The organism is Thalassococcus sp. (assembly GCF_982780845.1).
Map to the genome: position 1 here is coordinate 391,478 of NZ_CEYADA010000001.1, position 45,640 is coordinate 437,117.

General features: G+C 58.9%; 49 protein-coding genes (1 of these 49 only partly in view). 22 read left to right on the forward strand and 27 right to left on the reverse strand.

Features of this window, described 5'->3' with window-relative positions; translation table 11 throughout:
- Both AC4FIA_RS01990 and araD read right to left on the reverse strand, forming a co-directional pair.
- On the reverse strand, nucleotides 1–837 hold the 5' portion of the coding sequence (locus tag AC4FIA_RS01990) for a dihydrodipicolinate synthase family protein (RefSeq protein ID WP_490364499.1). The gene continues 63 nt to the left of window position 1, outside the view; only the first 837 of its 900 coding nucleotides appear in the window; it begins with the start codon at nucleotides 835–837; its stop codon lies off the left edge, out of view.
- Nucleotides 838–848: 11 nt separating this feature from the next.
- Nucleotides 849–2,591, reverse strand: coding sequence for an L-arabinonate dehydratase (gene araD / locus AC4FIA_RS01995; RefSeq protein ID WP_490364500.1), 1,743 nt, complete (start codon nucleotides 2,589–2,591; stop codon nucleotides 849–851).
- Between the two features lie 233 nt (nucleotides 2,592–2,824).
- Here araD and AC4FIA_RS02000 point away from each other — a divergent pair, with 233 nt between their 5' ends.
- The 6 genes from AC4FIA_RS02000 (at nucleotide 2,825) to AC4FIA_RS02025 (ending at nucleotide 8,304) form a co-directional block, all read left to right on the forward strand.
- Nucleotides 2,825–3,874: a hypothetical protein gene (locus AC4FIA_RS02000; RefSeq protein WP_490364501.1), complete on the forward strand. Its 1,050-nt coding sequence runs from the start codon at nucleotides 2,825–2,827 to the stop codon at nucleotides 3,872–3,874.
- 52 nt (nucleotides 3,875–3,926) lie between these two features.
- Nucleotides 3,927–4,370 carry a tripartite tricarboxylate transporter TctB family protein gene (locus AC4FIA_RS02005; protein WP_490364502.1) on the forward strand — a complete coding sequence of 148 codons (444 nt, stop codon included), beginning with the start codon at nucleotides 3,927–3,929 and terminating at the stop codon, nucleotides 4,368–4,370.
- Nucleotides 4,371–4,382: 12 nt separating this feature from the next.
- Nucleotides 4,383–5,876 carry a tripartite tricarboxylate transporter permease gene (locus AC4FIA_RS02010; protein ID WP_490364503.1) on the forward strand — a complete coding sequence of 498 codons (1,494 nt, stop codon included), beginning with the start codon at nucleotides 4,383–4,385 and terminating at the stop codon, nucleotides 5,874–5,876.
- Nucleotides 5,877–5,915: 39 nt separating this feature from the next.
- Complete coding sequence (locus AC4FIA_RS02015) at nucleotides 5,916–6,950, forward strand: LacI family DNA-binding transcriptional regulator (protein WP_490364504.1); 1,035 nt, start codon at nucleotides 5,916–5,918, stop codon at nucleotides 6,948–6,950.
- 106 nt (nucleotides 6,951–7,056) lie between these two features.
- A complete protein-coding gene (era, locus tag AC4FIA_RS02020) occupies nucleotides 7,057–7,962 on the forward strand; it encodes a GTPase Era (RefSeq protein ID WP_103909316.1) in 906 nt (301 codons plus the stop codon).
- A 9-nt stretch (nucleotides 7,963–7,971) separates the two neighbouring features.
- Nucleotides 7,972–8,304 carry a DUF1491 family protein gene (locus tag AC4FIA_RS02025; RefSeq protein ID WP_490364505.1) on the forward strand — a complete coding sequence of 111 codons (333 nt, stop codon included), beginning with the start codon at nucleotides 7,972–7,974 and terminating at the stop codon, nucleotides 8,302–8,304.
- On the opposite strand, the gene AC4FIA_RS02030 is transcribed toward AC4FIA_RS02025, so the two are convergent.
- A complete protein-coding gene (locus tag AC4FIA_RS02030; RefSeq protein WP_490364506.1) occupies nucleotides 8,246–8,890 on the reverse strand; it encodes a Pr6Pr family membrane protein in 645 nt (214 codons plus the stop codon). The two genes, AC4FIA_RS02025 and AC4FIA_RS02030, sit on opposite strands and share 59 nt — an antisense overlap.
- 124 nt (nucleotides 8,891–9,014) lie before the next feature.
- Between AC4FIA_RS02030 and recO the strand changes: the two genes are divergently transcribed.
- From recO to AC4FIA_RS02050, 4 genes are read left to right on the forward strand one after another with little or no spacing between them, the layout of a single operon-like run.
- Entirely contained in the window at nucleotides 9,015–9,773 is a 759-nt protein-coding gene (gene recO, locus AC4FIA_RS02035) for a DNA repair protein RecO (protein ID WP_103909319.1), read from the forward strand.
- A gap of 50 nt (nucleotides 9,774–9,823) precedes the next feature.
- Nucleotides 9,824–10,489, forward strand: a complete 666-nt coding sequence (gene pgsA / locus AC4FIA_RS02040) for a CDP-diacylglycerol--glycerol-3-phosphate 3-phosphatidyltransferase (RefSeq protein WP_103909320.1) — start codon at nucleotides 9,824–9,826, stop codon at nucleotides 10,487–10,489.
- The gene (gene moaD, locus AC4FIA_RS02045) at nucleotides 10,489–10,734 is read left to right on the forward strand and encodes a molybdopterin converting factor subunit 1 (protein ID WP_287473844.1); all 246 of its coding nucleotides are present in this window, start codon (nucleotides 10,489–10,491) and stop codon (nucleotides 10,732–10,734) included. The genes pgsA and moaD overlap by 1 nt, the downstream gene beginning before the upstream one ends.
- 3 nt (nucleotides 10,735–10,737) lie before the next feature.
- Nucleotides 10,738–11,181, forward strand: coding sequence for a molybdenum cofactor biosynthesis protein MoaE (locus tag AC4FIA_RS02050; RefSeq protein WP_490364507.1), 444 nt, complete (start codon nucleotides 10,738–10,740; stop codon nucleotides 11,179–11,181).
- 137 nt (nucleotides 11,182–11,318) lie between these two features.
- On the opposite strand, the gene AC4FIA_RS02055 is transcribed toward AC4FIA_RS02050, so the two are convergent.
- From AC4FIA_RS02055 to AC4FIA_RS02075, 5 genes are all read right to left on the reverse strand, one after another.
- Complete coding sequence (locus tag AC4FIA_RS02055; RefSeq protein WP_490364508.1) at nucleotides 11,319–12,635, reverse strand: NAD(P)/FAD-dependent oxidoreductase; 1,317 nt, start codon at nucleotides 12,633–12,635, stop codon at nucleotides 11,319–11,321.
- A complete protein-coding gene (locus tag AC4FIA_RS02060; protein WP_103909324.1) occupies nucleotides 12,632–13,453 on the reverse strand; it encodes an ABC transporter permease in 822 nt (273 codons plus the stop codon). The genes AC4FIA_RS02055 and AC4FIA_RS02060 overlap by 4 nt, the downstream gene beginning before the upstream one ends.
- Nucleotides 13,450–14,340, reverse strand: coding sequence for an ABC transporter permease subunit (locus AC4FIA_RS02065; RefSeq protein WP_103909325.1), 891 nt, complete (start codon nucleotides 14,338–14,340; stop codon nucleotides 13,450–13,452). Before AC4FIA_RS02065 ends, AC4FIA_RS02060 begins: the two co-directional genes overlap by 4 nt.
- A gap of 4 nt (nucleotides 14,341–14,344) precedes the next feature.
- Nucleotides 14,345–15,469, reverse strand: a complete 1,125-nt coding sequence (locus tag AC4FIA_RS02070; protein WP_490364509.1) for an ABC transporter ATP-binding protein — start codon at nucleotides 15,467–15,469, stop codon at nucleotides 14,345–14,347.
- A gap of 63 nt (nucleotides 15,470–15,532) precedes the next feature.
- Nucleotides 15,533–16,618 (reverse strand): polyamine ABC transporter substrate-binding protein, encoded by a 1,086-nt coding sequence (locus tag AC4FIA_RS02075; RefSeq protein ID WP_490364510.1) that lies wholly within the window; start codon nucleotides 16,616–16,618, stop codon nucleotides 15,533–15,535.
- A gap of 149 nt (nucleotides 16,619–16,767) precedes the next feature.
- Between AC4FIA_RS02075 and AC4FIA_RS02080 the strand changes: the two genes are divergently transcribed.
- Both AC4FIA_RS02080 and AC4FIA_RS02085 read left to right on the forward strand, forming a co-directional pair.
- A complete protein-coding gene (locus AC4FIA_RS02080) occupies nucleotides 16,768–17,457 on the forward strand; it encodes a GntR family transcriptional regulator (RefSeq protein WP_490364511.1) in 690 nt (229 codons plus the stop codon).
- A gap of 53 nt (nucleotides 17,458–17,510) precedes the next feature.
- Nucleotides 17,511–18,914 carry an aspartate aminotransferase family protein gene (locus tag AC4FIA_RS02085; RefSeq protein WP_490364512.1) on the forward strand — a complete coding sequence of 468 codons (1,404 nt, stop codon included), beginning with the start codon at nucleotides 17,511–17,513 and terminating at the stop codon, nucleotides 18,912–18,914.
- Between the two features lie 12 nt (nucleotides 18,915–18,926).
- On the opposite strand, the gene AC4FIA_RS02090 is transcribed toward AC4FIA_RS02085, so the two are convergent.
- From AC4FIA_RS02090 to ilvD, 5 genes are all read right to left on the reverse strand, one after another.
- On the reverse strand, nucleotides 18,927–19,844 hold the full coding sequence (locus tag AC4FIA_RS02090; RefSeq protein ID WP_490364513.1) for a DMT family transporter: 918 nt from the start codon (nucleotides 19,842–19,844) through the stop codon (nucleotides 18,927–18,929).
- Nucleotides 19,845–19,935: 91 nt separating this feature from the next.
- Nucleotides 19,936–20,313, reverse strand: coding sequence for a hypothetical protein (locus tag AC4FIA_RS02095; protein ID WP_490364514.1), 378 nt, complete (start codon nucleotides 20,311–20,313; stop codon nucleotides 19,936–19,938).
- A gap of 12 nt (nucleotides 20,314–20,325) precedes the next feature.
- A complete protein-coding gene (locus tag AC4FIA_RS02100; RefSeq protein WP_490364515.1) occupies nucleotides 20,326–21,096 on the reverse strand; it encodes a DUF6478 family protein in 771 nt (256 codons plus the stop codon).
- A 110-nt stretch (nucleotides 21,097–21,206) separates the two neighbouring features.
- Nucleotides 21,207–21,842, reverse strand: coding sequence for a dihydroxy-acid dehydratase (locus tag AC4FIA_RS02105; protein WP_490364516.1), 636 nt, complete (start codon nucleotides 21,840–21,842; stop codon nucleotides 21,207–21,209).
- A 22-nt stretch (nucleotides 21,843–21,864) separates the two neighbouring features.
- Nucleotides 21,865–23,598 (reverse strand): dihydroxy-acid dehydratase, encoded by a 1,734-nt coding sequence (gene ilvD / locus AC4FIA_RS02110; RefSeq protein WP_490364517.1) that lies wholly within the window; start codon nucleotides 23,596–23,598, stop codon nucleotides 21,865–21,867.
- Between the two features lie 165 nt (nucleotides 23,599–23,763).
- Here ilvD and AC4FIA_RS02115 point away from each other — a divergent pair, with 165 nt between their 5' ends.
- From AC4FIA_RS02115 to AC4FIA_RS02135, 5 genes are all read left to right on the forward strand, one after another.
- Nucleotides 23,764–24,654: a CPBP family intramembrane glutamic endopeptidase gene (locus tag AC4FIA_RS02115; RefSeq protein ID WP_490364518.1), complete on the forward strand. Its 891-nt coding sequence runs from the start codon at nucleotides 23,764–23,766 to the stop codon at nucleotides 24,652–24,654.
- 59 nt (nucleotides 24,655–24,713) lie between these two features.
- Nucleotides 24,714–25,640 (forward strand): acetyl-CoA carboxylase, carboxyltransferase subunit beta, encoded by a 927-nt coding sequence (gene accD, locus AC4FIA_RS02120; RefSeq protein WP_490364519.1) that lies wholly within the window; start codon nucleotides 24,714–24,716, stop codon nucleotides 25,638–25,640.
- The gene (locus AC4FIA_RS02125) at nucleotides 25,637–26,908 is read left to right on the forward strand and encodes a bifunctional folylpolyglutamate synthase/dihydrofolate synthase (RefSeq protein WP_490364520.1); all 1,272 of its coding nucleotides are present in this window, start codon (nucleotides 25,637–25,639) and stop codon (nucleotides 26,906–26,908) included. The genes accD and AC4FIA_RS02125 overlap by 4 nt, the downstream gene beginning before the upstream one ends.
- A 114-nt stretch (nucleotides 26,909–27,022) precedes the next feature.
- The gene (locus AC4FIA_RS02130; RefSeq protein WP_490364521.1) at nucleotides 27,023–27,598 is read left to right on the forward strand and encodes a rhodanese-like domain-containing protein; all 576 of its coding nucleotides are present in this window, start codon (nucleotides 27,023–27,025) and stop codon (nucleotides 27,596–27,598) included.
- Nucleotides 27,599–27,609: 11 nt separating this feature from the next.
- Nucleotides 27,610–28,197 (forward strand): LysM peptidoglycan-binding domain-containing protein, encoded by a 588-nt coding sequence (locus AC4FIA_RS02135; RefSeq protein ID WP_490364522.1) that lies wholly within the window; start codon nucleotides 27,610–27,612, stop codon nucleotides 28,195–28,197.
- A 369-nt stretch (nucleotides 28,198–28,566) separates the two neighbouring features.
- On the opposite strand, the gene zapE is transcribed toward AC4FIA_RS02135, so the two are convergent.
- Both zapE and AC4FIA_RS02145 read right to left on the reverse strand, forming a co-directional pair.
- A complete protein-coding gene (gene zapE, locus AC4FIA_RS02140; protein WP_490364523.1) occupies nucleotides 28,567–29,631 on the reverse strand; it encodes a cell division protein ZapE in 1,065 nt (354 codons plus the stop codon).
- The gene (locus AC4FIA_RS02145; RefSeq protein ID WP_490364524.1) at nucleotides 29,624–30,466 is read right to left on the reverse strand and encodes a DUF6206 family protein; all 843 of its coding nucleotides are present in this window, start codon (nucleotides 30,464–30,466) and stop codon (nucleotides 29,624–29,626) included. Before AC4FIA_RS02145 ends, zapE begins: the two co-directional genes overlap by 8 nt.
- Nucleotides 30,467–30,584: 118 nt before the next feature.
- Here AC4FIA_RS02145 and AC4FIA_RS02150 point away from each other — a divergent pair, with 118 nt between their 5' ends.
- Complete coding sequence (locus tag AC4FIA_RS02150; protein WP_490364525.1) at nucleotides 30,585–31,067, forward strand: HugZ family pyridoxamine 5'-phosphate oxidase; 483 nt, start codon at nucleotides 30,585–30,587, stop codon at nucleotides 31,065–31,067.
- Nucleotides 31,068–31,073: 6 nt separating this feature from the next.
- Here AC4FIA_RS02150 and AC4FIA_RS02155 read toward each other — a convergent pair whose 3' ends face one another.
- From AC4FIA_RS02155 to AC4FIA_RS02165, 3 genes are all read right to left on the reverse strand, one after another.
- Complete coding sequence (locus AC4FIA_RS02155) at nucleotides 31,074–33,356, reverse strand: right-handed parallel beta-helix repeat-containing protein (RefSeq protein ID WP_490364526.1); 2,283 nt, start codon at nucleotides 33,354–33,356, stop codon at nucleotides 31,074–31,076.
- Between the two features lie 119 nt (nucleotides 33,357–33,475).
- Nucleotides 33,476–33,847, reverse strand: coding sequence for a DUF4864 domain-containing protein (locus tag AC4FIA_RS02160; RefSeq protein WP_490364527.1), 372 nt, complete (start codon nucleotides 33,845–33,847; stop codon nucleotides 33,476–33,478).
- Nucleotides 33,848–34,032: 185 nt separating this feature from the next.
- Nucleotides 34,033–35,610, reverse strand: a complete 1,578-nt coding sequence (locus AC4FIA_RS02165; protein ID WP_490364528.1) for a lysine--tRNA ligase — start codon at nucleotides 35,608–35,610, stop codon at nucleotides 34,033–34,035.
- Nucleotides 35,611–35,732: 122 nt separating this feature from the next.
- On the opposite strand from AC4FIA_RS02165, the gene AC4FIA_RS02170 reads away from it, so the two are divergent.
- On the forward strand, nucleotides 35,733–36,158 hold the full coding sequence (locus AC4FIA_RS02170) for a tellurite resistance TerB family protein (RefSeq protein ID WP_490364529.1): 426 nt from the start codon (nucleotides 35,733–35,735) through the stop codon (nucleotides 36,156–36,158).
- Between the two features lie 85 nt (nucleotides 36,159–36,243).
- On the forward strand, nucleotides 36,244–37,482 hold the full coding sequence (locus AC4FIA_RS02175) for an MFS transporter (protein WP_490364530.1): 1,239 nt from the start codon (nucleotides 36,244–36,246) through the stop codon (nucleotides 37,480–37,482).
- A 6-nt stretch (nucleotides 37,483–37,488) separates the two neighbouring features.
- Here AC4FIA_RS02175 and AC4FIA_RS02180 read toward each other — a convergent pair whose 3' ends face one another.
- The 8 genes from AC4FIA_RS02180 to mbfA form a co-directional block, all read right to left on the reverse strand.
- Nucleotides 37,489–38,331: an alpha/beta fold hydrolase gene (locus tag AC4FIA_RS02180; RefSeq protein ID WP_490364531.1), complete on the reverse strand. Its 843-nt coding sequence runs from the start codon at nucleotides 38,329–38,331 to the stop codon at nucleotides 37,489–37,491.
- Nucleotides 38,332–38,414: 83 nt separating this feature from the next.
- Complete coding sequence (locus AC4FIA_RS02185; RefSeq protein ID WP_490364532.1) at nucleotides 38,415–39,329, reverse strand: ornithine cyclodeaminase family protein; 915 nt, start codon at nucleotides 39,327–39,329, stop codon at nucleotides 38,415–38,417.
- On the reverse strand, nucleotides 39,326–39,946 hold the full coding sequence (locus tag AC4FIA_RS02190) for an HAD family hydrolase (protein WP_490364533.1): 621 nt from the start codon (nucleotides 39,944–39,946) through the stop codon (nucleotides 39,326–39,328). Before AC4FIA_RS02190 ends, AC4FIA_RS02185 begins: the two co-directional genes overlap by 4 nt.
- 3 nt (nucleotides 39,947–39,949) lie before the next feature.
- The gene (locus AC4FIA_RS02195) at nucleotides 39,950–40,405 is read right to left on the reverse strand and encodes a YaiI/YqxD family protein (protein WP_490364534.1); all 456 of its coding nucleotides are present in this window, start codon (nucleotides 40,403–40,405) and stop codon (nucleotides 39,950–39,952) included.
- Nucleotides 40,406–40,412: 7 nt separating this feature from the next.
- The gene (gene fghA, locus AC4FIA_RS02200; RefSeq protein WP_490364535.1) at nucleotides 40,413–41,243 is read right to left on the reverse strand and encodes an S-formylglutathione hydrolase; all 831 of its coding nucleotides are present in this window, start codon (nucleotides 41,241–41,243) and stop codon (nucleotides 40,413–40,415) included.
- 72 nt (nucleotides 41,244–41,315) lie between these two features.
- Nucleotides 41,316–42,245 (reverse strand): AEC family transporter, encoded by a 930-nt coding sequence (locus AC4FIA_RS02205; protein WP_103909353.1) that lies wholly within the window; start codon nucleotides 42,243–42,245, stop codon nucleotides 41,316–41,318.
- 47 nt (nucleotides 42,246–42,292) lie between these two features.
- The gene (locus tag AC4FIA_RS02210; protein ID WP_490364536.1) at nucleotides 42,293–42,982 is read right to left on the reverse strand and encodes a nitroreductase family protein; all 690 of its coding nucleotides are present in this window, start codon (nucleotides 42,980–42,982) and stop codon (nucleotides 42,293–42,295) included.
- Nucleotides 42,983–43,040: 58 nt separating this feature from the next.
- Complete coding sequence (gene mbfA, locus AC4FIA_RS02215; protein ID WP_490364537.1) at nucleotides 43,041–44,015, reverse strand: iron exporter MbfA; 975 nt, start codon at nucleotides 44,013–44,015, stop codon at nucleotides 43,041–43,043.
- A 147-nt stretch (nucleotides 44,016–44,162) separates the two neighbouring features.
- Between mbfA and AC4FIA_RS02220 the strand changes: the two genes are divergently transcribed.
- Nucleotides 44,163–44,306 carry a hypothetical protein gene (locus AC4FIA_RS02220; protein ID WP_160006752.1) on the forward strand — a complete coding sequence of 48 codons (144 nt, stop codon included), beginning with the start codon at nucleotides 44,163–44,165 and terminating at the stop codon, nucleotides 44,304–44,306.
- A gap of 73 nt (nucleotides 44,307–44,379) precedes the next feature.
- The gene (locus AC4FIA_RS02225; protein WP_103909356.1) at nucleotides 44,380–45,000 is read left to right on the forward strand and encodes a TetR/AcrR family transcriptional regulator; all 621 of its coding nucleotides are present in this window, start codon (nucleotides 44,380–44,382) and stop codon (nucleotides 44,998–45,000) included.
- Here the strand turns inward: AC4FIA_RS02225 and AC4FIA_RS02230 are convergent, their stop codons facing one another.
- Nucleotides 45,001–45,516 carry a GNAT family N-acetyltransferase gene (locus tag AC4FIA_RS02230; protein WP_490364538.1) on the reverse strand — a complete coding sequence of 172 codons (516 nt, stop codon included), beginning with the start codon at nucleotides 45,514–45,516 and terminating at the stop codon, nucleotides 45,001–45,003. It abuts the gene before it with no gap.
- Between the last annotated feature and the right edge of the window lie 124 nt (nucleotides 45,517–45,640).

Genomic DNA, 45,640 nt, shown 5'->3' on the forward strand with positions numbered 1-45,640 from the left:
CCATGCCGATGGCGGGCGGGTCGGACCACAGTCCTGCCCCAGTGCCTGAAGCGCCGCCTTCACACCGGTCACGTTGGTGCCATTCATTTCTTCGGCGCGGATATCTTCGAACGCGCGCATTTCGCGGATCAGCTGGTTCGCGGTGTCATAGTCACCACCATCCAGTGCTGCGTGGATCGCAACCGACCGTTCCGGCCAGACGTTGATCAGGCCCGAAGTAAAACCACGTGCACCAACTGCATAAAGCGGCGGGGCCCAGACCTCGGCCAGACCACCGACCCAAACGATGGACGGATCACAGGCCGCTTTGGCCTCGGCCAGTTTCAGGGGGTTCGGGGTCGCCCATTTGACGCCCTTCACACCGGGGATGGCGCAAAGATCGGCAATCGCTTTCGTCCCGATGGCGTCGTTGCGCAGATACAGCATCATCGGCAGGCCGCCAGAGGCATCCGACACGGCCTTGATGTAGTCAACCGTGCCGCGCGGGGCCACGAAGGGATCCGGCGGCTGGTGGATCATCAGCGCAGACGCACCGGCATCAGCGGATGCTTTCGCCAGACGGCAGGCATCACGAATGCCACGGCCAACGCCCGCCAGAACAGGCGCGCGGTCGCCGACCATGCCGCAGACCTCTGTCGCCATGGAGACGGCTTCGTCTGTGGTCAGCGCATAGAATTCGCCCGTGTTGCCGTTCACCACAGGAATGTGCATGCCCGCGCCCAGCGCACGGTCGATGATCGGGTTCAGTTTCGACGGCGCGATTTCGCCCGCGTCATCATAAGGGGTGACCAAGATGCCGGAGATACCGGTCAGGGCCTTATCAAGATCATGAGCCATCTGCGGTCTCCTCAGAAAATATCGGGCTCGCCTGCGACCTTGCCAAAGCCGCGTTCGAGGTAGTCAAAGTCGCAGCCCTTGTCGGCTTGCAGAACGTGTTTCGAGAACATCCAGCCATAGCCGCGTTCGAAACGGGGTTCGGGCGGTGTCCACGCCGCGCGGCGCTTTTCCAGCTCTTCTTCGTCGACCAGCATGTCGAGCGTCCGGTTCGGCACGTCCAGTTTGACGATGTCACCTGTTTTCAACAGCGCGAGCGGACCGCCGACAAAGGATTCCGGCGCAACGTGCAGAACGCAGGCGCCATAGGACGTGCCGGACATCCGCGCGTCAGAAATACGCAGCATGTCACGGTGACCCTGTTTGATCAGCGCCTTGGGGATCGGCAGCATGCCCCATTCCGGCATACCCGGGCCGCCCCGCGGACCTGCGTTGCGCAGAACCATGATTGTATCCGGCGTGACATCGGCGTTTTCGTCGTCAACGAAGGCTTTCATTTCGGGATAGCTGTCAAAGACCACAGCGGGGCCTTCGTGCTGGTAGTACTTCGGATTACACGCAGCGGGTTTGATCACCGCGCCATCGGGGCAAAGGTTGCCGCGCAACAGGGCGAGCGAGCCTTCGTGGTAAACAGGGTTCGACAACGGGCGAATGACGTCGTCGTTATAGACCTCGGCCCCTTCAAGGTTTTCACCCATCGTCTTGCCGTTCACCGTCATACAGTCGGTGTGCAGGCGTTCTTCAAGCTGCTTCATCAGAGCGCGCAGACCGCCCGCATAGAAGAAATCCTCCATCAGGTAATCTTTGCCCGACGGACGCACGTTCGCGATCAGCGGCGTGGTGCGGCCCAGCGCATCCAGATCATCTAGCGTGAAATCAACGCCCGCGCGACGCGCCATGGCGATCAGGTGGACAACCGCGTTGGTGGAACAGCCTGTCGCCATTGCCGTGATTGCCGCGTTCTGGACAGCTTCGCGTGTCACGATCTTATCCGGTGTCAGTTCCTCGCGGACCATATCGACGATACGGCGACCGCAGTCTGCTGACATCCGCTGGTGGCCCGAATCGACGGCAGGAATCGATGACGCGCCGGGCAATGTCAGCCCCATCGCATCGGTGATCGCTGTCATGGTCGAAGCGGTGCCCATGGTCATACATGTGCCTGCAGAACGCGCGATGCCGCCCTGGATACCCAGCCATTCTTCGTCGGTGATATTACCCGCGCGGCGTTCGTCCCAATATTTCCACGCGTCCGAGCCGGATCCGAGGATCTTGCCCGCATAGTGGCCTCGCATCATCGGACCGGCAGGCAGGTAGATCATCGGGATGCCAGCGGTCAGCGCGCCCATCACCAGACCCGGTGTGGTCTTGTCACAACCGCCCATCAGGACAACACCGTCGAACGGGTGCGACCGGATCATTTCCTCGACTTCCATGGCCAGCATGTTGCGGTAGAGCATCGAGGTCGGCTTGGTGAACGATTCGTCGACAGACAGCGACGGCATCTCAACGCCCAGACCACCGGCCTGCGCCACGCCGCGCTTCACATCCTGCGCGCGTTCGCGAAAGTGGCTGTGGCACGAATTGATCTCGGACCATGTGTTCAGAATGCCGATAATCGGCTTTCCGCGGAACTCTTCTTCGGAAAAGCCCAACTGCATCATCCGCGAACGATGGCCGAACGACCGCAAATCATCCGGCGCGAACCAGCGGTCGCTCCGCAATCCCCCGGCAGGCTTTTTGTCCGACTCTGACATGTTCGATCTCCAAATGACGCAAATTTCTGACACTTTTGTATGCGCATACATAAATAAACGTCAACGCGAAACAGCAACGAGGTACGCAACAATTATTGAATTAAAACTTTGCTTGACAGGTATAGTCGAGTCGTGATCAACAAAAATGTATGCGCATTCATTTACGCATCCGGACGGGTCCCACACACCCGAAACCTGATCTTTCGCCGCATCGCGGCCCTTGGGAGGAAACCATGAAACTTACACGCAGAACCCTTCTTGCTGCCGTATCGGCAACAGCGCTTCTGGCGCAGCCGGTCACAGCATTCGCACAGGACCTGCCCCGCAATATCCGTATGGTGATCGGTTCGACATCGACCGGCGGTGACACATACCAGAACTCGGCCATCGTTGCCGAAGCGCTGTCCGAAAAGCTGGGCGTGAACATCAAAGTTGACGCCGTCGGTTCGTCCGAAGGCTTTAAGGCGCTGAGCCGTGACAAGCGCGGCACAACCATCATGATCTTCCACGATCAGGCGTATCTGGGGAACCTTTATGGCCGTCAGGGCTATGACGACCCGTTCGAAAACTACGCTGTTGGCCCGACCGTCGCGATCAACCCGGGCAATGCCTATCTGGTGCCGGCAAACAGCCCCTACCAGTCGATGGAAGACATTCTGAAAGCCGCTGAAGCAGGCACAAAGGTTCGCGTGGCGATCCAGCCGGGCGGCGTGTCCGAAATCGGCTTCTCGGCCATGAAAAACGCGGCCAAAGTGCGCGCACCGGGTTCCGAGGAAAACATCGTCGCGGTCAACACCGGTTCGCAGTCTGACAAGAACCAAGCGATGTGGGATGGACTGGCAGACGTGATCAACGGCTCGATCCAGGCGAACGAACAGTTCACACAGTTGTCGGCAGACGACCAGAAAGCCATGCGCTTTGTCTGGATCACAGCGCGCCCCGCAACCTTGGGCCAAGCGCCTGAGGCAGGCATGGGCGGCACCACACGTGACGACATGCTGGCATATGCCAGCCCGCAGACAAGCGTGACACTGGACGGCACCGAAGATTTCACCTTCGACAAGGAATTCTTCATGCTGTTCAACAAAGACATGGATCCGGCCATCGCGGAAAAGATCGACACAGCGCTGAGCGAGATTTTCGCAGAAGGCGCCATTCAGGAACGCCAGAAAGCGTCGTTCTTTATTCCGAACTATCTGTCCATCAAGGATGCAAACGAGCACCTTCTGAAAAAGCGTAACACCTACGGCAAGGTTATCGCGGACATCACCGGCGATTCCTGATCCTTGATCAGGTGAAAATCAGGTCCCGGCCGGGTTTCTGGCCGGGGCCGTTGTGCTTACTTTCAGGGAGGTAACCATGGGTCAGCTTACCCAGGTCACGATCGATTTCGAAACGTCCCATCTGCTTTTCCCCACCATCATTGCCTGCGTGCTTGGCTTGCTTGGTCTGGCCATCGTGATCCGTGATCGCGCCAAAATCGCGACGGCAGGCACATATTGGAGCGGGATTTGGCAGAGCATGGACCAGCCCCGCTTTCTTGGCACGATCGTGCTGACCTTGCTGTACTTTTCCCTGATGGTTCCGGTGGGCGACATCTGGCCCAACACAGGCCGCGGCTTCCTGTTCTGCTCGATCCCGTTTGTGTTCCTGACCGGCCTTCTTTTCATGCACGAGCGGACGATGAAATCGATCCTGCCACTGGCTGTCGTGTCTGTCGTCGGCCCTGTTTTCGTGTGGTGGCTGTTCACCTACCCGCTGTTCCTGACCCTTCCCTGAGGCGCAAAGTTCATGTTCGAGATCCTTACCCCCATGTTCCTGTCGCTGATCGTTGGCGGCACTCTGATCGGCATCATCTTTGGCGCAATCCCCGGCATGACGGCGACCATGGCTGTGGCCGTATGTTTGCCGCTGACCTACTCGCTGGGTCTGGAAAACGGTCTGGCGCTGCTTTTGGGCCTATATGTCGGCGGCATTTCTGGCGGCCTTGTGCCCGCGATCTTGCTGGGCATTCCCGGCACGCCATCGTCGATCACCACCACCTTTGACGGCTACCCCATGGCCAAAAGGGGAGAGGGCGAGAAGGCGCTGCGGATCGGCATCGTATCGTCCTTTGTCGGTGGCATCATCAGCCTTGCGATCCTGTGGTTGTTTGCACCCACGTTGGCGGATTTCGCGATCAAGTTTTCCTACGTGGAAAAGTTCCTGATCATCTTCTTTGCCCTGACCGTCATGGCGGCGCTGTCCTCGGACATGTTGCTTGGCATTTTCTCGGGCGTTTTGGGGATTTTCGTGGCCCTGATCGGCACCTACGACATCACCAAAGGCGGCAACGGCAACATGCGCCTTGTGCCACCGGGAACGGAATACTGGCTGGACAGCGGCTTTTCCTTGCTGCCCGTTCTGATCGGCCTGTTCGGACTGGCTGCCATCCTTGAGCAGGCAGAGATTGGTGTTCCGAAGGGCCATTCGCTGGACGACATCGACGTGGGTAAGAAATCGGGCTTTTCGTTCTCGATCTTCAAAGGCCAGTCCGTAAACCTGACACGCTCGTCGCTGATCGGCACCTTTGTTGGCATTCTACCCGGCGTTGGCGGCTCTGCCGCGTCGATCATTTCCTACACCAACGCCAAGACCTTTTCGAAGACCCCCGAAAACTTTGGCAAGGGCGAACCCGCGGGCATCATGGCGTCTGAATCCGGCAATAACGGCCTGACAGGTGGCGCGCTGGTGCCCCTGTTGTCCTTGGGCATTCCGGGCGACTCGACCACAGCTTTGCTGATCGGGGCGTTCACGCTTCAGGGCATTCAGGTGGGTCCGCTGTTTATCGGCAACAACCCCGGTACGTGGGATGCCATGATCATCGCCATGCTGATCGCCAACATCGCGATGCTGGTCATGATGTATGTGGCGATCCGCTACTTTGCGCTGGTCGTGACCATCCCCAAGCACATCCTGTTTCCCGTCATCCTGATGATGTGCGTGATTGGCGCCTATACGATCAACTACGGCATCATGTTCGATGTCTGGACGCTGCTGATCTTCGGCCTGTTCGGCTGGCTGGTCGTAAAGCTAAAACTGGAGGTCGCGCCTTTCATCATCGGCTTCATCCTTGGGCCCTCGGCCGAGGTCTATTTCGTCAAAAGTCTGGAAAGCTTTGGCGACGTCACGATCTTCTTCACCAAAAGCTGGATCGCGGTTGTTCTTTGGCTGTTGATCATCGGATCGGTGACTGGGTCGATCATGTTGTCGCGGCGTGCGAAACAGAATGCGGCGATCAGCTAAACCTTGTATTCGGGGGCGAAAATCAGAACTATATCGCTCATGGATCAGACAAAAGACACCCGGCCCGAGGCCAGTGAAAAGCGCCAGCGCGGCGTCACAATGGAGACCGTCGGCCGTATGGCCGGCGTGTCTCAGGTTACGGTGTCGCGGGCGCTGAGCGACCCGTCCAAGGTATCCGCCAAGACGATGCGCAAAATTCAGGATGCCATCGCGGCGACCGGCTTTGTGCCGAACGCCATCGCGGGGGCGCTTGCGTCAAACAAAAGCAAACTGATCACGGCGCTGGTGCCGTCGATTACCAACATCGTCTATTCCTCGATGATCCGGTCTTTCAGCCTGCGGATGCGGGAAGAGGGCTATCAAATCCTGCTCTCCGAAACCGGCTTTGACCCCGAAGACGAAGAGGCGGCGATTGCCGCCCACCTGTCGCGTCGCCCGGATGCACTGTTGCTGACAGGTATCCACCATTCGGCACAGGCACGCCGGATGCTTCTGGCCTCTGGCCTGCCGGTGGTCGAGGTTTGGGATTACACGGAATCACCCATTGATATGTGCGTGGGCTTCCGCCACGCCGAAACGGGCTATGCCGCCGCGGACTATGCGATCGAGCGCGGCTACACCAAGGCTGCCACCATCGCGGCGGGTGACGAACGCGCGCTGCGCCGCAAGGATGCGTTCAAATCCCGCTACGAACAGAAAACAGGCAACTCGGTTCTGGAAATGAACTTTGAATCCAACGCGACACTGGCACGGGGCCGCGAAGGGCTGGCGGCGCTATTGGACAAGGGCTTTGAAACCGGACTGATCTTTTGCAGCTCGGATATTCTGGCCCACGGCGTGATCATCGAGGCCACAGCGCGCGGCATGCGCATCCCCGAGGACCTTGCCGTGATCGGTTTCGGCGATCAGGAATTCGCCGCAGACGTCGAACCGTCAATCACCACCATCAAGGTCGACCGCGAAGCCTTTGGCAGCGCCGCTGCCGATGTCCTTCTGGCCCGTTTCCGCGGGGAAACCGTCGAACAGCCGGAAATCGATCTGGGATTTGAAATCATCCGCCGGAAATCCGCGTAACGGATTACAGGCCTCATGAGGGCCGCGTAGAGGCCTCAGAATACTAGCGCTGGCACAAACAAACCAATTAGGCTAAAGGCGACGCTTCACTAGGAAAGTAGCACCCATGAGCACACGCGCAGGATTTGTCGCCCTGATCGGAGAGCCGAACGCAGGCAAGTCTACACTGACCAACCGCATGGTCGGTGCCAAAGTGTCTATCGTCACCCATAAGGTTCAGACGACCCGCGCCCGCATCCGTGGTGTGGCACTGGAAGGTGATGCGCAGATCGTGTTCGTGGACACCCCCGGCCTGTTCAAACCGCGCCGCCGTCTGGATCGCGCGATGGTAGCTGCTGCTTGGGGCGGTGCTGCGGATGCCGATATCACTGTGCTGCTGATCGAGGCCCATCGCGGCATCACCCAAGGCGTCAAAGCGATCATCGAACGTCTGAACGAATTCGAAGGCAAACAACGCGTCGCGCTGGCCATCAACAAGATCGACCGCGTGAAGGCCGAAGAACTGCTCGCGCTGTCCAAAGCCATGAACGAGGCCTTCCCGTTTGAACAGACCTTCATGATCTCTGCTGAAAAAGGCCACGGTGTTGACGGTCTGAAAGAATGGCTGGGTCAGGAAATGCCGGAAGGCCCGTGGCTTTACCCCGAAGACCAGATTGCCGATTTGCCCATGCGCATGATCGCCGCGGAAATGACCCGCGAAAAGCTGACCCTGCGCCTGCATCAGGAACTGCCCTACCAACTAACGGTCGAAACCGAAAGCTGGGAAGAGCGCAAAGACGGATCGGCCCGCATCGACCAGATGATCTATGTCATGCGCGATGGTCACAAAGGCATCGTGCTGGGCAACAAGGGCGAAACGATTAAGGCGATTTCCAAAGCGGCCCGCGAAGAGCTGGAAGAATTCCTTGGCCGCCGCGTGCATCTGTTCCTTCAGGTCAAAGTCCGCGAGAAATGGCTGGAAGAAGCCGAGCGTTATTCGGAAATGGGTCTGGATTTCCGCGACGGCGACTAAGGTGGCGTCATGACACCCAGACTGACCGCCCGCTTTTGGGTCGATGCCTATCGCCAGCGCCTGTCGCTGCTGAATATTCCCTGTTTTGTGGTGGCCCACGGCGACGACACCGCCGGTGCGGTGTTGGTCAAACTCTCCACGCTGGACGGTCAGGCCCGCGCCTATACCCGCACCTTCGATCTGATGTCAGGTGACCGTGTATGGGCAGTTCTGTCGGAAGGCGACGAATACGCCGTGGATGAAGCCATCAACAAACAGCGCAGCTTTGACCCCGATCTTTGGGTTATCGAAGTTGAGGATCGTGAAGGGCGGCATCTGCTGGATGAGGACGGGCTTTCGTAAGTCCCTTCGCAACCGCGATCAGCGCGATGCCGCCAACAAAGAACGCAGCACACAGGCCAAGCGACCAGCCCGCAACGCCCAGCCAGCCGGACTTGACCGGATTTAGGAAAAAGTACGGGTACACGCCGTCAAGCGACCCACGCCCCAAGGCATAGACCACGTACAGCGCAGGCCACCCGAGCCACGACAGCCCGTCAACAAAGCGCAGGCCCGCCTTTGGTGCGAACACCAGCCACCAGAGCACGTAAGACACAGGCACAAAGGTGTGCAGGCCAAAGTCCGGCCACCAATCGATGCCGGACAGATCCCTCGCCAGCAGCAGGTGATAGACGATCCCCACAATCGCAATCCACAGTGCCACAGCCGCCGTCCAGAAAGGGGCCACACGACGCCCCGACGCCACCCAGAAACACAGGCCCGCCAGCATCAGGTTGGTCAGGATCGTAAAATACCGCAGCAAGCGCCAGAACTCAGCCAGAAAGGTCCGGTCGGGATGGGCCGACAGGCTGATCCACATGTCCAGACCGATCGAGCCTACAGCAAAAAGGCCAATCAATCCGGCGGTGATGCGGGCAATCGCTGACATGGGTCCTCTGAATCAGTGGTTCCTAAACACTCACATGGGTTGAATAGGCGAAATTTCATCCCCTTTGCGAATGACCTCGCGTCAGAGACTTGTCGCCATGCGAAACGGGGTAAATAGTGCCGCAATGGAATGGCGCGACACTGGGATATTGCTATCGGTCAAACGGCACGGCGAAACGTCGGCCATCCTGGATGTTTTTACCAAAGACCATGGCCGACACGCAGGCGTTCTGCGCGGGGCATCGTCACGCAAGATCGCAGCCGCGCTTCAACCGGGGTCCGATCTGGACGTCAGTTGGCGCGCACGTCTTGAAGATCATATCGGGTCCTACACCATCGAACCCGTGAAAACCCGCGCAGGTATGGCGATGGCCAACCGTCTGACACTGGCGGGGCTGAACAGCGTGATGGCGATCCTTGCCTTTGCGCTGCCCGAGCGGGAAAGCCAGCTACGGCTTTATAACGACACGGTCCTGTTGCTGGACCTGCTGGATCACGCAGATGTCTGGCCGCTGGCCTATCTGAAGTGGGAACTGGCCCTGCTTGAGGAATTGGGCTTTGGACTTGATCTAAGCGAATGCGCAGCGACGGGCCGGAATGACGAACTGATCTACGTCTCGCCCAAAAGCGGGCGGGCGGTGTCACGTCATGGGGCGGGCGAATGGGCGGACCGTATGCTTCCCCTGCCCCCTGTTCTGGCGGGCAAGGGCCACGCGCCTGATGACGAAATCCTGTTGGCCCTGAAAACCACGGGCCATTTTCTTGAAAACAAACTGGCGCCCGCGCTTGGGTCCAAGCCCCTGCCCTCGGCCCGTGCGGCGTTCATCGACCGTTACCACCGTCATTGCGGAACCCTGCCGCAAAGTGACGCCAAACCGGAATAGGCCTATAGACGGGCTTCCGCCTGTCTCCGAGACGCGCTAGGGATGTTTTTATGATGTGGACTGTACCCAATATCCTGACCATGCTCCGGCTTCTGGCCGCGCCCGGCATTGCTGTCATGTTCCTGTATTTCGCGCGTCCTTTTGCAGATTGGTACGCGCTGGCGCTCTTTGTCGGTGCCGCCATCACCGACTGGTTCGATGGCTATCTGGCGCGCAGCTGGAAACAGGAAACGAAACTGGGCGCGATGCTGGACCCGATCGCCGACAAGGCAATGGTGATCATCGCTCTGATGGTCATCGTTGGGTATTCGTCGATGTCGCCTTGGCTGGTTCTGCCGACAACCGTCATCATGTTCCGCGAAGTGTTCGTCTCGGGCCTGCGCGAATATCTGGGGGATACGGCGGGCACATTGAAGGTGACCGCCTTGGCCAAATGGAAAACCACAGTCCAGATGATCGCCATCGCCGTCCTGTTTGCCCAAGGGGTGTTCGAACACTATCTGGGTATGTCGGTGATGGGCATGGACGAACAGATCGTCGAGGGCATTCTGAACGGCAGCATCACGGATGAAATCGGTCTGTGGTGGAAGAAAATCGGCATGATCTGGACAGGCAACGCGGGCATCGCCCTGTTGTGGATCGCAGCCGCGCTGACACTGATCACAGGCTGGGATTACCTGAACAAAGCGCTGCCTCATCTGTCGGAGGAGACATGATGGATATTCTTTATTTCGCTTGGGTCCGTGAACGCATCGGCGTGCCGCGCGAAACGGTGACGACGGAGGCCAAGACGGTAAACGAGCTTGTGCAGGAACTGATCGCCAAGGAAGAACGCTATGCAGCAGCCTTCGCCGACATCTCGGCGCTGCGCGTGGCGCTGGATCAGGACCTGTCAGATTTTGACGCCCCGCTGGACGGTGTGCGTGAAGTGGCCTTCTTCCCGCCGATGACGGGCGGCTAAACCATGAAGATCGTCGTTCAGGAAGCCCCATTTGATTTCGCCGCCGAGGTTGAAGAGTTCGGCCAAGGCCGCGCCGATATGGGGGCGATTGTCACCTTTACGGGCGTGGTGCGCGACAATGATGCTGGCGATCTGGATGCGATGGAGATCGAACACTATCCCGGAATGACCCAAAAAGCGCTTGAGAAGATCGCAACCGACGCAAGCGCGCGCTGGGATCTGGGCGACGTGCTGATCATCCACCGCTATGGACGGCTTGAGCCGGGCGAAAAGATCATGATGGTCGCGACGTCGTCGCCCCACCGCAAAGACGCCTTTGAGGCCGCTGATTTCCTGATGGACTACCTGAAATCCCGCGCGCCGTTTTGGAAGAAAGAACATACCGGCGGCGATGCATCCTGGGTGGATGCGAAAGACTCCGATGAGGATGCGCTGAACCGTTGGTAAGCGGCGCGGCTTCGCCGCACAGGTCATCTCGTCCTTGGCCTTTGGCCTGCGTCCTCGGGTTTGGCGCTCTGATCACAGATATTTTCTGTCCCCAAATACCTTGGGGGAATTGGCCGAAGGCCAAGGGGGCAAAGCCCCTATAAATCCAGCAACTCAGCCGCCAGATACGCGGGTCGCATCAACAAACGGCGGTTTTTGCCCAATGGGAACCTGCGCGGTTCTTTCGCCATAAGGGCCGGAATATCTGTGCTATTGCCTGCGATCAAATCTGCGGCCAGCTTGCCGGAATGGCTACCCATCGCGACGCCGTTGCCATGATACCCGAAGGCCGCGAACATGCCCTTCATCCCCGAAACCGGCCCGACGTAGGGCGCAAGCTTGGATGTCAGGCACAGCAGGCCAGACCATTCGTGGGTGATCGGCACGTCGGACCATGCTGGAAACAGGCGATGGAAATTCTCTCGGATTTTGCGGGAAATCTTGGCCTGTTCACGCGGCGTTGCCGTCAGGCCGCCCCGCATGCCGAACAGGAACCGTCCATCGGGCAGCATGCGGAAATAGTGCAGCATTGTGCGGGTGTCGTAGCACATCTGCGATGACGTCCAGCCCTGCGCCTGCTTTTCTGCATCGCTTAGAACATGCGTCAGGATTATAGAGGATTGTACTGGCATTGTTCGGCCAGACAACCAGTCTGGCACGTCCTCTGACGAATAGCCGTTGGTGGCGATCAGCACTTTATCGGCCTGCACCTGCCCCTGTGCCGTTTTGCAGGTCCAATGCCCGTTTTCCTCGCGGATACTGTCGCAGGGACTGTTCTGGAACAGCCGTGCGCCTGCAGATTGTGCCGCAATCGCCAGCCCCGCGTGGTACTTTCGCGGGTTCAGGGCAAAGCCGATCGGCAGTGTCAGCGCCCCATAAAAATCACCGCCAATTCCCAGCCCTGCCAGATCGGATTTGCCGGCCAATTCTGGCGTCACGCCGTAAAGCGTTTTCTGTTCGATCGCGTGTTTCTGAAGGCCAGCAAAGGCCCGCGCATTGTGGGCCAGCAGCGTTTCGCCGTCGCTATGGACATCCGCGTCGATCCGGTGGTCGTCCAGAATACCACGAACGGTGTCTATCGCCGCGACCTCGGTTCTTGCCCAATCGCGTGCGCCCTCCGGCCCGTGTTGTCGGGCAATGGCGCTGTGGGACAGCTTTGATCCACCAAGGCAGCAGAACCCTCCATTGCGGCCCGAGGCACCGTAGCCAGGCGTTTCGGCCTCTAGCACAACCACGTCCATGCCCGCCTGCGCCAGATGCAAAGCCGCCGACAGGCCGGTGAACCCTGCACCGATGATCACGACATCCGCACGGGTGCTGTCCTGCAAAACGGGCCAGTCTATCGCAGGCACCGTTTCCGCCCAGAAACAGCCCTGTTGCGGGCCATAGGCGGCAGCTTCGTAGAGGCGATTCATCCCGTGGCCTGCGCGGCCGCCTGTTCGTCCCTTTGCTGCGCAACCGCCGACCGTTTCGACAGGATCGACGCGGTGATCACGCCGACGGTCACCACACTGATCATGATCGTCGACAGCGCGTTGATTTCGGGGCTGACGCCAAGACGCACCGCCGAGAAGATCTTGATCGGCAGGGTCGTGGCCGACGGACCGGTGGTGAAGCTGGCGATGACCAGATCGTCCAGCGACAGAGTAAAGGCCAGAAGCCAGCCGGAAATCACCGCAGGCGCGATGATCGGCAGGGTCACAAGGCGGAAAGCTTGGAAGGGTGTGCACCCTAGGTCCAACGCGGCCTCTTCCAGCGATTTGTCAAAGCTGACAAGGCGCGAGGATACAACGACCGACACATAGCACATCGCAAAGGTCGTATGGGCCAGAACAATGGTGAACACGCCGCGATCCAGACCGATGCCGATGAACAGCAGCAGCAAGGACAGGCCTGTAATCACCTCGGGCATCACCAGCGGCGCATAGATCATGCCCGAGAACAGACCGCGCCCCATAAAGCGCCCTGCGCGGACCAGAACGGTCGCGGCCATCGTGCCCAGAACCGTTGCCAGAACCGACGAAAAGAACGCCACGCGGATTGTGACCCAAGCGGCATCAAGGAAGTCTTCGTTCTGAAGAAGCTCTCCGTACCATTTGGTGGAAAAGCCCGCCCAGACTGTGACCAGTTTCGATGCGTTGAAGCTGTAGATGACCAGAATGACCATCGGCAGATAGAGGAACGCAAAGCCCAGTGTCAGGGACGTGGCGTTGAACCATGAAAAGCGTCTCATCCCTCGGCCTCCCGCTGAAGCTGCTGGTTGCGCTGGAACAGCACAATCGGGATCACAAGGATCAACAGCAGGATGATCGCCACGGCAGAGGCCACCGGCCAGTCGCGGTTCGAGAAGAACTCTTCCCACAGGACCTTACCGATCATCAGCGTATCAGAGCCGCCCAGAAGCGACGGGATCACGAATTCACCGATGGTCGGGATGAAGACCAGAAAGCAGCCCGCGATGATGCCGCTTTTAGACAGCGGAATGGTGATCAGCCAAAAGGCGGACATGCGCGAACAGCCAAGGTCCTCGGCTGCTTCGATCAGGGAATCGTCCATCTTTTCCAGCGCGGCATAGATCGGCAGGATCATGAACGGCAGATAGGTGTAAACGATGCCGATATAGACGGCGGTGTTTGTGGACAGGATTTTCAGTGGCTCGTCGACGATCCCCAGAAACGACAGGAACTGATAGAGCACGCCTTCGGACGCCAGAATGCCCATCCACGCGTAGACGCGGATCAGGAACGACGTCCAGAACGGTAGGATCACCAGCATCAGCAACGTCGGGCGCCATTCAGGGGCCGCACGTGCCATGCCGTAAGCAATCGGATAACCCACCAGCAGCGTCAGAACCGTCGAAATCAGCGCGATTTTCAGGGATGACAGGTAGGCTTTCCAATAAAGCGCGTCTTCGGTCAGGAAGACGTAGTTTTCGAAATCCAGCTTGGACAGCAGATCCTTGATCCCCTGCCAGCCAGCCGAGAAATCCAGCGTCGGCGCATAGGGCGGGATCGACAAGGCGTAGTCGGACAGCGAGATTTTCAGAACGATCAGGAACGGCACCAGAAACAGCGCCAGAAGCCAAAGGTAGGGAACCGCGATCAGGGTAAAGCGACGCATGCCCCTAGCCCTCCAACAACACGCCGGCGGTTTCGGTAAACGTCAGCCAGACGCGGTCTTCCCATGTGATGTCACGGTTCGCCAGACGACGTGTGTTGGCGCTTTGGGCCTTGATGATCTGGCCGTTGCCGACCTTGACGTGGAAGGTCGAGATGTTGCCGAGGTAGGCGATATCGATGACTTCACCTTCCAACAGGTTTCGGCGATCTTCGGGTTTTTCCTTGGAAATTGTCACTTTTTCAGGGCGGATCGCAAAGCTGATCCGCTCGCCGGATGCGACGGGTTTTTGCGCAGTGCCCCAAATCGCAGGCTGGCCTTCTGCCCAGTCGATACGAACGCGGTCGCCATCGGGTGTGGCGTTGCCTTCGATGATGTTCACGTCACCGATGAAGTCGGCAACATAGACGGAATTCGGGGCCTCGTAGATATCGGCGGGCGTTGCGACCTGCACAAGGCGGCCTTCGTCCATGACGGCAACGCGCGACGCGACGGTCATCGCCTCTTCCTGATCGTGGGTCACGATCACAAAGGTCGTGCCGGTCTTTTCCTGAATGTCCATCAGCTCGAACTGCGTTTCTTCGCGCAGCTTTTTGTCCAGCGCGCCCAGCGGTTCATCCAACAACAGCAGCTTGGGCGATTTTGCCAGAGAACGGGCCAAAGCCACGCGCTGACGCTGACCGCCGGAAATCTGGTGCGGTTTGCGTTTCGCGAATTTGCCCAGACGGGTCAGGCGCAGCATTTCCTCGACGCGGGCCGCGATGGCATCCTTGTCCTTGCTTTCGCGCTTCAAGCCAAAGGCGATGTTTTCCCAGACCGACAGGTGCGGGAACAGCGCATAGCTTTGGAACATCATGTTCACTGCGCGTTTGTTCGGCGCGGTCTGGCCAAGGTCCTGTCCCGAAAGCCGAATGCTGCCCGACGTCGGCGTCTCGAACCCCGCCAGCATCCGCATCATCGTTGTTTTCCCGCATCCCGACGGCCCCAGAAGGGCAAAGAACTCGCGTTCATAGATGTCCAGGCTAAGGTCGTCGATCGCGGTGAATGTTCCGAACTTTTTGGTGACGTTCTGAAACTGGATCAACGGCTTCTGGTTCGGGTCATCCCAAGGGACAAAGACCTTTTGGTTCATGATCAGTCCAATACTGCATAGAAAAACGGCGCGCCCCGTGGGACGCGCCGCGAACAGGCGAGGTTAGACGCCGGATTTGATCTCGGTCCACATACGGGTGACCGTGCGCTGCAGGCGCGGGTCGTAGGGCGAGAATGTATAGAGGTTTTCCAGCGTGGCTTCGTCCGGATAGATCGCGGTGTCGCCGATCACGTCCTCGATCAGGAATTCCTGAGACGCTTTGTTGCCGTTGGCGTAGTAGACATAGTTCGACGCCGCCGCCATGTTTTCCGCGTCCATGATGAAGTTCAGGAACTTGTGCGCGCCTTCGGGGTTCGGGGCATCCACCGGAATGGCCATCTGGTCGAACCACATCAGGGCACCTTCAGACGGTGCGTTGTACGCAACCTCGACGCCATTGTCGGCCTCTGCCGCGCGGTCACGCGCCTGCAGAATGTCGCCGGACCAGCCGAACGCCACACAGATTTCGCCGTTGGCCAGCGCGTTGATGTATTCCGAGCTGTGGAACTTGGCGATGTAGGGACGAACCGCCTGAAGAACCGGTTTGGCCTTTTCAATGACGTCCGCATCCTTGCTGTCGGGATCTTCGCCGATATAGGCCAGCGCCGCCGGGATCACCTCGGTCGGGGCATCAAGGAAATGCACGCCGCATTCGGCCAGCTTTTCCATGTTTGCGGGGTTGAAGATCAGATCAAGGCTGCCGATCGGGGCATCTTCGCCCAGAATTTCCTGAACCTTGCCAACGTTCACACCGATACCTGTGGTGCCCCACATGTAGTTGATCGAATATTCGTTGGCGGGGTCATACTGCGCTGTGCGCTCTTCGATGACCGACCACAGGTTGCCTTTGTTCGGCAGCTTGGAGGCATCCAGTTTCTGGAACGCACCCGCTGCGATCTGGCGCTGAAGGAAGCTGCCCGTGGGCACAACCACGTCGTAGCCGGATCCACCGGCCAGCATTTTGGTTTCAAGAACTTCGTTGGAATCGAAGACGTCGTAGACCAGCGTCAGGCCGGTTTCTGCCTCGAACTTCTCAAGAAGGCTTTCGTCGATGTAATCGGACCAGTTGTAGACCCGCACTTCTTCGGCACCGGCGACCCCGGCGACCAGCGCGGTTACGGCGGTCATTGTCATCAGCTTGGTTTTCATCTGTGGCTCCCAGTTGGATACGAGGTCTTTCGCCCCGGCTGCCTGTGAATTTGATCAAAAATATTCAAACAGAGCAACAAGAAGATGTTTTCATGACGTTCAGACCCATGCAAGATAGACAGAACAGGCGACATTATGCGGATGATTTGATGAATATTCAGGCAGAGCAAAATCAGGGCACAGCCAAGGCAGGTTTGCCAGTGCACGAGACGGTTTACCGGTCGTTGCGCGACATGATTTTGTTCGGAGAATTGGAACCCGGACAGCCGGTGACCATTCAGGGTCTGACCGAACATCTGGACGCCGGCATGACCCCCGTCCGCGAGGCGCTGCGCCGCCTGACCGCCGCTGGCGCGCTCGAGTTTATGGGCAACCGAAGAATCATCGTTCCGGTGCTGAACCGCTCCGCGATTGATCAATTAAAGACGGCTCGTTTGGCACTCGAGCCCGAGCTGGCCGGGCGGGCGACTGCGTTGATTAAAGACGAAGATATCGTTGCCATGAAGCAGGCTGACGACCGTCTGGACCGCGCCATCGCCCGTGGCGATGTGCATGGTTACCTGGTCGAAAACTACCTGTTTCACAGCCACCTGAACGCCGCCGCGCAGGCCCCGATTTTGCAGGGTATGGTCGAAGGTCTGTGGCTTCGGTTCGGCCCGTCGATGCGCGTTGTGTGCGGCGTGATGGGCACCAGCAGCCTGCCTGATCTTCACAAAGACCTGATCGATGCGCTGGAATCACGTGACGCTGCCGCCGCGTCAAAGTCGATGGCCGAGGACGTGAAACAGGGTATGGATCAGATGCTAGCCGGAATAAGCGATTCGATTGACACGGAATAATTTGATCATATTCTAGTGGGCAGTCGCCATTTTGATCGAAAGGCCCCCTGGAAATGGTCCAATCCCCGAATCTGTTGCCCACCGCCGAACTTCAGGCGCGTGACGCCGCGCACCACATGCACCCGTTCACGCACGGTGCCGAGCTTGGCAAAAAGGGTGCGCGCATTATCACGTCTGCAGATGGCTGCTGGCTGACAGACAGCGACGGCAACCGGATTCTGGATGCGATGGCGGGCCTTTGGTGTGTGAACATCGGCTATGGCCGTCAGGAACTTGTCGATGCCGCCGCGCGCCAGATGCAGGAACTGCCGTTCTACAACACCTTCTTCCAGACCACCCACGTGCCGGTCATCGAACTGGCCGAACGTCTGGCGCAACTGGCGCCCGATGATCTGAACCACGTTTTCTTTGCATCGTCCGGCTCTGAAGCGAACGACACCAACCTACGGATGGTGCGCACCTATTGGGAGATGAAAGGCCAGCCGTCGAAAAAGGCCATCATCTCGCGTTGGAACGCCTATCACGGGTCGTCTGTTGGTTCAGGTAGCCTTGGCGGCATGAAAGGTATGCACGCCCAAGGCGGCATGCCGATCCCCGACATTCATCACATCGACCAGCCCAACTGGTGGTCCGAAGGCGGCGACATGACGCCGGAAGAATTCGGTATCGAACGCGCCCAACAGCTTGAAGCGAAGATCAAGGAACTTGGCGCGGATAACGTGGCCGCGTTTATCGCCGAACCCGTTCAGGGTGCTGGCGGCGTGATTGTACCGCCCGACAGCTACTGGCCGGAAATCCAGCGTATTTGCGATAAATACGATATCCTGCTGATCGCGGATGAGGTCATCTGTGGCTTCGGCCGGACCGGCAACTGGTTCGGGTCGCAAACCATGAACATCAAGCCGCACATCATGACAATCGCCAAGGGCCTGAGCTCGGGCTACCTGCCCATCGGCGGGTCGATTGTCTGTGATGAGGTGGCCGAGGTCATCGGTTCGGGCGAATTCAACCACGGCTACACCTATTCGGGTCACCCTGTGGCCTGTGCGGTTGCCTTGGAGAACCTGCGCCTTCTGGAAGAAGAGCAGATCATCGACACGGTCCGCACCGAAACTGCGCCCTACCTGAAGGAAAAGTTCGAAAGCCTGACAGATCACCCGATGGTGGGCGAGGCCAAGATCGTTGGCATGATGGGTTCGATCGCGCTGACACCCGACAAAGCCACCCGCGCGGCCTTTGCGTCCGAGGCGGGCACTGTCGGCTACATCTGCCGCGAACGGTGTTTCAGCAATAACCTGATCATGCGTCACGTGGGTGACCGCATGATCATTTCGCCGCCGCTGGTGATTTCCAAAGGCGAGATCGACACATTGATCGAACGCGCACGCCTGTCGCTGGACGAGGCGATGGCCGAGGTTGAAAAGCAGGGCCTGATGGTCGCTGCGACACGTAACTAAGAAACTGGCGGGTCAGCCCTGTGGGGTCAGGCCCGCCTTTCGCGTTTGGCCACGCTTCAGGCCCAGTTTGCGTTCGCGCCAGATGATCAGAACGCCCGCCGCAATCACGACGCCCGACCCGACCAACGTGTAAACCGTCGGCACCTCGGCAAAGACGACATACCCCAAAACCACCGCAAACAGCATCGACGAATAGTCAAAAGGCGCGACCACGCCAGCCTCGGCATAGCGGTAGGCGGACGTCAGCAGGATTTGCGCAAAGCCGCCGATCAGGCCCGCCCCGATCAGCATCGCGGCCTCTTGTGCGGTGGGCATGACCCAACCGAAGGGCAGCGTGAACAGCGACAGGATCGATGCCGTCAGCGAGAAATAGAACACGATCGCGGATGTTTCCTCGCGCCCGGCCAGGCGGCGGATCTGGATTTGTGCCAATGCGCGGAACACAGAAGACAGCAGCACCACAACAACCCCGATCATCACGGCACGATCCAGATTGTCGACGGACAGTAGCGGCCACAGGATGATCAGAACGCCCACCAGACCAAAGGCAACCGCTCCAAGCCGGAAGGCCCGCACGCGTTCGCCCAACAGGAAGGCGGCGAAAACAACTGTCAGAAGAGGTGCGGCAAACCCGATGGCGGTCACCTCGGGCAGCGGCAACATGCCAAGGCCGGTAAAGGTAAACCCCATCGCCGTCACACCGATCAACCCGCGCCACAGATGGCCCATGGGGTTTTTCGTTTTCAGACCTGTCTTCAGGTCATGGCGCAGCAGCAGCCAAACAATGATCACCGGCATCGCAAACAGCGACCGGAAAAACACCGCCTGACCGGACGGGATGTGGTCTGACGTTGCTTTGACCAGCGCAGCCATCACTGTGAACAGCGCAACTGATCCGAGTTTAAGAAGAATTCCGCGCGTAGGAGACATAGGTTACCTGTAAATCCGCAGCGCCAACGTGATGTCAGATTGTCGCAGGGTCAATCCCAATGCAGTGCAATCACGCACTTACACCAGTGATTTACATGGTTTCCACGCAATGGCGCCGGAACGCACGTTTCAGCATGTCGAGTTCTTCGCGAAGCAAAGCCATTTCAACGCGGATATCATCCGCCAGAACATCCCCGCCCATCAGCGTGAAAGACCCCAGAACCTGCGACGTGCCTGTATCGTGCAGCAGGAAGGTGAATACACCATCGCCCACGGCAAAGTCCGGAACCGGTACATCGACCAGCCATTGGTTGGTTTCATCCGTTTCAATGACATTCACGCCATCGACCGCAATATCCAACACGGTGACCGAGATTTGCGGCGGCGGGCATTCCTTGCCCTCGCCCTGAAGGCTGCCCTGCCAGATGCCATCCTTGAACCGCAGCTTGGTCAACTTGTAGGTGCTCATCGCTGATGTCCTTTACAGCTCTGCTCGGGGGCGACGACTGAATGTCAGGTCGCGCAGGGTGACTTGGTTCATTTCGGGGCCTTCAAAAATCAGGTCCAACCACAGTTTCTCGACGCGCTTTTCGTTCAGCTTGGTATAGGCAAGGTCGAATTCGACCATGACTTCCTTTTCGTGCAGCGGCAATTCACGCACGACCTGTTCCACGTTTGGCCCGTGCTTGATGTTCAGACGCGCGAAAATTTCGATGGGTTTTTCCATCTCGAGGATGGTGTCGAGACGGATCAGGTGACGGCGCTTCAGGCCCTCGGCGGCCTCAGGCGGCAGGTCCAAAGCCAGCGACAGATAAGAACCGTCGAACCGGAACACGTCCAGACGCACGCCGAATGCTGCGAGGTCAGCTTCGCGCACGTTGCGGATCTGGCGCAGGGTGATCTCGGAGCGTGCACAGTCATGGAACATCGTCGCTTCGCGGCCCAGCATCGCCTTGCTTTCGACCGAGGCGATGCCCGGAGACGGCAAAGGGCCGGTCCATAATTCGGGTCGCCAAGACCAGTCCGCGTCATGGGGTTTCGGGAAGGATTGGTTACCAATGGCCGGCAAAGCCAGCCTCCCGTCTGCGTAGAAAATCAATTCGTCCAGATGACGTTTGATTTCACGCGCCTGCGCACGCTGTTTCCGCAAATCACGCAGATCGGCAACGGTGGCCTCTTTTGCCAGTTTGGCCCAGCGCCGGACGGACCGTTTGGTCAAAATCCGGCTAAGAAATCCGATATCTTCGGCCATACGTCAGGTCGATCTCTCTGGGCCGGAAATCCGGCAATTGTTCACAAAAACGGGTTAACGCACATCGTTAAGTTTACGCGCGTTAGCTTACGGGCAAGTACGAGTCGCGATCAAGAGCTTGATTCGTCGGATTTTTCACGACTTGCGTTTTTGATCGCTTCTACGACCGTTTCCAGAAAGTCCGCGCCGTCGCTACCGGCAAGATGACTTCCTTCTGGAAGGTACATAGCCAAGCTTACAAGGTGTTCGGCCTGAATAAACGCCGCGCGCCAATAGCGGTCTTCGCCATCGGAAATCAGGGCTTTTCCACCGCCAGCCAGTTGCACAAAGACGCTGCCATCACGTGTTTCGGACTGTTGCAGGGTGCCACCCGCCAAAGCTGCAATTGTTTCCGCACTGGGAACAGTTGCTTCGTCCTCACGCGGGCCGACTGTGACAGTGACAAGCAACGCCGGAACCCGCGGGCCGGTCGCGCCGTCCGACAGGATGTTGCAACTGGCAATCATGGCAAAGCCGCTGTTGCCACGCTTTTCGACCGTAACAGGATCTACGCAATAGCCGCGCGGGCCTTGGACAACGACATCGCCACGCGCCAAAGCTGTCCACACCATCGGCGCACCAGCGGCACGGGCCTGACTTTGCGCATCGTTCTGAGGGGAAGACAGGGCAGCCAGAAACCCGGGCGCACCGCCGCCGGTTCCTGTGGTGCTATCGCAGGCCGCAAGACCCGCGATAGCCAGTATCATAAGCGCTTTGCGCAGCACTGGATCACAGATCCATGTAGATGTGCTTTTCTTCCTTGGCGCCCGGATGCGTGACCGCGCCCTTGTAGGTTTCGCCAACCAGCTGCGCGTACTTCCAAAGAGCACCGGACGAATAGATCGTCTCTTTCGGGCCCTTCCAGCTTTCCTTACGCTTGGCCAGTTCCTCGTCAGACAGCGCCACGCTGATTTCACCCTTGATCGCATCGATGGTGATCACGTCGCCATCTTGCAGCAGGGCAATCGGACCGCAGTGCGCAGTTTCGGGGCCAACGTGACCCACGCAGAAACCACGGGTCGCGCCCGAGAAACGGCCGTCTGTGATCAGCGCCACTTTCTTACCCATGCCCTGACCGGACAGGGCCGCTGTGGTCGCCAGCATTTCGCGCATACCCGGGCCGCCTGCGGGGCCTTCGTTGCGGATGACCAGAACTTCGCCTTCTTTGTACTGGCGCGCTTTAACCGCTTCGAACGCGTCTTCTTCGCATTCAAACACACGTGCCGGACCGGTAAAGACCTGCTCTTCCTGCGACATGCCCGCGACCTTTACGATCGCGCCTTGCGGGGCAAGGTTGCCCTTCAGGCCGACAACGCCGCCTGTCGGTGTGATCGGCTTGTCGATCGGGTAGATGACCTTGCCGTCCGCTTCGCGTTCGATCTTGTCCAGCTCTTCGCCGATGGAATAGCCCGACGCGGTGATGCAGTCTTCGTGGATCAAACCGGCTTTGCGCAGTTCTTTCATCACAACCGGAACGCCGCCTGCCTCATAAAGGTCTTTCGCGACATAGTTGCCGCCCGGCTTCAGGTCGACAAAGTACGGCGTGTCGCGGAAGATTTCGCAGACGTCATCAAGGAAGAAGTCGATGCCTGCTTCGTGCGCGATGGCAGGCAGGTGCAGACCGGCGTTGGTCGAACCACCGGTACAGGCCACAACGCGCGCCGCGTTCTGCAGCGATTCCAGCGTGACGACGTCACGGGCGCGGATGTTTTTCTCAAGCAGGTTCATAACCGCCAGACCGGACGCAGTCGCGTACTGGTCGCGGCTTTCATACGGCGCGGGCGCACCGGACGAGTTCATCAGCGCAAGGCCGATCGCCTCGGACACACAGGCCATGGTGTTCGCTGTGAACTGACCACCACAGGCACCAGCGGACGGACACGCCACGCGCTCCAGCGCGGAAAGCTCTTCGTCCGAGTTCTGGCCCGCCTGGTGACGGCCAACGGCCTCGAACACGTCCTGAACGGTCACGTCCTTGCCCTTGAACCGGCCCGGCATGATCGAACCGCCGTAGATGAAGACGGACGGCACGTTCAGACGCACCATCGCCATCATCATACCCGGCAGGGATTTGTCACAGCCAGCCAGACCGACAATCGCGTCATAGCAGTGGCCGCGCATTGTCAGTTCAACGGTGTCGGCAATCGCTTCGCGCGATGCCAGCGACGAACGCATGCCTTCGTGGCCCATCGCGATACCGTCGGTCACGGTGATCGTGGTGAATTCGCGCGGCGTGCCGGAACCTTCTTTGACGCCCAGCTTAACAGCCTGCGCCTGACGGTTCAGCGAGATGTTACAAGGCGCTGCTTCGTTCCAGCAGGTTGCAACACCAATCAGCGGCTGGTGGATTTCATCTTCGCTCATGCCCATCGCGTAATAGTACGAACGGTGCGGCGCGCGGGCCGGACCCTCGGTTACGTGACGGCTGGGCAGTTTCGTCTTATCGAAGGGGCGCTTTAGCATGGTATCCTCCCGCTGGAGCGTGAACTTTCGCACCGGAATACAAAAGCGACCCTAGGTTCACAAGCGTGATGGTGCAGATCAAACGGCCCGTTGATCGGTTTTCCACGGTTTATCGCCCTTGACCCGCCATTGACGCAGGCTGGCAAACCGTCATTTATGCTGCGCATGTTCAAATCATACGCCCCTTACGAAGTGTTGGCCGCGCCCGGTCGGGAGAAACCCGAAATCTGGCGACTGGTTGTTGGTATCGTCCTGTGCCTGATCGTCATGATTGCGGGCCAAGGTATCCTGATTGCGATCTATGGCTTTGCGCTTGGTAGTCATGGAGAGGCCATGTTGCAGATGGGGCTGCTGGACACCCCCGGCGCGATGATCGCCGCCTTGCTGGGGATTGCCTGCTTTATTCCCGGCGTGATGCTGGCGCTGCGCTGGCTGCACAAACGGCGGTTCTGGGGTACTATCGGCGATCCGGTCCGCACCCTGAAACTCGGCGCGCGCGTTGCGGCCTATGCGGCTGCTATCCAGTTGTTGCTGATGCTGCCCGCTGTGCTTTTTGCCGAAGAAGCGCTGATCCTGAACACACCGCCGATGCTGTGGCTGGTTCTTCTGCCGATTGGCGCGTTGGTGGTTCTGCTTCAGACCTCGGCCGAGGAAATCTTTTTCCGCGGCTATATCCAAAGCCAGATGGCCGCCCGTTTTCAAAGCCCGATCATCTGGATGGGCATCCCCGCAATCATCTTTGCCATCGGCCACTATGCGGCCGTCATGTACGGAGATAACGCAGCGATGGTTGCCATTTGGGCGGGTCTGTTCGGCCTTCTTGCCGCCGACCTGACGGCACGCACAGGTTCGCTTGGTCCTGCGATGGGGTTGCACTTTATGAACAACGCGCTGGTGATCCTGTTCGTGTCCATGGATGGCCCGATGTCCGGCCTGTCGCTTTACGTGCTTCCGTTCAGCGCACAGGACGCCGAAGAGGTTGCCAAGGTGATGCCATTGGACTTTGTCGCCCTCGGGGTAAGCTGGCTGGCCGCGCGGGTCGCTGTGCGCGCGTGATTGCAATTCAGGCGTCGCAGGCTTAAGTGACGCCACGACACTGACGAACGGGGCACCCGATGAACTGGATCAGCAACTACGTCCGCCCACGGATCAATTCGATCTTTTCGCGCCGCGAAACGCCGGACAACCTTTGGACCAAGTGCGACGAGTGCGGAACCATGTTGTTCCACCGCGAACTGTCGGACAATCTGAACGTCTGCAGTAACTGTAACCACCACATGGGCATCACGCCCCGTGCGCGGTTCCAGGCGCTGTTTGATGGCGGTGTGTTTGTCGAAGTGGACGTCCCCGAACCCGTCGCTGACCCGCTGCATTTCCGCGATCAGAAGAAATACCCTGACCGCATGAAATCCGCGCAAAAGAACACCGGCGAAAAAGAGGCAATGTTGGTCGCGACCGGCGAAATCGGTCGCACGCCGATCGTTGCCGCCGCGCAGGACTTTTCGTTCATGGGCGGGTCCATGGGCATGTATGTCGGCAACGCGATCATCGCCGCTGCGGAAGAGGCCGTGAAACTGGGCCGTCCGCTGGTTCTGTTTTCTGCCGCTGGTGGCGCGCGTATGCAGGAAGGCATCCTGTCGCTGATGCAGATGCCGCGCACGACCGTTGCGATCCAGATGCTGCGCGAAGCGAACCTTCCCTACATCGTTGTCCTGACACACCCGACCACAGGTGGTGTGACCGCGTCTTACGCGATGCTGGGCGACATCCAGATTGCCGAACCCAACGCACTGATCTGCTTCGCGGGCCCCCGCGTCATCGAACAGACCATCCGTGAAAAGCTGCCCGAAGGCTTCCAGCGTGCGGAGTATCTGCTGGATCACGGCATGCTGGACCGCGTGACCGACCGTCGTGAAATGCGCAAGGAACTGATCACGGTTCTGCGCATGCTGATGGACATGCCGCCGCCGGTCTGGGGCGATCTGCCTGCACCGACCGACACGCCGGAGCTTCCGGCGCCTGACGAAGCTGCCAAAAAATGACGACAGGTTCGGACGCCATCCTTGAACGGATGATGGCGCTGCACCCCAAGGTCATTGATCTGACTTTGGATCGCGTCTGGACGCTGCTTGAAAAGCTGGGCCATCCCGAACGCCAGTTGCCGCCGGTCATTCATTTGGCAGGCACCAACGGCAAGGGATCGACCCAAGCGATGATCCGCGCGGGTCTTGAGGCCGAGGGAAAGCGCGTGCACGCCTATACCTCGCCCCACTTGGCGCGGTTTCACGAACGTATCCGTTTGGCGGGCGAGTTGATCAGCGAAGAGCATCTGACCGAGGTGCTGGACGAATGCTATGTCACCAACGGCCCTGACCCGATCACCTATTTCGAAATCACGACCTGCGCCGCGCTTCTGGCCTTTGCCCGCACACCTGCGGACTATGTGCTTTTGGAAACCGGTCTGGGCGGGCGGCTGGACGCCACCAACGTGGTTGAAACACCCGCGCTGACGATCCTGACGCCGATTTCGATGGATCACGAACAGTTTCTTGGCAACACCATCGCCAAGATCGCGGGCGAAAAGGCGGGCATCATCAAACGCGGCGTGCCCTGCGTTGTCGGCCCGCAGCCCGATGAAGCGCTTGAGGTGATCGAGGCCACTGCCGCGCGCCTTGGTGCGCCTGTGATTGCGCAAGGCCAGCACTGGCATGTCTGGGAAGAACGCGAACGCCTGATCTATCAGGACGAAACCGGCCTTCTGGACCTGCCTCTGCCGGTTCTGCCCGGTCGCCACCAGTACGAAAACGCAGGCGCGGCGCTGGCCGCTTTGCGCCACCTTGGTTTTGGCGAGGCCGCGTTCGAAGGCGCGATGACCAATGCCCAGTGGCCCGCACGCATGCAACGCCTGCGCACCGGTCCGCTGGTTGAGGCCGCTCCTCAAGTGGAACTGTGGCTGGATGGCGGTCACAACCCCGCTGCGGGCATTGCGCTGGCCGACCACCTTGGTCGTTTGCCGAAACGCCCCACCCATCTGATCTGCGGGATGCTGAACACCAAGGATGCCAGCGGCTACATGATGCCCTTGGCCAAGGTCGCCGACAGCCTGACAGGCGTGTCGATCCCAGGTGAGGCAAACACCCTGAGCGCCGAGGATACCGCCCGTTTTGCGTCCGATGCCGGCATGCCCGCCACCATCGCAGACAGCGTGCTGGACGCGCTGCAAACGATCACCGCGCAGGACCCACATTCAAGGGTGCTCATATGTGGGTCTTTGTATCTGGCGGGCGCGATCCTGCGCGAGAACGGGTAAATCGCCCTCAAGCCTTGAAAAAACGCCATTATATTGACGAAATGGCGTTTTCACCCCTATATATGGCGTAACAAAAAGTACCGCGCCTGTATTGCGGATTTCGAGGACGAGTAGATGCGGAATTTTCTCTGCCTGATGGCCGCGATGGCCTTCTTGCCAAGCGTGCCTGCGCTGGCGCAGGACAGCGCCATCACCCCCGATCTGCCCCGTTTTGAAACGAACCTGTCCGGTCTTGCTGTGTCGATCACACGGTCCGGTCCGAACTGCCCGCCCGCCTGTGTGGAACCACTCTACATCATGGACGGGGTCGAAACGGTTGCGGAACTGGATGTGATCGAATTTCTGGATGTAACCGCCAGCAACGGCACCGGCCTGTTGGTGGATACCCGCGCGCAAACCGATTTTGCCAAAGCGACCCTGCCCGGCGCCGTCAGCGTGCCAGCGGCGACTGTTTCGCCGGAAAACCCCTATCGTGGCGATCTGTTGGCGGCGCTTGGGTTTAGCGGCCAAGGCGGATCGGCCAGCACATACACGCTGTTGGTGTTCGATCAGAACGCTGCTTCGCCTGAAGCGGCGCAAGCGGTTCGCGATCTGGTCCAGGCAGGCTACCCTGCCGACAAAATCCTGTACTATCGGGCCGGCCTTGACGGCTGGACGGCGCTGGGGCTTTCGACCCAGCCCGGAACATAGGGGGCCTGCAGATGATCCGCGCCGCGCTTTACTTCATCGGATTTGTCGCCGTCACTGCTGCGTTGATCTTCCTTCAACCAGCGGCCAAAACGTTTGACGATGCACCGGTTCAGGCCGTGACCCGTAACGAACCGGACCTGACCGCGATCACACCCGCATTTGACGCAAGCGGCGAACGTCGGATCGTGGCCGAGATGGTGGATGCCACAGAAGACGCGCAGATCGCCGTCGATCTGCCAGATGTCGAACCGGTTTTGACAACGCGCCAGCCCATGCCGCCCACCGCAGACCCCAGCGACATGCGTGCGCTGACATGGGACACCGTTGCACGTCTGAACGCCGCCACAGGCCGTGACGCGCCCGCAGGCCGCCCCGGCAGCCTGCTGCATACGATCATCAAACGGTCGGTCGCGGACGCAGGCAAAGGCGGCACCGTGCAGCGCTATGTGGTCAAGCCCGGCGACAGCCTGATCAGCATCGCGCAAGAGGTGTATGGCGACGCGAATATGACCGGTCCGCTGTACGCCGCGAACCAGTCTTTGCTGTCCGGACCGAACGATTTGAAGGCCGGACAGACGCTTATTCTGCCAAATCGCTGAGGTCTGAGTGCCACTATATGTGGCTTATCAATGGCTTGTTAGTTAATTGCCTTGACGGCAATACTAAATATTGACGGCGAATCGCATTAGTCGCTATGATTCGCTGGAAAGGTGTCAGGAATTACAACGCGTACACCTTCGAACGGGGACGAGCATGACCAGAAGACTGCCTTCATACCAAGGCTTCTTGCCTGATTGTACTTACGCACCCGTTCCGTTTTCCGCTCTTACCTTTGCGTATTCCGGCCAATCCCGATTTGGCCGGTCTGCGGACGATCAAGACTTTCCTCAATAAAACGACAGGCACGTCAGAAACTATCAAGAGCAGCAAACTTCAGGGGTCCTTCGGGACCCCTTTTTCTTTGGCGCTCAGGCGTCGTTGCCCCATGTTTCGGACTGCATTTCGCGCAGACGGCTGGCGGTGCGTTCAAATTCGAACGCGCCGGTGCCTTCAAGGTACAGAAACTCGGGCTCGGCTGCGGCTGTGACGATCAGTTTGGTGCCTGCCTCGTACAGCGCGTCGATCAGAGTCACAAAGCGTTTCGCTTCGTTGAAGTTATTGCGCCCCAGTTGCGGCACGTTTTCAAGGATCAGAACCCGCACCGTTTCGGCCAGCTTCAGATAATCCGCAGGGCCAAGCGGCTTGCCGCAAAGATCAAAGAACGACACGCGCGCGACACCGTTGGCAAAACGCGGCAGTTCAACCTCGCGTCCCTTCACGGTCAGGGTCAGCGCGCCTTCCTTGCCACCTGACAAGTCCTGCCAGATCGATTCAATCGCCGCACGGGATGCTTCGTTGGCAGGCGAGAAATAGCTTTGCGCACCTTGCAGGCGATCCTGCCGGTAGTCCTTGGCCGACACCAGTTCATGCACGACCATTTGTTCCTTCAGAAGCGCGATAAAAGGCAGGAACAACTGCCGGTTCAGGCCGTCTTTGTACAGATCGTCAGGGATGCGGTTGGATGTCGTCACCACAACGCAGCCCGCCGCGAAAAGCTGTTCGAACAGTCGGCCCACGATCATCGCGTCGGCGATATCGGTGATCTGCATTTCATCGAAGGCCAGCACCTTGACCGCGTCAGACACCGCCTTGGCCACCGGTTTGATCGGGTCCTCGGTGCCCTTTTCGCGTTCGGCATGAACGCCAGACTGGATTTCCTGCATGAAGGCATGGAAATGCACGCGACGCGCAGGCACATCCAGCGTTTCCACGAACATATCCATCAGCATGGATTTCCCGCGCCCGACTCCACCCCACAGATACAGCCCCTTGGGCGGTGGCGGGGCCTTGCGGAAAAAGCCGCGTTTGACGGGTTGGTTCAGTTCATCGCGGATACGGTCGAACTGCGGGATCGCCGCAAGTTGCACGTCATCCTGCATCAGCGCGCCGCTTGCGACCCGCTCTGCGTAAACCTCGGCCATCGACTTAGACATTGGGTTCGCCCTGCAGCCCAAGGATCTTGCGGAAGGTCGTCCAATAGCCCGGAAGGCGCGGCGGTTCGTTCAGTTCGACCAGCGCCACTTCCTGCCAGCGGGGCATCCGGCGGGCGACGAAATCGCGGCCCCAATCCAGATAAGCCTCGGCATCGTCAGGGCGCAAACGGCAAGCAGAGCCCACCAAGCCAACCAGCGTTTCCGGCGCGGAGTACCATTCGTCCTGAATGCCTGTGACTTTCTTTTGCAGGAACGGCCCCACAATCCGCATCAGGCGCTTTTCTGAAAACAGCAGCAACATTCGACCCATTTCTTCACGCGTGTAATGGATCAACGGCGGAAATGTATCAAAGAATACCGCTTTGCCGTCGATGATCGCGAAATTTCGGATCGACGGGTGGAACCCGATGCGCGTGTCGAACTGGTCGGCATTGTTCCAGAAGGTCGCGATAACGTCGCCCGCAGCCTCCATCATGGCAAGCGTTTCAGCCTGCGTTCCCGTCTGCATCAGCGGCCGCATCAGCGACGGGATGGGCAGCGCCTCTTGCACGATCACGGGAATGCGCGCGCCGTCGATGTCGAGCAGGTGAAACTCGGTCTCGGGCAACGGTACACCGGCCTTCAGCAGTGCCGCGACATAGTCGTCGTGGCATACCTTCAGACGGTCAAGGGCCGCTGGGTCAGACAACCCGCGATAGACCTTGATCACGCGGTCCGCCAAGGGGCCGCTTTTGGGCTGGAACGGGGTGCAGAAATAGCCAAGCTTGGAAATCGGCTTGCCGCGTGCATCGCTGTCGGCACGGATCACATCGCGCAGCGCATCAAGATCGGTCATGGGCACCCTCGTTGAAAACTTGTGCCCCGTTTACCGCGAAGCCCAAGGGGGTGCCATACCCCTAAGCCCTATTGCGCGGATGCTGGACCATGCACGCCACGGCACCTAAGATCAGCGCATGGAAAAGAACCCGATCAACCCCACCGATGACGACGCCCGCGCACTGGCCCGCAATCTGATCGGCGCGGCCCGTTTCGGCGCGTTGGGGGTGATCGATCCGGACACAGGCAGCCCCATGGTCAGCCGCGTCGCCGTGGTGCCGGATCAGGCAGGTCTGCCTATGTCACTGGTGTCGGACCTGTCGCACCACACCAAAGCGCTCAAGGCTGATCCGCGTTGTTCGCTGCTGTTGGGCGAACCGGGGGATAAGGGCGATCCCCTGACCCATCCGCGCATCACGCTGATGGCCACGGCCCAGTTCATCCGTCACGGTGATCCTGAACACGAAAAGCTGGCGGCGCAATTCCTGCACCACCAGCCCAAAGCCAAGCTTTATATCGGGTTCGCCGACTTCCAGATCCTGCGCTACGATATCAGCGCGGCGCATTTGAACGGCGGGTTTGGCAAGGCCTTTGTGCTGACGCCCGACGACCTTGCCTAAACGCCCTTAATCCATCCGGATCAGCGCGTTGATATCGCCCAGAACTGGTTCCGGGAAAATCACATGCACCTGATTGTCTGCAGCACCCTGCAGGGTCGAGGTATAGGGCATGAACCACTCACTGACATTCGCCACGTTCCGCAGACGCGAACGAAAGACAAGGCTGTCCACCTCGGTCGCATAGCCATCAAACGGCAGTTCGTTGCCCGTATCCAGAACCCACGTATCCGCATGGCTGTTCTGGTCATGGCTAACCAAAAGCGGGTTTTGCGACGCGTATTCGATGTTGTGGAACGTGTTGTTCGAAAAGCTCAGGCGCTTCATTCGATTCAAGTCCAACGGCGCATAACTGTCATCGACGCGTTCGACCCGATCAATCTTGCCTCCTGATGACCGGAAGGTATTGCCGGACACGTTCATGCCATTCACGAAATGCCCGCTACCGAACGGTTTGACCACGATATAGCTGAACCACGGCGCGACGTTCGAACACAGGAACACGTTGTCCGTGATCGACAGGCCCGCAAAGCCAAAGCCAGCCACATAGTCCGGCTCGGGTTCCCGTTCGTTCGTCCATTCCACAAAACAGTTGTCGATGTAGTTGCCGGAAATCTGCGTGTTGCACGCCCGCAGCGCGACGACGATGCCCGCGGAACGGATACCATCCGCCTGCTCGTCCCCTTGGAAAAAATGGTTGCCCGAAATCAGACCCTGAGCCCCCGACATCACAAGGAAGTGGCGAAACTGCGAGGCACGACAATCGCGGATTTTCACGTCATTGCCGTTGGTATTGATCGCAACCGACTGGCGGTTCTGCGTCAGCTCGCCACCTTCGTGGCTGATGAACTGGCAGTGCTCGACCAGCATACCCTGACAGCCTTCACCATGGCTGGAAATGCCGCGATGGGCGGGGCGGTTGAAGACACAGTTACGGATGTGCATGACCGTGCCGCTCGGGGCCAGCAGAACGCCGTTCGCCACCGTGCTGCACTGAAGTTCGATGTCATGCAGCTGGAACACGTCCAGACGGTTGAACCCCGAGAAATCCAGCATGTATTTGTAACGCGTGAACGTATAACTCTGCGTTCCCACCGCATCGGACAGGGGCTGGGACAGGGTGATTTGCTGCGCTGATTCATCCTTGGACTTCACATAGATTTCGCGCCCGACACCGGCCCCTTCGACCAGCGAGCCCACCGCGATATTCGCGATGTTGGTCACCCCCGTCAGTCGCGTCTGGTTCGCCGCAGAGTAGGTCGCGATCGAGGTCACCACATCAGGATCCCACGCCGCGCCTGAATTGGCCTGCAACTGGCCATTCCGGATCACACGACGCTGGGCAAAACTGTCACGGTTGGGCACCGCCGCCTGCACGTCCAGCGGGCCGGACAGCGCCACACGACGCCCGCACATATCCAGACTTTCATGATCCGAGTTGTTCATCAGCGCCTGAATGGCCTTTTTCAGACCGGTTTCTTCATCGCCGAACGCATCGATATAGGCGGGCAGATTGTAGCTTTTGGTCAGCGACAGGATCGCCGTGCTGGGCATCGTCACGGTGCCCTCAAACTCGGCCCGATTGTCCAGCGTCACGCTTGATCCAAGGAAATAGGTGCCCTTCGACACCAGAACCGTGCGCCCGTCAGCGGCGGCATCTGCGGCCTCGAACGCGGCGGCATCGTCGGTGATCCCGTCACCCACCGCACCGAAATCGCGCACATCGACCCAGTTCATCATGGTGCGCAGGAATACACTGGTGACATCCTCGATCTCGATGTCGTCAACGCGCACAATGCCACCGGTCGGACCGGTCAGATCAATGCCGAAATGGCCGTAAACCGGTTGCGGTCCCCAAACCATATCAACGCCGGAACGATGGCCTGCACCCACGATGGCCGACACCTCGACCACCTCGCCATAGCTGGTCAGCGGCTTGGCCGGCCCCACCTGCACAACGGACACCACATTGGCCCCGTTTGCATCGCCAGCCCAAGCCGCGATCTGCACGTTGGGCAGATTGCCCGCGATCGCCTTCACCCGCGCCGTCACACGCAGATAGCAGCCGGGCAGCATTGGCGTCTGACCCATGTAACGCAGCTTTTGGGTTGCGGTCAGCTTGATGATCTCCAGCGCGCCGCCGAAGTCCTGATCTGCGGGCACAAAGGACGCGCCAACCACGTTTGCGTAGGTATCCGATCCCGGAGTGCCGTCGCCGCTCGACCAGACACCCAGACCCGCCGAATACGGGGTCGGCATCAGCACCACGCCATCTGTAACCGCCTTGTTCATGTCATCCCTTTCCTATGCGCTTTGCACGGCCCAAAACGGGGCCATTCGCGAAAGGGTGTCTCAGGTTTTCGGTTAAAGCGGCTTTGGACCTACGTGACGGTCCCCGTTGCGCACAGGCCTCAGGCGGCCACATCCGGCGCAGGGATCAACTGTACGCCCGCAATGCGCCACTGTCCGCCAATGTCTTCCATCGCATAGTCCAGCACATGCAGACGGCCTTCCTGATCTGTGACGATCACTTGCTGCCACAGCGTGCCATCAATGGTGCGTAACGGACCAAACCGCACTCCAGCCGGACGCCAGACCATAGGATACCCGCGACGCACCATCATTCCGAAGTTGTCCGAGTTCCGGAAAATCATCTGGATGTTCGGGGCCGCAAAACCGAACGCGGTGTCGAAATCATCGGCCTCAAAGGCGGTCATCTGATCACGAATGACACTTTCAATCTCGGGATCCGGCAACATCTCGGCCCGCACGAGCGTGGTCATAGCAAACAGTGCCGGTATCAAAAAGGCCAAGATGCGCATGCCGAAATCCTCTGCGTGGTTCCAGTATGCCTGAGATATCTAGCGTGGCGCGGAGTTTGGGCAAATCTGGCAGAACACATCCCGCCCTTCAAAAAAGAAAAAGGCGGGGTCGCCCCCGCCTTCAGCATTCCATTTGTCGGACCAAATCAGCCCAGCTCGCCGTTCAGGCCCTTTTCGATCAGGGCAACGGTTTCCTGCACGCCGTAAAGCGCGACAAAGCCACCGAAACGCGGGCCTTGGGACGCACCCAACAGCACTTCGTACAGCGTTTTGAACCAGTCGCGCAGCGGATCGAACTCGTGGTCCTTACCGACCGCAAAGACAAGGCTTTGCAGCGTTTCGTCATCGGTCGCACCGTCATGCGCGGCCAGACGATCCGCCAGATCACGCAGCGCTGCGGCCTCTTTTTCAGTCGGGGCGCGATATGTTTTGCCCGGCTTCACAAAGTCTTCGTAGTACTTGATCGCAAAGCCAGCCGCCTGATCCAGATCAGGGTTCGCTTCGGGTGAGGCCTCGGGCGCATAGCGGTTGATAAAGCCCCAGAGCGTTTCCTTGTCCTCGGCACCCGATACGGACGCAAGGTTCAGCAACATCGAAAACGGCACGACCATTTTGGATTCGGGCACGTCACCTGCGTGAATGTGCCAGACAGGGTTGTTGGCCTGCTGCTCAGGCGTCTGCCCCGGGAAGGCGCGCAGTTGCTGGTGGTATTCGTCCACCGCCTTGGGGATCACATCCCACCACAGACGCTTGGCTGTCTTGGGCTTCTGATACATGAAGTACGACAGCGATTCAGATGCCGCATAGGTCAGCCATTCGTCGATCGACAGGCCATTGCCCTTGGACTTCGAAATCTTCTCGCCCTTGTCATCAAGGAACAGTTCATAGGTGAAATGCTCGGGCTTCTTGCCGCCAAGGATTTCACAGATGCGGTCATAGATCGGCGTGTTGGTGGAATGGTCTTTGCCGTACATTTCGAAATCGACATCCAGCGCCGCCCAACGCGCGCCAAAGTCAGGCTTCCACTGAAGTTTGACATTGCCGCCAGTGACAGGAAGCGTCCATTCCTTACCGTCTTCGTCGTCAAAGGTGATCAGACCGTCCTTCGCGTCAACGTTCTTGATCGGAACGTACAGAACGCGGCCGGTTTCTGGATGGATCGGCAGGAAGATCGAATAGGTCTGCGCCCGTTCATCCCGCAGCGATTTCAGCATCACGGCCATGACATCATCATAGCGTTCGCAAGCACGCAAAAGCACCTCGTCGAACTGGCCGGATTTGTAGAATTCGGTCGCCGAGTAGAATTCGTAGTCAAAGCCGAAGGTGTCCAAGAACCGCTTCAGCATCGCGTTGTTGTGGCCGCCAAAGCTGTCGTGCGTGCCGAACGGATCGGGCACGGATGTCAGCGGCTTTTGCAGATGTTCGTGCAGCATCTCTTGCTGTGGCACGTTTTCAGGCACCTTCCGCATGCCGTCCATATCGTCCGAAAAACAGATCAGACGGGTCGGAATGTCGGAAATCACTTCGAACGCGCGACGAATCATCGTTGTGCGCGCGACCTCGCCAAAGGTGCCGATGTGCGGCAAACCCGACGGGCCATAGCCCGTTTCAAACAGAACGTGGTCCTTGGGTGTCTTCGACGATTCCACCCGTTTAAGCACCCGACGTGCCTCTTCAAAAGGCCAAGCCTTTGACTTCATGGCAGCGTCACGGAATGCGGACATCGGTTTTCTCCTGTTTGCGCGGCAGGCCGCCGCACGGGGTTTCAGCGTGCGCTACCTATTGCGGCAACGGTGCAGCGTCAATATTTTGCAATTGCAGAACACCGAATGAAAGCAAGTGACGCATGTCTGACAATATCGAACACCCGCTAAGCCCCCAGGATTGTCTGGTCGCAATCATGATCGCGATTTCCGCATCGGATGAAAACATCCGAACAGCCGAGCTGGTCAAAATCCAAAGCGCCGTAAACACGCTTCCGGTCTTTGAAGACTACGACAGCGACCGGACCAAGCTGGTGTCACAAACCGTGTTCGATTTGTTCGATCAGGAAGACGGGCTTGATGCCCTGTTCGGCCTTATCCGTGACAACCTGCCGGAACGCCTGTTCGAAACTGCCTATGCGCTAGCCTGCGATGTCGCGGCGGCGGACGGGTCACTGGCCGAAACCGAGCTGCGCCTGCTGGAAGAAATGCGATATGAGCTGAACATCGACCGCCTACACGCAGCAGCCATCGAACGCGGCGCGCGCGCACGTCACCTGCGTATGTGATCTTTTGCAACGCCACTCTTTCCGTTTGGATGATTGACCTTCCCGGTTCTGACGCGCAGTGTCGCGCCGTTCCGGGAGGGTTCTCATGTCGAAATCTCAAAGTATCTTCACGCCTGTTCTGATCGCAGGCGCACTGATCATTCTGGTGTCTTTCGCCATTCGCGCCAGCTTCGGCGTGTTCCAGATCCCGATTTCCGAAGAATTCAACTGGCCCCGCGCCGAATTTTCGCTGGCCATCGCCATCCAAAACCTTGCTTGGGGTATCGGCCAGCCGCTGTTCGCGGCCTTTGCCGAACGGTTTGGCGACCGCAAGGCGATCTTCCTTGGCGCAATTTTCTATGCGGTGGGTCTTGTCCTGTCGTCCTTCGCCGTCTCGCCCGGCGCCATCCAGCTTCTTGAGGTGATGGTGGGCTTCGGTGTCGCGGGTACCGGTTTCGGCGTCATCCTCGCGGTTGTTGGCCGTGCCTCGACCGATGCGAACCGATCGATGTCCCTTGCCATCGCGACAGCAGCAGGCAGCGGTGGGCAGGTCATCGGCGCACCCATTGCGGAATGGATGCTAGGCTTCATGAACTGGAGCGAGGTCTTCCTGATCTTCGCCGCTGCGATCCTGTTGGTGCTTTTGTCCCTGCCGATGATGCGCGCACCGGTTCAACCCAAGGCTGAGGTTGATGAAAGCCTGCGCAAAATCCTTGGCACCGCGCTGCGTGATCCGTCCTACGCGATGATCTTTATCGGCTTCTTTTCCTGCGGCTATCAGCTGGGCTTTATCACGGCCCACTTCCCCGCCTTCGTCACCGAAATGTGCGGCCCGATCCAACCGGGCGGCGTGCTTCATACACTTGGGATCACCACGACCTCGACCCTTGGTGCGGTTGCGATTTCCATGATCGGTCTGGTCAACATCGGCGGCACACTTTTGGCGGGCTGGGCTGGCAACCGCTACAGCAAGAAATACCTTCTGGCAGGCATCTACCTGACACGCACCATCGCGGCGGGCCTGTTCATCATGATGCCGATCACCCCGACGACAGTCATCGTCTTCTCGGTTGTCATGGGTGCCACATGGCTGGCGACCGTGCCTCTGACTGCGGGTCTGGTCGGTTACATCTTTGGCCTGCGCTTCATGGGCACGCTTTACGGCATCGTGTTCCTGTCCCACCAAATCGGCAGCTTTATTGGTGTTTGGCTGGGCGGTCGTCTGTACGACATCTACGGCGATTACACGCTGGTCTGGTGGGTTGGCGTGGGCGTTGGCCTTCTGTCGGCAATCATCCACCTGCCCATCCGCGAAAGCCGTTCGCCCGCGTTGGCGCAGGCGTAAGCCAGACTATTCGTCAGACACATCAAGCAGGGTGGCCAGCACTTCGGCCACCTCTGCGGAATGCGTGTAGGGCACGCCGTGCCCCGCACCATCAATCACCTCATGGACCGCATCGCGGTGCCACTGTGCCAACTGTCCTAGCGCTTCAATCGGGATCGTCTGATCGTCCCGCGCCCAGATCGCATAGACGGGCAAAGGAAGCTTGGCCAAAGCCTTGAACAGCTTCGGTCCAGGTTTGCGCAGCGACCCGCGCAGGCTGGATAGAACCGCCCGCAGAAATCCACGCCGGTGCAATTCGCCCTGCTGTTGGTCGATTATATCGCCCACCTCAGGATGCTTCGCGCGTTCGGCCTCAGTCGCCTTAAAGAACGCGTTCGGGAACACCATGTGGAACAGCCAATCGCCCACAAAAGGCCAGTTCATAGCCCAAGCGATCACCGGATGAAAATTGATCAGCATCCCCGCAGGGGCCAGTAGCACCAATTGGCGCAACCGGTCCGGATGGGCCACGGCAAAACGCGACGCGATCACACCACCCATCGAATAGCCCAGCAGAGTGATGTCATCTTTGATCTCAAGATGATCCAGCAGTTCTTCAAGCTGATCGGTAAAAAATTCGGGCGTCTGTGCACGACGGGACCGATCCGAAAACCCACGTCCGTAAAGGTCATAGACCAGCACCCGAAACCCGAGGTCGCCCAACATCGGCGCGAGCCTGTCCCAAACGAAAGACGGCGTCGTCAGACCATGCACACAGACCAAAACAGGTCCACGCACACGCCCGAGCCAGCGGTAATGCGTTGTGCCGGATTTCAGCTTGGCAAACGATCCCGGCGCAGATTTCCGCATTCGCCGCCCTACGGGCTTGCGCCACCTATCCCTAAAAAACGGGATTAGCGCGATGCCGATCAATATGACCCAGATCCAACCTGTCATGTGCTGTTCCAGCAATCCAGAATGTAGCGGCTGGTCATCAAATCCAGATGCGCCCCGCCGCCGTTTTTGAACAACGTGATGTCATCATCCGTGCGTTTGAACGAGGCCAGATCGTAGTAATCCGCCAGCACATCGCCCCGCGTGATCACGCCCTCGGACAGAGGAATTTTCAGCTCACCGATATGATCAATCGTCGTGTCGAAGCTGTCGACGAAGATACGGGCCCGCTTCAATGCAACATCATCCGCCTCTCGCATATCCGGACGATAGGCCCCGATCAGATCGACGTGCTGTCCCGGACGCAGCCAGTCACCACGCAACACCGGCTGGGTCGTCATGGTGGCGCAGCAAACAATATCCGCCTGCCCCACGGCCGTCTCCAAGTCGGTCGCTACCGAAACATTGCCAAACCGCGCTGCGGTCTCTTCAGCGCGCGATGTTGTGCGGTTCCAGATCGTGAACTGCGCATCTGGGAAGCCCGCGCCGTAAGCCTCGATCAGTGACGCCGCGACTGTGCCCGCACCAACGATCAGGATGTTCCGGCTGTCCGGCCGTGCCAACCGCCGCGCGGCCAACAGGCTGTCGCCGGCGGTCTTCCACTTGGTCACCAGATGGAAATCGATCAGCGCCTGCATCGTGCCATCCTGATCGCTCATGACACAAACCGCGCCGTTCACCCCCGGCAGGCCGAGCGCATTGTTCCCCGGAAAGATCGTCGCCGCTTTGGTTGCGATCCCCAGACCATCGATCCATGCCGCGCGACTAAGCAATGTGTCGTCGCCACGATACAGGAAGCTGTCCGACACTTCGGCCTTAGGCAGGTCATGCCCCGCCGCTAGCGCATCGGTCAGTGCGATCCAGTCCAGTCGCGCCTCGCCTTCCGCAAAGGGGATCACAGTAGGCCCACTCATTGCGCCTGCTCCTCGGTCAGCAAACCATCCTCGACCAACCGCTTGGCAAAGCCTTCTGGCCCGTCAAACAAATGCCCCTGCCAGCCCCGCGCCACTGCCGCCGCGATGTTTTCGTGGCGGTCATCTGCGAACAAAAGCGCTTCGGGCGGAACCCCGCAATCTGCTTCCACGGCGGCGTAAATCTCGGCATCCGGCTTTGCCATCCCCATGTAGCCCGAAATATAGCGGCGATCGAATTCCGACAGAAACGGGTACACAGGCTCGGCCAGTTCAAACGTGCCGATCCCGAAATTCGACAGGGCAAAGACAGGTACGCCGTTCCCTTTCAGCGCCCGCAGAATACGCACGGAATGCGGAATGTCGGGGCCGGCAATATCAAGCCAACGATCATGCCACATCATGACCTCATCGTGCCAATCGGGGTGCTTGGCCGCGCAGTCGGCAATGGTGGTTTGAAAGTGCCCGCCCCGATCCACAAGGTCGTTGGCGTAATGCAGGTCCACGCTGGCAAACAGGTCTTTGCGGCGGGCCTCTCCGATCTCGGCATCAAAGAACCGCTCGGGCAGCCATTCGATCAGAACGTTGCCGATATCAAAAACCACGGCCCTAGGCGTCATCCGTCAAACTCCTTTAAGCGCGGCCCGCATTTCCCGTTCCAGCGCATCCAGAAACCGCGACCTGTCGGCCTTGGTAAACCCGCGCCCACCGCCCTGTCGAAACGGGTCAGCGGCGCGCAGATCAGCCATCAGATCACGGGTGGCCAGCGCCTGACCCACATTCACCTGTGTCAGCGCCTCGCCATTGTGTTTCAGAACCCGCGCACCAGCAGCGACGCATTTCGCAGCCAAAGGGATATCGCCGGTCACAACAACATCCCCCGCACCACACCGGTCCGCGATCCACATGTCGGCGACGTCGGGGCCTTCTGGAACGATAACATGTTCGACCAAAGGGTTGCGCGACGGGCGCAACCCACCGTTCGATACCACTTTCATCGGCACCTTATGACGGGTCGCGACACGCTCGGCCTCTTCCTTGACCGGACAGGCATCCGCATCGATGAACAGGGTGGTCATACTGGCCTCAGGTATACAGCGCCTCGGCGTGGAAGGTGACGTGATCTTCCATGAACGACGAGATGAAGAAATAGCTGTGGTCATAGCCTTTCTGCATCCGGAACAGACCCTCCTGACGGCGCGCCATCATGGCATGTGCCAGCGCCTCGGGGCGCAGCAGATCAAGGAAGTTGTCCGAGGCGCCCTGATCAATCAGGACAGGCCCATCAAAGCCCACTTCTTTCATCTGCAACGACGCATCGTGCTTGGCCCACTGGCCTTTGTCTTCGCCCAGATAGGCACCCAGCTGTTTCTTGCCCCAGTCGCTGGCCATCGGGTTCGCGATCGGCGCGAACGCAGACACGGATGCAAAGCGATCCGGATGCGCCATGGCGATGGTCAGCGCACCGTGGCCTCCCATCGAATGGCCGGTGATCGACTGGCGATCCATATCCAGTTCGAAATTCCGCCCCAGCAGAGACGGCAGTTCGTCGGCGATATAGCTCCACATTTTGAAGTTCGGGGCCCACGGATTTTCGGTCGCGTCCACATAAAAACCCGCGCCCTTACCCAGATCATAGGCCTCGTCATCGGCGACGCCTTCGCCGCGCGGGCTTGTGTCGGGGAAAACAATCGCGATGCCCTGCTCGGCGCACCACTGTTGGGCTGCGGCCTTGGTCATTGCGTTTTCGTGGGTGCAGGTCAGACCCGACAGATACCACAGAAGGGGCACAGGGCCGCTCTTGGCGTCTTCCGGCAGGAACAGGCCAAAGGTCATGTCACATCCACAGACCTCGGACGCGTGGGTGTACACACCCTGCACACCATCAAATGACTTGTTTTCGGATACCGTTTCCATTGCCCTAATCCCCTCGAATTGCAGTTACCAACTGGCTAACGAACGGGGGCCGATGCAGCAACCTTTTTCCCGTCAGTAGGCGGTGACCCACGCGATGACAGCAGACACCGTAAAGATGCTGAGCGCGGTCGAAATCAGGATGGATGCAGACACCCGTTGCGGGGCGACGCCATAGTGCTGCGCCAGAATGAATACGTTCCCCGCCACAGGCAAAGCCGCAGCCGACACAACAACCGCGGCCAGATAGGGATCGACCGGAAAGAACAGATAAGCCCCCGCCGCAACAAACAGCGGATGCAGCACCAGCTTACAGAAACTCAGCCAACCCGCGATTTCGATCCGTTCTGCCGATTTGCTGGCCAGTGACGCGCCGATGGCAAACAACGCACCCGGCGTCGCGGCAGCGCCAAGGATCGACAGGAATTCATTTGCAGGCACCGGAATAGGCAGGCTTAGACCCGATACAATCAGGCCCAACGTGATCGACACGATCATCGGGTTTTTCAACAAACCCACGCCCACGGTGCGAAAAATCTTGGGGCTCATGCTGCCTTCGCGGGAGCCGACCACAAGGATCACCAGCATCGACGAGAAGACGATCAGATCAATTGCCAGCACAAGGATGATCGGGCCAATCGCTTCTTGCCCCAAAAGAAGCGCCAGCATCGGAACGCCAAGAAATCCGGTGTTCCCGATGGCCGCGCATTGCGCCTCGATCGCAGCGATTTCCACCGACGCACCGCGCCAGAACGCCACCGCCATCGCCACACCATAGGCAAAGGCCGTGCCCCACAGATAGGCCGCCGCCAAACGCGGATTGAAGATTTCTGCCATCGACAGGTTTGCCGAAAACCTGAACAACATTGCCGACAGGGCAAAGTAGAAAACAAACTTCGTCAGATAGGCAGTCGCCTCTTCGGTAAAGAACCGCGTGCGTCCTGCGCCATAGCCCAGACCGATCAGGGCAAAAAACGGAAGCGTTTTCAGGAAAATCTCAAACATGTGATTGTGTTAGCATGACGCAAGGATAGGTCAATCTGCCTTCTGCCCTAAAAGATCGACATAACTCGCTCTAGCGGTTTCTTTCGCTTCGCCGCTGCCGGAACAGTTGCGTCGTCTGCCGGATAGCCTACCGGCAGGATCATGACCGCCTTTTCCCGTTCAGGGCGCCCGCACATTTCGGGCAGGAACTTCATCGGATTGGGCGTGTGTTCTAAACACACAAGCCCCGCGTGATGCAGTGCCGCAATCAGAAACCCTGTCGCGATCCCCACGCTTTCCGGCACGTAGTAGTTCTTATACCGCTCACCATCGTCATTCACGCCCCAGCGTTCGGCAAAGACCACGATCAACCACGGTGCGGTCGTCAGATGCGGTTTGTCCACGCCCGTCCCGATGGGTTCCAATGCAGAAAGCCATTCGTCACTGGCGCCGCCGCCATAGAACTTGCGCTCTTCTTCTTCCGCCGCTTCACGGATGCGCGCCTTCATATCGGGGTTCCGGATGGCCGCGAAATGCCAAGGCTGGTGGTTGGCCCCCGACGGCGCACTGACCGCAGCCTCGATACAGGCGCGAATAACTTCTTCGGGAACATCCCTGTCAGAATATTCGCGCACCGAATGGCGTTTACGCATGTAATCGCGAAATGCGGTCGCGGCCGCGATGGCATCGGCCTCGTCCAATTGCACACGATCCGGCAGCGGCAGAGCCTGATACGTCACTTCGCCTTTTTTATACATTGCGGGCCTCCCAATTCCTCAGAAGGCATTTGTTCCCCGCAATTCAGGTGCCGTCAACCTAGCCTGAGCCGATCAACACGCCTGCCGCGAAGACAAGCGCGCCACCCAGAACCACCTGGAATGCCGCACGGAAGAACGGTGTTTCCATGTATTTGTTCTGGATCCACGCAATGGCCCAAAGCTCGACAAACACCACGACAAAGGCGGTCAGCGTCGCTGTCCAGAAATGCGGGATCAGATAGGGCAACGCATGCCCCAACCCGCCAACGGTCGTCATAACGCCGGATGAAATCCCCCGTTTGAACGGCGATCCACGTCCCGAAAGCTGCCCGTCATCTGATGCGGCTTCGGTAAAGCCCATCGAAATACCCGCACCCACAGACGCGGCCAGACCGACTAGAAACGTGGTCCATGTATCCTGTGTGGCAAAGGCCGTCGCAAAGATCGGCGCCAGCGTCGAAACCGATCCGTCCATCAACCCTGCCAGACCGGGCTGGACCCACGTCAAAACAAACTGCCGCTTGGCGGTTTCCTTTTCCGTGTCCAGCTGTTCCTCGCCCAGATTGGCTTCGGTCAGATGTTCAGCCTTGTCCTGGTGCCCAGCCTCTGCAGCAGCCAGATCGCCCAACAGCTTCCGTGTCGCCGCATCCGTACTGCTTTGCGCGGCAGCCAGATAGAACCGTTCGGCATCACGTTCCATCAACGCCGCTTCTTCGCGGATGCGTTCGAGACCAAGGTTTTCAACCAACCAAACAGGGCGTCGCGCATAATAGCCCGCCACATGTTCACGGCGGATCAGGGGGATCACCTCGCCAAATCGTTCGCGATGCAGCTCGATCAACCGGCGACGGTGATCGTCTTCTTCCTCGGCCATGCCGTCAAAAATCTTGGCGGTGTCGGGAAAGTCGGGACGAAGCCGTTCCGCATAGCTGCGATAGATGCGCCCGTCATCCTCTTCGGAGGAAATCGCAAGAGCGATGATTTCCTGTTCACTCAGATCTTTGAAATGCCGCCGCTGTGCGAAAAAGCGCATACCGAGCCCCCAGCTTAGATTACTTTGACCGTATGATTTTTAAATTTGCCCGCAAGTCAAAAAAATGAACTGATCAGTTCAGAATCGTGTTGAAACTAAACTGATCAGTTCATATTAGTAAACCATACAGTTTAGAAAGGAATCGATATGATCCGCCCCGCACTGACCGCCATCATGCTTTTCGCCCTTACTGCGCCGGCCTATGCCAACTTCCCGTCCCCGATCCCCTCGGATATCTGGTGGCCGCAGGACGGCGCGCCCGTCGTGACGCAAGATAAAGGCGGCATTTGACCGACTTTCCCCCGTTCTGCTTGTCCCATCTGAACCGAACAGTTTATACTGAAGGTCCGGTAAGGGGATGAACATGGACGGCACAGAGCCTCAGGCCCGCAAGGGTCGCAAATACGATCAGGTTATCGCAGGTGCCCTTGAAATCTTCCTTCGGGACGGCTTTGAGGGTGCAAGCGTCGATGACATCGCCAAAGCGTCTGGCGTGTCCAAGGCCACGCTATACAGCTACTTCCCCGACAAACGCTTTCTGTTCATGGAAGTTGCGACATCGCAATGCCTGCGCCAGGCCGATGACGCGATCCTGACGATCGACCAGTCGCGCGACCCTGAATACGTGCTGACCCGCGCGGGTGTCAGCCTTCTAGGCATCCTGTTCTCGAAACTCGGCCTGCAAACCTTCCGCGTCTGCGTGGGCGAGGCTGAACGCTTTCCCGAACTCGCCCATGAATTCTACCGCACCGGCCCGATGCGCCTGCGTGGTGAGTTGATCAAGTACTTCGTTAAGGCGATGGCCCGCGAAGAACTGGTTATTCCCAACTGCGAACTGGCCGCCGATCAGTTCGGTGAACTGTGCAAAGCGCGGCTTTGGCCCGAATTCCTGTTCGGCATCCGCAACAGCGCAACCGATGCTGAAATCCGCGATGTTGTGGACGAAGCGGTTAAGACATTCCTTGCCCGCTACGCGGCCAAGTAATCACAGCATCTTGTACATGACATAGGCATCGACCAGCCCATGTTCGGGGTGGTCGAACGCCTTTGGCAAAGTGCCGACCACGTCAAAGCCAGCCCGCTTCCAGATATCCACCGCCCGCGTGTTCGTGGACACCACGAAATTGAACTGCATGGCGTAGAAGCCCATCGATTTCGCGGTCTCTAACGCATGGGCCAGCATCATGCGGGCAATCCCTTTGCCACGCGCGGCGGGGCCGGTGACAAAGCCGCAGTTGCACACATGCCGCCCGCCACCTTTCTGGTTGGGCGTCACATAGTAGGTGCCCAGAACCTTCCCGTCGTCCTCGACCATGAACACAGTACGCGGTGCGCCGGTCCAATAGGTCAGCGCCTCTTCGCGGCTGATATCGGCGTCGATGGTGTATGTGTCGCCCGCGCGAAACGTCGGCTCTAACAAAGCCCAAAGCGCGTCTGCTTCGGCCTGATCGCCAAAAAGAAAGGGGCGGATGGTGACCGCCCCTTGGGATTGCTCTGTCATAGCACTGGCCCTGTCATGCGGTGTTACCAAAAGGCGTAGCTTTCGGTGACCCCGCCCGCAAGGGCGCTTGGCTCAAAACTCCACGACGGCGCGGATTGATTTGCCTTCGTGCATGAGATCGAAG

What these genes read in the sequence shown, in the direction of transcription:
- araD (WP_490364500.1), bottom strand. Translation starts at nt 2,591, where the DNA reads ATGTCAGAGTCGGACAAAAAGCCTGCCGGGGGATTGCGGAGCGACCGC.
- AC4FIA_RS02000 (WP_490364501.1), top strand. Translation starts at nt 2,825, where the DNA reads ATGAAACTTACACGCAGAACCCTTCTTGCTGCCGTATCGGCAACAGCG.
- AC4FIA_RS02010 (WP_490364503.1), top strand. Translation starts at nt 4,383, where the DNA reads ATGTTCGAGATCCTTACCCCCATGTTCCTGTCGCTGATCGTTGGCGGC.
- AC4FIA_RS02015 (WP_490364504.1), top strand. Translation starts at nt 5,916, where the DNA reads ATGGATCAGACAAAAGACACCCGGCCCGAGGCCAGTGAAAAGCGCCAG.
- era (WP_103909316.1), top strand. Translation starts at nt 7,057, where the DNA reads ATGAGCACACGCGCAGGATTTGTCGCCCTGATCGGAGAGCCGAACGCA.
- AC4FIA_RS02025 (WP_490364505.1), top strand. Translation starts at nt 7,972, where the DNA reads ATGACACCCAGACTGACCGCCCGCTTTTGGGTCGATGCCTATCGCCAG.
- AC4FIA_RS02030 (WP_490364506.1), bottom strand. Translation starts at nt 8,890, where the DNA reads ATGTCAGCGATTGCCCGCATCACCGCCGGATTGATTGGCCTTTTTGCT.
- recO (WP_103909319.1), top strand. Translation starts at nt 9,015, where the DNA reads ATGGAATGGCGCGACACTGGGATATTGCTATCGGTCAAACGGCACGGC.
- pgsA (WP_103909320.1), top strand. Translation starts at nt 9,824, where the DNA reads ATGATGTGGACTGTACCCAATATCCTGACCATGCTCCGGCTTCTGGCC.
- moaD (WP_287473844.1), top strand. Translation starts at nt 10,489, where the DNA reads ATGGATATTCTTTATTTCGCTTGGGTCCGTGAACGCATCGGCGTGCCG.
- AC4FIA_RS02050 (WP_490364507.1), top strand. Translation starts at nt 10,738, where the DNA reads ATGAAGATCGTCGTTCAGGAAGCCCCATTTGATTTCGCCGCCGAGGTT.
- AC4FIA_RS02055 (WP_490364508.1), bottom strand. Translation starts at nt 12,635, where the DNA reads ATGAATCGCCTCTACGAAGCTGCCGCCTATGGCCCGCAACAGGGCTGT.
- AC4FIA_RS02060 (WP_103909324.1), bottom strand. Translation starts at nt 13,453, where the DNA reads ATGAGACGCTTTTCATGGTTCAACGCCACGTCCCTGACACTGGGCTTT.
- AC4FIA_RS02065 (WP_103909325.1), bottom strand. Translation starts at nt 14,340, where the DNA reads ATGCGTCGCTTTACCCTGATCGCGGTTCCCTACCTTTGGCTTCTGGCG.
- AC4FIA_RS02070 (WP_490364509.1), bottom strand. Translation starts at nt 15,469, where the DNA reads ATGAACCAAAAGGTCTTTGTCCCTTGGGATGACCCGAACCAGAAGCCG.
- AC4FIA_RS02075 (WP_490364510.1), bottom strand. Translation starts at nt 16,618, where the DNA reads ATGAAAACCAAGCTGATGACAATGACCGCCGTAACCGCGCTGGTCGCC.
- AC4FIA_RS02080 (WP_490364511.1), top strand. Translation starts at nt 16,768, where the DNA reads ATGAATATTCAGGCAGAGCAAAATCAGGGCACAGCCAAGGCAGGTTTG.
- AC4FIA_RS02085 (WP_490364512.1), top strand. Translation starts at nt 17,511, where the DNA reads ATGGTCCAATCCCCGAATCTGTTGCCCACCGCCGAACTTCAGGCGCGT.
- AC4FIA_RS02090 (WP_490364513.1), bottom strand. Translation starts at nt 19,844, where the DNA reads ATGTCTCCTACGCGCGGAATTCTTCTTAAACTCGGATCAGTTGCGCTG.
- AC4FIA_RS02095 (WP_490364514.1), bottom strand. Translation starts at nt 20,313, where the DNA reads ATGAGCACCTACAAGTTGACCAAGCTGCGGTTCAAGGATGGCATCTGG.
- AC4FIA_RS02100 (WP_490364515.1), bottom strand. Translation starts at nt 21,096, where the DNA reads ATGGCCGAAGATATCGGATTTCTTAGCCGGATTTTGACCAAACGGTCC.
- AC4FIA_RS02105 (WP_490364516.1), bottom strand. Translation starts at nt 21,842, where the DNA reads ATGATACTGGCTATCGCGGGTCTTGCGGCCTGCGATAGCACCACAGGA.
- ilvD (WP_490364517.1), bottom strand. Translation starts at nt 23,598, where the DNA reads ATGCTAAAGCGCCCCTTCGATAAGACGAAACTGCCCAGCCGTCACGTA.
- AC4FIA_RS02115 (WP_490364518.1), top strand. Translation starts at nt 23,764, where the DNA reads ATGTTCAAATCATACGCCCCTTACGAAGTGTTGGCCGCGCCCGGTCGG.
- accD (WP_490364519.1), top strand. Translation starts at nt 24,714, where the DNA reads ATGAACTGGATCAGCAACTACGTCCGCCCACGGATCAATTCGATCTTT.
- AC4FIA_RS02125 (WP_490364520.1), top strand. Translation starts at nt 25,637, where the DNA reads ATGACGACAGGTTCGGACGCCATCCTTGAACGGATGATGGCGCTGCAC.
- AC4FIA_RS02130 (WP_490364521.1), top strand. Translation starts at nt 27,023, where the DNA reads ATGCGGAATTTTCTCTGCCTGATGGCCGCGATGGCCTTCTTGCCAAGC.
- AC4FIA_RS02135 (WP_490364522.1), top strand. Translation starts at nt 27,610, where the DNA reads ATGATCCGCGCCGCGCTTTACTTCATCGGATTTGTCGCCGTCACTGCT.
- zapE (WP_490364523.1), bottom strand. Translation starts at nt 29,631, where the DNA reads ATGTCTAAGTCGATGGCCGAGGTTTACGCAGAGCGGGTCGCAAGCGGC.
- AC4FIA_RS02145 (WP_490364524.1), bottom strand. Translation starts at nt 30,466, where the DNA reads ATGACCGATCTTGATGCGCTGCGCGATGTGATCCGTGCCGACAGCGAT.
- AC4FIA_RS02150 (WP_490364525.1), top strand. Translation starts at nt 30,585, where the DNA reads ATGGAAAAGAACCCGATCAACCCCACCGATGACGACGCCCGCGCACTG.
- AC4FIA_RS02155 (WP_490364526.1), bottom strand. Translation starts at nt 33,356, where the DNA reads ATGAACAAGGCGGTTACAGATGGCGTGGTGCTGATGCCGACCCCGTAT.
- AC4FIA_RS02160 (WP_490364527.1), bottom strand. Translation starts at nt 33,847, where the DNA reads ATGACCACGCTCGTGCGGGCCGAGATGTTGCCGGATCCCGAGATTGAA.
- AC4FIA_RS02165 (WP_490364528.1), bottom strand. Translation starts at nt 35,610, where the DNA reads ATGTCCGCATTCCGTGACGCTGCCATGAAGTCAAAGGCTTGGCCTTTT.
- AC4FIA_RS02170 (WP_490364529.1), top strand. Translation starts at nt 35,733, where the DNA reads ATGTCTGACAATATCGAACACCCGCTAAGCCCCCAGGATTGTCTGGTC.
- AC4FIA_RS02175 (WP_490364530.1), top strand. Translation starts at nt 36,244, where the DNA reads ATGTCGAAATCTCAAAGTATCTTCACGCCTGTTCTGATCGCAGGCGCA.
- AC4FIA_RS02180 (WP_490364531.1), bottom strand. Translation starts at nt 38,331, where the DNA reads ATGCGGAAATCTGCGCCGGGATCGTTTGCCAAGCTGAAATCCGGCACA.
- AC4FIA_RS02185 (WP_490364532.1), bottom strand. Translation starts at nt 39,329, where the DNA reads ATGAGTGGGCCTACTGTGATCCCCTTTGCGGAAGGCGAGGCGCGACTG.
- AC4FIA_RS02190 (WP_490364533.1), bottom strand. Translation starts at nt 39,946, where the DNA reads ATGACGCCTAGGGCCGTGGTTTTTGATATCGGCAACGTTCTGATCGAA.
- AC4FIA_RS02195 (WP_490364534.1), bottom strand. Translation starts at nt 40,405, where the DNA reads ATGACCACCCTGTTCATCGATGCGGATGCCTGTCCGGTCAAGGAAGAG.
- fghA (WP_490364535.1), bottom strand. Translation starts at nt 41,243, where the DNA reads ATGGAAACGGTATCCGAAAACAAGTCATTTGATGGTGTGCAGGGTGTG.
- AC4FIA_RS02205 (WP_103909353.1), bottom strand. Translation starts at nt 42,245, where the DNA reads ATGTTTGAGATTTTCCTGAAAACGCTTCCGTTTTTTGCCCTGATCGGT.
- AC4FIA_RS02210 (WP_490364536.1), bottom strand. Translation starts at nt 42,982, where the DNA reads ATGTATAAAAAAGGCGAAGTGACGTATCAGGCTCTGCCGCTGCCGGAT.
- mbfA (WP_490364537.1), bottom strand. Translation starts at nt 44,015, where the DNA reads ATGCGCTTTTTCGCACAGCGGCGGCATTTCAAAGATCTGAGTGAACAG.
- AC4FIA_RS02220 (WP_160006752.1), top strand. Translation starts at nt 44,163, where the DNA reads ATGATCCGCCCCGCACTGACCGCCATCATGCTTTTCGCCCTTACTGCG.
- AC4FIA_RS02225 (WP_103909356.1), top strand. Translation starts at nt 44,380, where the DNA reads ATGGACGGCACAGAGCCTCAGGCCCGCAAGGGTCGCAAATACGATCAG.
- AC4FIA_RS02230 (WP_490364538.1), bottom strand. Translation starts at nt 45,516, where the DNA reads ATGACAGAGCAATCCCAAGGGGCGGTCACCATCCGCCCCTTTCTTTTT.